Consider the following 55,074-nt stretch of genomic DNA (forward strand, 5'->3'; position numbering starts at 1 on the left):
AGCCGCAGGTGCGCGACGCCGGCCGCTCCGGCGGTCTTCGCCACGGTGCCGTCCACGGTGCCTCCGACCTTGCGGACCACGTGGCCGCCGTCGGCGGCGGCGTCGCGCCCGCGCGCGTTCAGGTAGGCGACCGGCCGCCGGCCGGCCTCGCGGACGTCGCCGGTGACGGCGCCGGGCGTGCCGGCGGTCGGGCGGCCGCCCGCGAACCGGAAATGGCGGAGCGTGGAGAGCCCGTCGAGCCCGGAGGCGCCGCCGACGGCGTCGCGCACCGGGTTCCCCTGGGCGGCCCGCTCCGATTCCCCGCCCGCGGTTCCGGTGCCGCCGGCTTCGTTGCCGGCGGTCCCGGTTCCCGCGCCGCCATTCTGGGCGGCGTACGCGGACTGGTTCAGGGAACTGAGCGCGATCCACCCTGCGAACGCGAATCCGGCGATGACGGCGACGCGCACCAGCGCGGTTCCGAGCGCGCGCCGCCGCACATCGGGGCTGCTCGCCCCGTGGCGGATCGGTTGGCGTCGCACTGCGGGAACTCCTCGCGTCTGGCCTGGTCGGGCCGTCGTTCGATGTCCGGTTCCGGGCTGGTCGGCATGACCGTAGCACCGTGCCGGGCGCGTTCACCGGCGCGTTGCCGGACGACCCGGCGCGTCTTTGCCATCATTTACCCGGCCATGGATTTCGCTTTCCGATGGGGCGTTTCCATGGCCGTACAGGAAATGCTTTATCCGGAATTCGCCCGCTTTATCGGGACTCGTGGCCCACGGCGACCCGAGCGGACCCCCGGCTCCCCGTCCCGGACCAATGTCCGGGAGAAGCATGGCGCACGGTATCCGATGCGCTACATTCGGTGACATGGTGGCCGTCTAGCCGAGGAGCAGACCGCATGCCCGCCCCCTCCCCCGTGAACACCTGGTCGTGGTCGCCGCGCAGGACGGTGCTCCCGCGCGCCGCCGCCGCACCCCGCTCGCCCCGCTCGCCCCGCGCGGGCCGTCCGGTCCGCTACTCGGTCAGCCGCGAGGGCATCCGCATCGCGCGCCGTTTCCGCAGGCCGGAGCGGATCCTCGCGCCGACGCGGCCGGAATGGACCCGGTTCTGGACGCTGTGGTCCCGGCTCGAATGGGCCGTCGCCACCGCCCGGGTCGAACGGGTCCGCCGCCGGGCCCGCCCGCACTGGCGCTGATCCCGCGCGGCGCCGATACCGCCGCGTTCCGCCCGCCCCGCCCCGCAGAAGCGGGCGCCGGTGGCGCGCCCGCCCCGGCGCGCCACCGGCGTCGTCCGTCCGGTGGAGGATCTTCCTCCCGGTGAGATTCCTTCTACCCGGGAGGAGGATCCTCTGCCCGGCGCCTTCCGGCGCCGTCCCGCCGCTACCTCGGGTCGGCCTCCAGGGCCGGTGCGGGCCGCCGCGCCGCCGCCCTCGCCGTGGGCGTCCGGTGGACGATGTGGCGGGCGATCCGGCGCGCCGCGAAGCCCGCGCCGTGCACGAACCGCATCACCGGCCCGAACGTCGGCGCAGCCGCCAGCCCCGCGAAGTACAGGCCCGGCATCGACGACTCGAAGTTCGCGCTGAGCACCGGCGCGCCGAGCCGGCTGTCCACCCGCACCCGCAGCTCCGGCGACAGCAGCTTCAGCCGCTCGATCTCCGGCACGAACCCGGTCGCCGCGATCACGTGCTCGGCCTCGACGACGAGGCGCCGCCCCGTCCGGTCGACGGTGGTGAGCGCGATGACGTCGTCCTGCTCGGCGGCCTTCACCAGGCGCCGGCCCGCCGACACGCGGACCCGCTCGTCCAGCCGGTCCCGCAGCCACCACGACCCGGCGGGCGGCAGCGTCTCGCGGACCAGCCGCAGCCGCGTCCGCTCCGGCAGGTACCGGACGACGCCGGGCCGCTCCGCCCACAGCCACGTCCGGTACCCGGTGCCGAGCCCGGACCGCGGGCCCTGCCGCAGCCGCTCGCCGAGCGTGCGGTGCTCCTTCGGCACCGTGTTCCAGTCGATCTCGCCGCGCCGCGCGATGACGTGCGGGTGCGCGCCCGCGTCGGCGAGCAGCACCGCCGTCTCCAGCGCCGACTGCCCGGCCCCGACGACCGCGACCTCCTTGCCCGCGAACAGGCTCAGGTCCCGGTGCTCGCCGCTGTGCGAGACGAGCCAGGACGGCATGCCCGCCAGCTCCTCGGGGACGTGCGCGAACGGGCCGACGCCGACCGCGACCACGACGGTGCGGGACGCGATCACCTCGCCGGTGGCGAGGGTGGTCTCGTATCCGCCCGGGCCGCCCCGCTCGACCTTCACCACCTGGCCGGCCTCGACGTCCGGCACCGCCTGCTCGGCGAACCAGCGGCCGTAGGCGACGAAGGTGTCCAGCGGGATCGGCTGGCCGAGCCGCCACTCCGGGTGGCGGTCGGTGAAGCGCAGGCCGTCCTGCGGCGCGCCGAGGCTGGACGCGAACGGCTCGGACTTCAGGTGCATGCCCTCGGGCATGCTGGTGGCCCAGTACTCCATGGGCGTGCCGATGATCCGCACCCCGAGCCCGAGGTTCTGCAGGTGCGCGGCGGTCGACAGGCCGTAGGGCCCGGCGCCGACGATGACGACGTCGCTGACCGAGTCGGTCATTTCTCGTTCCCCCGAATGTGTGTCGGTGCTGTGATGGCGCCGCGTCCCCGGGCGCCGCTGGTGATGCGGCCCGGCCGGCTCAGCGGCCGGCCGGGCCGGGCGCCCGCCCCCGCGCGCGCCCGGCGGCGCGGAGCACGCTCTGCCCGCCCATGACCAGGAACGGCGGCAGGTCGTCGCCGGCGTACCAGGCCAGCTCGTCGGCCTCGCGCAGCGGGCGGAGGGTCCCCGTGCGCAGCAGCGGCCGGCCGAGCGACTGCCGCAGGTAGTGGTTCTCCACCAGCATCCGGCGGCCGAACGCCGGAAGCGGCGGCGGGACGTCCCGCCCGGACTGGTCCAGGTGCAGGACGCGGACGAGGTCGAGCCCGCGCCGGTCGGTGAACAGCCGGAACTGCGCGCCGACCCGCGGGTTGAAGTCCAGCAGGTGGTAGGCGCCGGTCCCGGCGTCGAACCGGAAGTCCAGGTCGACCGGGCCCCGGCAGCCGAGCGTCCGGACGGTCCGCACCGCGAGGCGCTCCAGCTCGGGGTTGCGGGTCCACTCCCCGGCGACCGTGTGGCCGGCCTGCGGCGGGTGCGCGAGGTGCTTGCGCCCCGTCGCGGCGAACAGGCAGTCCAGGGACGCGTCGAAGTAGCCGTGGAAGAACCAGTCGCCGCCGGCCTTCGGGATGCGCCGCTGCAGGATCAGCGGGCCGGCGTCGCCGTCCGGGTCGCGCCGGAGCCCGGCCGCGAACAGCCGGTACGCCTCGTCCAGGGTGTGCGCGACGGTGGTGCTGCGCATGCCCCGCGGCAGCCGCCACGGCCGGGCCCACTTGGCGATCAGCGGCAGGCCGAGCTCGGCGGCGGCGTCCTCCACGTCGGCGGCGCTGCGCGGCGTGCGGCTCTGCGGGCACGGCACGCCGTGCTCCCGGAGCGCGGCGATGAGCTGCGACTTGTCCGCGACGCGGCGCGGGACGTCCGGGTCCTGGCGCGGGAAGACGAACGCGGACGCGAGCGCCTCGGCGTACTCGGCGACGAACAGCGCGCCGGCGTCGTCGACGGGCAGCAGCAGCGCCGGGCGGCCGATCCGCTCGGCGATCCGGTGCAGGTGCGCGGCCAGCTCGGCGGGGCGCTCGGCGGGCGGCCCCCACGGATGGCTCCGGTACAGGTAGCGGGACCGGGACACCGGGCTGGCGCGGCCCTCCAGGATGGCGTGCACCGGCACTCCGGCGCGGCCGAGTGAACGGATCGCGCCGAGGCTTCCGTGGTGGAAGAAATTGTGGTCGGTGCGCAGCAGCAGGACGGGCAGCCCGGGGTCCAGGAGCGGTCCCGGCGGGGTGCGGGTGTCGAGGAACATCCGGGTCAGCCGGCCGGTTCCGGCGGCGGGTCTTGGCGCACGGCGTGCCTTCCCTTTCAAGGTAAATTTTGTGATCGGCCGCTTGGCCGATTCGTTCGCTGCGGCCGCCAGAGGGCATACGATACGCATGCGAGCTGCGAATATCCATTCGACCGGGCGGCGGCCGCAGGAAACGCCGCGAAAAAGGCGTGCCGCGTTCTTCCCGTTCCCGCCGGTATTGCTCGCCGCCGCCGTCCTGGTCGCGCTCGCGGCGTCCACACTGGTCGGCTGGTTCCGGCCGCAGGCCGCGCACAGAACGGCCAATTACGTGCCGTTGGGGGCATTTCTCGGTTCGGGCGCGGAGGGCGTCGCCCGGGTGGAGCGGTTCCAGCGCTGGCTCGGCTCGACGGTCACCGTCGGGCGCACCTACCTGCCGGGCGACTCCTGGGACGACGTCGAGGGCCCGCCGCAGATCCTGCAGCCGTGGACGCGCTGGCGGGAGGCCGACCCGCGCCGGACGCTGGTCGTCAACGTGCCGATGATGACGCCGAACGAGGCGGGGCTGCCGCCGGTGGTGGTGGCGTCGCTGCTGCGCGGCGGCGCGTCCGGCGCGTTCGACGGGCACTACCAGGCGCTCGCGCGGCACCTGGTGTCGCTGAACGCGGGCGACTCGGTGATCGTCCTCGGCTGGGAGATGAACGGCGACGTCTACGACGGCCGCTGCGCGCCGGCCCCGGACGCGTGGAAGACGTACTGGCGGCGCATCGTCGCGGCGATGCGCGGGGTCCCCGGCGCGCGTTTCCGGTTCGATTTCGCGCCGAACCGCGGCCATGACGCGGTCCCGTGGACGGAGTGCTATCCCGGTGACGACGTGGTGGACATCATCGGTTCCGACAGCTATGACCAGCCGCCCGGAGAGTCCTTCCAGGACTACATCGACCAGCCGTACGGGATGAAGGCGCAGGCGGACTTCGCCGCGGCCCGCGGAAAGCCCATCTCCTTTCCGGAATGGGGCCTGTTCCGCAACTCCGACAACCCCGAATATATCCAGGGAATGCATGACTGGATCATGTCGCATAACGTGGCCTACCAGTCGATCACGGACTACTGCCCGCACGGTGTGTGGGAATGCGGTGCCAACCCGCGCTCGGCACAGGTCTACCGGGAGCTGTTCGGCGGCGTGACGGCGCCGTCGCCCGCGGAGTCGGGCAACGTCGCGACGCCGCCCATCGCCCCGCCGCCCTCGGCGCCGCCGCCCGGCCCGGGGGCGCCCCCGGCGTTCGCGCCGCAGTCCGCCCCGCCTTCGGGGACGGCGCCCTCGGGGACGGCGCCCTCGATGCCGCCGGGGCCTTCGGGAGCCGTGCCGCCTGCGGGGCCGGGTCCGGCCCCGGCGTCCGGGGCGCCCGCCCCGGCTCCGGCACCGGCGAGCACCCCGCCCGGGCCTCCCGGGCCGCCGGCGAACCCGCCGCCCGGGAACCCGCCGCCGGCGCGTCCCGCGCCCGACATCGTGAGGACCTCCGCGCCGGCGAGGACGTCCACGCCCAGGTCCTCGGCCTCCGCGAGCTCGCGGGCCACGCCGTCCGGCACCGTCCCGCCCCGGCCCGCCACCTCGAGGGTGACGGCGGCGAGGCGGGCGACCGTCTCGTCGATGTCGTAGGCGGCCGCGGCCTCCGCCGCCGCGCGGCCCTCCCGCTCCGCGACCCCGGGGAACAGCAGCCGCGCCGCCATCGCCTCGGCGAGCGCGCCCGGGTCGTCGGCCGGGACGAGCGCGCCGAGCCCGGGACGGACGACCTCCGCGATGCCGGGGATGTCCGTCCCGACGAGGGACCGGCCGGTGGCGAGCGCCTCCAGCGCGGTCAGCGGCAGCCCCTCCCAGCGGGACGGCAGCACGACCACGTTCGCGGCGGCCAGCCAGTCCCGCGGGTCCCGCACGGCCGCGACGAACCGGACGCCCGGCGCCGGGCGGCGGCGCAGCGCGTCGAGGTCCTCGCCGTCCCCGACGATCGCGAGGAGCGCGGACGGGCACCGGGCGGCGACCGCGGGCCAGGCCGCGACCAGCACGTCCTGCGCCTTCTGCCGGGTCACCCGGCCGACGCACACGGCGAGCGGCGCGGCGGCGGGCAGCCCCAGCCGGGTCCGCGCGGCGAGCCGGGCGGACGCGTCGGCGGGCCCGAACCGGCGCCGGTCCACGCCGTTGCGGACGAGCCGGAACGGGCCGCGGACCCCGGCGCGCATCCCGGCGCGCAACTCGCCCTCGCCGACGCAGACGAGCGCGTCGGCGCGGCGGGCCGCGAACCGCTCCCAGCGCCGGCTGACGGCGTCCTGCCGCCCGGTCGCCGCGAGCCATGACCAGCCGTGCGGCTGGAAGATCACCGGCACCCCGGCCGGGAGGCGGAGCAGGCGCCCCGCGAGGCCCGCCTTGGAGGAGTGCAGGTGGACGACGTCGGGCCGGAAGCCCTTGATCAGGCGGCGCAGGCGCAGCGCCTCCAGCGGCGTCCGCGGGCCCGGGGCGCGGCCGGCGTCCCAGTTGAACCAGGGCACGCCGGCCGCCGCGCACCGGGCGGGCAGGTCGCCGCCGGGCGGGCAGGCGACCGCCACGTCCCAGCCGCGGCGCCGCTGGTCGGTGACGGCCTGGCCGACGTAGACGGCGACGCCGCCGCCGTTCGGCTGGCTGACGTGCAGGACGCGGAGCGGCTCGGCTGCGTCAGCCATGCCCGGCCTGCCCGCCCTTCCGCGCGCCCGCTCCCGCGTCGCGGCCCGGCATCGCTTCGCGTACCGGCAGGGCGTCGTCGCGCGGCTGCGGCACCTCGTCCCGCTTCGCGCCGCCGGGCATCCCGTCTTCATGCGGCACCGGCTCGTGCGGCGCCGGCCCGTTCGCCGCGCCGTCGCGGGGCGGGGTGGGCAGCGGCACCGTCGCCGGACGGCGGTGGCGGCGGGCGGCGAGGCCCGCGCGGACCAGGGCGAGCCCCGCGAACAGGGACGCCGGGAAACCGCGGCCGAGGACGATCCGCTGGTTCTGGACGCGTCTCGGCCGCCACTTCAGCTTGTACGGCTCCTCGCCGCGCAGCAGGTTCACGGCCTGCCGGCCGTGGGCGCGCGCGAGGGCGAGGTCCTCGCGCAGCAGCATCAGCGCGACGTCCACGCCGTCGCGCAGCTCCGGGATCGCCCCGTACAGGTAGGCGCCGACGAACCGGTGCCCGATGAGGACGAGGTCGCTGGCGACGAGCCGCCCGTCCCAGTGGTACCGCAGCACGGCGGCGCGCCCCTCGCGGACCATCGCGGCGCCCGCCTCGGCCAGGTGCCGGCGGAACCGCTCGCGGGAGTGCTCGGGGTTCATCGGCCGTCCGCGCCACTGCCGGGCGTGCATCTCCAGCAGCGCGCCGATCGCGTCCGCGGCCTCCTCGGGCGGGACGGCCTCGACGGTGATGCCCCGCACGTCGATCTTGCGGAGCTTCGCGCGCATCTTCCCGGCGCTGCGGCGCGGCAGCCGGTCCATGACCTCGGCGATGCCGGTGCAGGGCAGCTCCATGCACACCGACGCGGGCATCGGCCACGTCCGGCCGGGCCAGCGCCGCATCACCTGGTGGACGGCCGAGCCGGGCCGTACCTCGGGCAGGTCGATCGCGCACCGGCCGCGCATGCCGTGCAGGGCGCGCGCGAGGTGCTCGACGGCGCCGTCGGCGTACGCGGGGTCGAGCAGGAAGTCGGTGAAGTCGCTCTGCCCGTCGGCGATCGGCACCAGCACGGGGAAGCCCCAGCGGCCCGCGGTCATCAGCGGCGCGGCGGCGACGAGGCGGCCCCGGTACCGGACGAGGACGAGCCTCAGCCGTCCCCGGACGCCGTACCAGCCCCACCAGGCGCTCAGCCATTCGTGGGACTGGAACGGGGTCGCCTCCGGGCTGCGCTCGTACAGGTCGCGCAGCTCGCCGGCGAGCTCGATGAGGGCGCCCTCGTCGCGGCGCACCTCCACCTGCCATGCCCCGGCGGGCGCGGCGGCCCGGCTCGGGCGGATCACGCTCGGGAGCGTCACGAGTGCACCTCCACGGGTTCGGCGGCGGGGCTCGGCACGGCTCCGCGCGGCGGGCGGGACGCGTCGTGCTGGCCCCGCTGGTGGGCCCGGCCGCGCCGCCCGCTGAGGACGGCGGCGCCGAGCCCGGCGAGCAGCACGCCGGACGCGGTGCCGACCGCGACGTCCAGCGGCGGGTTCGGCGACGACGGCACCGACGGCGTCGCGGCCATGCTCATCAGCGCGACGCGGACGCCGGTGTCGGTGCGGTGCGAGGTGCCGTAGCGGACGAGGGCGTCGGCGGCGGCGTTGGCGTACGCGGCGGCGGCGGCCGGGGTGCCCGCGCTGCCCGCCAGCTTGATGAGCGGCGTGTCGGGCGAGGTGGACGACTGGATGTGGTCGCGGGTCGCGGCCATCGCGCCGTCCGGCAGCGGGATGGAGGAGTAGGCGAGGGTCTCGGGCAGCGGCGCGAGCCGGCCGAACGCCTGCGCGAAGCTGACCGCGGCGGGTCCCTGGCCGCCGTCGCCGTCGTCCACGACGAGGACGTAGGCGGTGGCGGTGTAGGTCGTCGGCGCGAACAGGGCGTAGCCGAGCCCGCCGAGGAAGCCGCTCAGCACGAGCGCGATGAGCAGCCCGAACCGGCGGAGGAACGCGGCGAGCGGGGCGCGCAGCCGGGCGAGGGCCGCGCCGGCGGCGCGGCCGGGCGTCGCGGCGGCGCGGCGGGCCGCGCGGCGGGCCTTGGCGCGGCTCTGCTTGGGGCGGCCGTCCTCGCCGGGCGGGCCGCCTCCGGGGGCCGGTTTCCCGGCGGCCGGCTTCTTGGTGGCGTCACGTTGCGACATCGGCTGACCCTTCTCTCGTGCCCTCAGGTCGGGATGGATTCGCGGGCGGGCCGCGTCCGCCCGGTGCTCGGCGCCCCGCCGGTGTAGAGGCGGGCGAGTTCGGCGGCCTGCTCCGCGATGGCGTAGCGGTGGACGGCCGGCGGTACCGGGACGCGTCCGGTGCGGCGCCCGAGGGCGGCGCTCCAGGCGTCCGGTCCGGCGGCGGCGGGCAGGCGGGTGGCGTGCGGCGCCTCGTCGCGGGGCAGGTCGTCGAGGGCCGGGCAGGCGGTGCGGACGACGGGGAGCCCGGCGGCGAGCGCCTCCAGGACCCCGAGGCCGAACGTCTCCTGCGCGGACGGCGCGGCGTACACGTCCATCGCGGCGAGGACGGACGGGACGTCGTCCGTCCCGCCCGTGAAGACGGCGCGGCCGGTGAGGCCGAGCGTCGCGGCGATCCGTTCGAGCCGCGCGCGCTCGGGGCCGTCGCCCGCGATGAGCAGGCGGGCATCGGGCGTCCGGGCGGCGGCGCGGACGAGCAGGTCGATCCGCTTGGTCGGGACGAGGCGGCCGACGGTGCCGGCGACGTGGGCGTCCATGGGGATGCCCAGGCGGCGGCGGGCGGCGGCGCGCCGCTCCGGGTCGTAGGCGAAGGCGGCGGGGTCGATCCCGTCGGGGATGACCGTGACGCGGCCGGACGGGACGCCCCAGGCGCGCAGCCGCGCCGCGACCGTCGGGGACACCGCGACCGTCATCGAGCCGAGGCGCTCGGTCGCCCGGTAGAGCGCCCGCACGGCGCCGGTGGTGCGGCGACCCTCGATCTGCCCGTCGCCGAGGGAGTGCTCGGTGGCGATGATCCGGGGCGTCCCGGCGAGGCGGGCGGCGACGCGGCCGTAGACGCAGGCGCGGTAGAGGTGCGTGTGGACGACGTCGTAGCGCCCGCCGCGGATCAGCCGGACGAGCCGCGGCAGCGCGGCGAGGTCCCGGTTCCCGCGCATGCCGAGCTCGTGGACGCGCACGCCGTCGCGCCGGATCCGGTCGCCGAGCGCGCCCGCGCGCGTCAGCGTCGCCACCTCGCACTCCACGGGCAGGTGGCGCAGCAGCAGCGCGAGCTGGTGCTCGGCGCCGCCGTGCTCCAGTCCGGTGATGATGTGCAGAACGCGGGTCACATGCGGCTCCGCCACTGCATCTGGTGCCGGATGAGCTTGGCGCGCAGCCGCAGGGGGCCGTCGCGGTCGCCGATGTAGGCGCGGCCGAGCGCGTGCCGGGACGCCTCGTCCGGGCGGATGTGGCAGGCGTAGTCGTACCCGGCGGCGCGGACCGCGTCGATCTCGCGGTCCCCGGCGCGGCCGTACGGGTAGGCGAAGCCGGTGACCTGCCGGCCGGTGATGTCCTCGAGGTCGGCGCGGCTCTCCTCCAGCTCCTCGCGCAGCTCGGTGTCGTCGACCTCGGGCAGCGGGACGTGGTGGCGGCCGTGCGAGGCGACCTCCATGCCGGCGTCGGCGACGGTGCGCAGCTGCTCGGCGGTCATGAGCGGCTTGCGGGGGCCGTCGTCCCAGGCGTTGTAGGAGCCGACCCGGCCGGACACGGCGAAGACGGTGGCGCCGAACCCGTACCGGACGAGGACGGGCAGGGCGCGGGTGGCGAAGTCGGCGTAGCCGTCGTCGAAGGTGAGGCCGACGAGGCCGCGCGCGCGTCCGCCGGCGTGCTCGGCGAGCAGCTCGGCCATCCCGACGCCGCGCAGGCCGCGGGCCCGCAGCCAGGCCATCTGCCGCTCGAACCGGGGCGGCGAGACGGTCACCAGGTGCGGGTCGTCAGCGTAGTGATCGATCGAGTGGTACATCAGCACCAGCGGCGGCGGTTCTACCTCCTGCGGAGGCCGCGCGGGCCTGGCCGCCGGTGCGGGCCTGGTCGTCGGCGCCGTCTCCGGCGCCGGTTCGGTCGGCTGGGTCACTGGTTCCCCCGGAAGATGTGCGGCCGCGGCGGGCGAGCGCGCCGGGCCTCCATGAGGGCCATGGGATGCCCCATGGCGCGATGAGGTCGCGTCCCGCGAGGGCGATCAGGGCGGCGAACGCGGCGGCGGTGGCGAGGCCGCCGGCGGCGAGCCGGACGATCGCGGACGCCCCGCCCAGCGGCCCGGTGACGAGCAGCGCCGCGGCGGCGGCGAGGGACGCGAGTACGGTGAGCCGGGCGAGGTCGGCGGCGACGCGGCGCAGCGGGATCGGTGCGACGCGCGCGCGCAGCCCGGCGAGGAGCAGGACGGCCGCGATGGTGATGCCGGCGGCGTCCGCGGCGGCGAGCGCGGCCGTCCCGGCGAGGGCGGCGAACGCGGCGCAGACGGCGGCGGTGACGGCGAGGCCGCCCGCGAGGACGGCGGCGGGCCGCCACGGCGGCCGCTTCTGCGCGAAGAACGCGCGGGCGGCGAGCCCGACGGTCGACTGGCCCCACAGCCCGAGCGCGTAGACGCGCAGGGTGGCGGCCGTGTCGCGGGTGTCGGCGGCGGTGAACTCGCCGTGCTGGAACAGCACCCGGATGATGTCGGGCGCGAAGGCGACGAGGAACGCGGACGCGCTCAGCACGAGCCCGCCCGCGACGACGAGGTCCTGCCGGATGCGGCGGGCGACGCCGCCGGTGTCGCCGTCCGCGGACGCGCGCGCGAGGCGCGGGAACGTGACGGTGACGATCAGCAGCGACAGCACCATCGGGACCTGCGCGACCTTCTGCGCGTAGTTGAGGTGCGAGATCGACCCGGCGGCGAGGCCGGAGCCGATGAACCGCTCGACGAACACCTGCGCCTGGCGGGTGACGGTGTAGACGACGACGGGCGCGACGGCGGCGAGGCCGAGCCGCAGGTCGGCGGCGCCGGTCCGGGGCGCGGCGTCCTCGCGCAGGCAGCGGACGAACGCGGGGAACTGCACGGCGACCATGAGCGCGCTGCCGCAGGCGACCCCGATCGCGGCGCTCATGATCCCGACGAGCCCGGCGAATCCGGCGATCAGCGCGAGGATCCCGATGTTGTAGGCGAGGTAGATGGCGGCGGGCGGCCCGAAGCGGTGGTGGGCGCGCAGCGTCGCGCTCATGAACCCGGCGACGCCGAACGTGACGACGGTGACGGCGGTGAGCCGGACGCACTGGACGGCGGGCCCCGGCTCCGACAGCCCGGGCGCGAGCGCCTCGACGACGGCGGGGGCGGCGATCCCGAGCGTCAGCGTGACGGCGGTGAGGCCGAGGACCATCCGGGGCAGGGTCGTCGCGGTGAGGGCGCGCAGGCCGCCGCCCCCGGCGAGGAGCCGGGTGACGACCGGGACCATGAGCAGCGCCATGGCGTCCTCGATGAGCAGCGGCGACACGGTCTCGGGGATCGTCCAGGCGACGAGGAACGCGTCGGTGGCGCCGCTCGCGCCGAACCGGTGCGCCATGACGAGGTCGCGCAGGAACCCGAGGCCGGTGCCGGCGGCGATGAGCACGCCCGACAGCGCGGCGGCCCGTCCGATCGACACGCCCCGCCCCGCACCGGCCCCCGCGCCGTCGGCCGCGCCGTCCTGCGCCACGTCGGCAGCGCCGTCATGCGTCGCGCCGGGCGCCACGTCCCGCGCCGCGCCGGCCTCCGCGTCCCGCGCCGCGTCCTGCGCCGTGTCGGGCGCCGCGTCCCGCGCCGTCACCCGCGCTCCTCGCCCGCGGGCCCGGGAACGGGGCCGGGCGCGCGCCGGAGGCCGAAGGCGCGGCAGGCGGCGGCGCCGAGGAGGACGCCGGTGAGCACGCAGGTGGGCCCGCCCATGTCCGCGTACAGGAAGTTGACGAGCAGGAACGCCGTGAACGCGGCGCCGATGAGCCAGAACGGGTCGCGGACGTCGCGGCGCGTCCACAGCCCCCACAGGACCGTGCCGAGCAGCGCGGCGAACCCGGCGAAGCCGAGCGCGCCCTGCTCGGACAGGATCAGCAGGTACTCGTCGTGCGGCGACAGCAGCGGCTGCCGCGCGTAGCCGTGGACGGGGTCGTCGGTCTCGCTGCCGGACGACAGCTCGATGCCCGCGTAGGTGTCCCGGTAGGCGGGGAAGTTCTTCACGCCGACGCCGGTGACGGGATGGTCGGCCCAGATCCGCCCGGCGGCGGCCCACAGGTTGTAGCGGTCGCTGACGGACTGGTCCGGCGCGCTCACCGAACCGGCGATCGACGCGTACCGCTGGACGACCGCGCCGCCGCCGAGCAGCCCGAACGCGACGAGCCCGAGCGCGGCGCAGCAGACCGCCGCCTTCACCGCGAGCCACCGGTCGAAGACCACCAGCATCAGCCCGACGGCGGCGGCGAGCGCGATCCAGCTCCCGCGGCTGAGCGCGAGCAGCAGCGCGAGCGCCAGCACGCCGAGCCCGGCGAGCGCCACCGGCACCGCGGCGGCCCCGTGGCGCGGCGCGACCAGCGCGAACGCCGTCAGCACGAGGAACGCGAACCCGACGACGACGGACATCGCCATGACGTCGACGGCGCCGAACGTGCCGACCGCGCGGACGTTCGCGCCGCCAATCGACGCGCCCGCGCCGGTGCCCGCCTGCCAGATCCCGTACAGCGCCTCGCCGAGCCCGAGCCCGAGCACCGCGCCGAACACGATCCCGAGGTCGCGGCGGTCCCGGACGAGCAGCACGACGGCGAGCGGCACCAGCACGAAGATCTGTACGTCCCGCACGAACCCGGACAGGCTGGAGGCGATGTCGGGGGAGGCGACGGTCGTCACGCCGAGGGTCGCGGCGAGGGGCGCGAACGCCCACAGCGCGCGGCGCGGCAGCGCGATCCGGCCCCGCGCGACCAGCAGCGCCGCCGCCGCGATCATCACGGCGCTCGCGCAGTCCCCGGCGGTGACCTGCACCCCGGCGCCGGCCCCCGCGGCCGCCCCGCCCCCGCCGGCGGGAACGCCGACGCACGCGACGGTCGCCGCGACCAGCCAGCTCGGCCGCGCGAGGAGCCCGGCGAGCGCGCGCCGGGACGTCCGCGGCGCCCGGCCCGGCCAGGGGAAGGGGACGGCGGCCGTCACGCGGCGTCCCGGCACAGCATGGCCCGCACCGTCAGCAGCAGGATGCGCAGGTCGGACGCGAACGTCCAGTGGTCGATGTAGTGGTTGTCGAGGCGGGCGCGCAGCTCGATGGAGGTGTCGCCGCGGAAGCCGTGCACCTGCGCCCAGCCCGTCATGCCGACCGGGACGCGGTGCCGCAGCATGTAGCCGGGGCACGTGCGGGAGAACTGCTCCACGAAGTGCGGGCGCTCCGGGCGCGGCCCGACCAGGCTCATGTCGCCGCGGACGACGTTCCACAGCTGCGGCAGCTCGTCCAGCGACGTGCGGCGCAGGAACCGGCCGACGGGCCCCATCCGGCGGTCGCCCTCGACGGTCCAGCGGGTGTCGGACTCCTGCTCGTCCGCGGGCTTGAGCGTGCGGAACTTCAGCAGGACGAACTCCTCGCCGCCGCGGCCGATCCGGCGCTGCCGGAACAGCACGCCGGGGCCGCCTTCGAGGCGGACCGCGACGGCGCACGCGGCGAGCAGCGGCGCCGCCAGCAGCAGCGCGGCCAGGCCGACGGCGAGGTCGAGGGCGCGCTTGGCGAACCGGGGCGCGGCGCCGCGCAGCCGCCAGTCGACGCGCGCGCACGGCAGCCCGGCGAGGTACTCGCGCCGCGCGGGCTCGACCGGCACGACGTCCGACGGCGGCTGGACGAGCAGCGTCTCGCACGGCAGGCCGAAGCAGATGCGCAGCACGGCGTCGAGCCGGCCGGGGTGGACGTCCTCGGCGACGATCACCACGGTGTCGGCGCCGTGCTCCTCGACGAGGCCGGGCAGGTCGGCGGCGTCGCCGAGGACCGGCAGGCCGGACGCCGCGTCGGGGCCGCCGGCCCCGACGAGCCCGACCGGCGCGAGCCCGAACTCGCCGCGCGTGCACAGGATGTCGATGACGTGGTCGCTCGTCGCGCCCGTCCCGACGACGAGGGCCGTGCGGGCGCGGGACCGGCGGCACCGGTAGGTGCGGGCCGCGGCGTTGCCGAACGCGCGGGCCGTCAGCGCCAGGACGCCGGCGACGGACGCGATCAGCAGCCAGGCGGCCGTCCCGGCCCGCGACGGGGCCGCGCCGGGCGTCAGGACCGGCAGCAGCGCGGCGGCCAGCGCGCCGACCACCAGCGTCCGGACCAGCACCGGCCGCGCGTCGGCGAGCAGCGACGGGCTGCGCCGCATCCGGTACAGCCCGCCCGAGGCGTTCAGCGCGACCAGGGCGGCGGCAGCGGCGGCGGGCAGCGCCCCGTCCGGTCCGGCGCCGCGCGCGACGGCGACGGCGGCGGCCATCGCCCAGCCGTCCGCGACGGCGAGGCAGGCCGGGTACAGCACGGCGAGCGGGGACAGGGCGCGGCGGCGGCGCGGCGGCAGCGGCGGCGGGACAGGGGGCGGCGCACCGGAACCGGCGGGCGCGCTGGAGTCGACGGATGCGCTGGAGTCGACGGATGCGCTCAGCCCCTGGGCTCTCATCTCGCGCGTCCCTTCGCTGACAGAACCTCACCGGCGGGTGACCCGGCGGTGCCCGCGGTGCCGCGGTGCCGCGGGCATTCCCCGCCGCCGAACATGGGGTCCGCGGGCGGCCACGATCCAGCATCGCAGCGCGTTCCGGCGCTGATCGCCGCTTTTAACGAAGGCCACCGCAGACTTGAAGAGAAGATCGACACTGTCCGGGTGCTACCCACGTGACCTGCGGCGATGACCCCATCACCGCTCATCGCTTTCGCCAAGAAACACCAAGGACGCAATCACCGCGCGGGCCCTTGCATTTTCATATCCGGCGACGCCGACGACACATTTCCTTTTCGCCCGTCCCCGCGCCGATTGCGAGCATTGACATGCGTTCCCCGGTCCCGCCGCCGGCCCCGCGGCGGCCGCCCCGGCGGCGGCGCGCGCCCGTCCGGCCGCCCCGGCGCCCGGAACGGATGGTGCGCCAGGGGCGAAAGATGCGAAGAACGCCCCCCACGATGCGAACCTTCGGGGCACGATGGACGTCACATGTGATCGGGCGTGAAAACCGGCCGTCCCCCCTGGTACGGGCCGGGAAGACAGGGCCGTTCGTCAGCGATCTCGTTGCGGGGTCCGCGCCCCGCCGGGTTCGGGTGGGCTGGATGAGGGAGAACGGTGCGAGGGAAGTCGTTTGCGGTGGTCGCTGTGGTCCTCGGACTGGCGACGGCGTGCGGTGGCAGCGGCGGCGAGGGCGGGACGACGGCGGCGGGCGGTGAGGACGGCGCCCCCAAGGTGACGATCACCCCCGCGAACGGCGCCGGCAAGGCCCGCCCGGACGAGGGCGTGACCGTCACGTCGGCGGGCGGCACGCTGGGCCAGGTCTCGGTGAAGCTGAAGGGCGCCGAGGTGCCCGGAAAGCTGTCGGCCGACAAGACCCAGTGGCACTCGACCTGGACGCTGCAGCCGGGCGGCAGCTACCAGGTATCGGCGACCGCGACCTCGCCCAAGGGCAAGGCGACCACGGCCACCAGCGCGTTCAAGGCGAGCAGGGCCACCGCCGCGACCGTGATCAACAACGTGGTGCCGAGCCCGAACGAGACGGTCGGCACCGGGATGCCGGTCTTCATCCAGTTCAACAAGGCCGTGCCGGCCAAGGCGCGCGCCGCCGTCGAGAAGAGCATCGAGATCTCCTCGACCAAGCCGACCGAGGGCGCGTGGCGGTGGCTGGCGGCGGGCGAGTCGTTCAACGGCCTGCCGTCCCTGGTGTTCCGCCCCAAGCACCCGTGGGAGCCGCACCAGCGGGTGTCGGTCACCGTCCACTACGCCGGGCTGAAGATCGGCGACAACGTGTTCGGCGCCAAGGACGTGACCCGCAAGTTCAAGATCGGCGACTCCCACACCGTCCAGGTCAACGCCAAGACCGACAAGCTCGTCGTGAAGAAGAACGGCCGGACGGTCCGCACCTGGGGGGTCAGCCTCGGCGCGGGCGGCGACGTCCAGTCCGACGGCGTCGACCACCTGCTCACCACCAGCGGCGTCCACCTCACCATGGACCACAGCCGCCTGGAGCGGATGCGCCCGCCGGGCAAGAAGAAGGGCGACCCGGGCTGGTACGACGAGCAGGTCCCCTTCGCGACCCGCATCTCCAACAGCGGCGAGTACATCCACCAGAACATGGACGACCCGACCTGCCTCGGGAACCGCAACTGCAGCCACGGCTGCGTCCGCTCCCCCGCGGGCGACGCGCAGTGGTTCTACAACTGGTCCTACCGCGGCGACCTGGTCACGATCACCGGCACCAAGCGCCAGCTCCAGTGGACGAACGGCTGGGGCTACTGGCAGCTGCCGTTCGCCAAGTGGGCGCAGGGCAGCGCCCTCGGCAAGCCCGTCACCACCACGGCCCTGGGCGCCTGACCCGCGCCCCCGCAGCCCTCACGGCCGCGCCGATCCCGTCCGGGACCGGCGCGGCCGTTCCCGTTCCGCGCAGCCGCGCGGCGGCGGCGGTCCGGCCGCGAGCCGGCGCGGCCGTCAGACGAGGGGCAGGGCGGCGGGCGCGTTCTCGGGGACGGCCGGGGAGCGGGGCGCGACGCGCTCGACGCGCCGGTACGGGGCGCCGGGCTCGGGGCGGGGGTCCTTCTCGCCGCGGTTCGGCCAGAACGCCATCGCCCGCTCCGCCTGCGCCGTGATGGTGAGCGACGGGTTGACGCCGAGGTTCGCGGTGACCGCCGAGCCGTCCACGATGTGCAGGCCGGGGTGGCCGTGGACGCGGTGGTAGGGGTCGATGACGCCGGTCTCGGGCGTCTCGCCGATGACGCAGCCGCCGATGAAGTGCGCGGTCGTCGGGATGTTGAACAGGTCGAACCAGGTCCCGCCGGGGGTGGCGTCGAGCTCCTCGGCGAGCATCCGGACGGCCTTGTGCGCGACCGGGATCCACGTCGGGTTCGGCTCGCCCTCGCCGAGCCCGGCGGACAGGCGGCGGCGCCCCAGCAGGCCGCGCTTCTCGGTGACCGTGATGGAGTTGTCGGCGGTCTGCATGACGAGCGCGATGACGGTGCGCTTCGCCCAGTCCTTCAGCGACAGGCCGCGCAGGATGACCGTCGGGTGCCGGGCGGCCTGCCCGAGGAACTTCAGCCAGCGCGGCGCGCCGCCGCCGTCGACCAGCAGCGTCCGGATGAACCCCATCAGGTTGTTGCCGGCGCCGTAGCGGGTCGGCTCGATGTGGGTCTTCTCGTCGGGGTGGAACGAGGAGGTGATGGCGAGGCCGGTGCTGTGGTCGACGTCCTTCTTGCGGTGCCACACCGTCATCCGCTCGACGCCGAGGAGCGCCTCGGAGTTGGTGCGGGTCAGCTCGCCGAGCCGGGGCGACAGGCGCGGGAGCCGGCCGGCGGCGCGCATCCGGTGCAGGAGCCGCTGCGTGCCGTAGGTGCCGGCGGCGAACACGACGTGCTCGGCGGTCAGGGCCCGGCGGCGCTTCAGCAGCGGCCCGGTGCGCTCGATCTCGACCCGGTAACCGCCGCTCCCGGCGCCGTCGCCCGCAGCGCCGTCGCCCGCAGCGCCGTCGTCGAGGGGCGTCACCGCCGTCACGGTCGTGTCGGCCAGCACCTTCACCCCGGCCTGCTCGGCCAGGTACAGGTAGTTCTTCGTCAGCATGTTCTTCGCGCCGACCCGGCAGCCGATCATGCAGGAGCCGCACGCGGTGCAGGTCGTCCGGCGGGGGCCGGCGCCGCCGAAGAACGGGTCGTCGTGGTCCTCGCCGGGCCTGTCGCCGAAGTACACGCCGACGGGCGTCGGATGGTAGGTCTCCCCCACGCCCATCCGGTCGGCGACGCGCTTCATCGCCTCGTCCGCCGGGGTGACGAGCGGGTTGACGGTGACGCCGAGCATCTTCTGCGCCTGCCGGTAGAACGGCTCCAGCTCGTCCTGCCAGTCGGTGATGTGGCCCCACTGCCGGTCCTTGAAGAACGGCTCCGGCGGCACGTACAGGGTGTTCGCGTACACCAGCGAGCCCCCGCCGACGCCCGCGCCCGCGAGGACCAGCACGCCCGCCTTCCCGCCTACGAGGTGCATGCGCTGGATGCCGCGCATCCCGAGCCGGGGCGCCCACACGTACTTGCGGAGCCGCCACGACGTCTTCGGCAGCGTCCGCTCGTCGAAGCGGCGCCCCGCCTCCAGCACGGCGACCCGGTACCCCTTCTCCGCCAGCCGCAGCGCCGACACGCCGCCGCCGAACCCTGACCCGACGACGATCACGTCGAAGTCGTAGGCGTCACCGGACATGGGAGCATCACCTCACTGGAGGTCCGCCGGGCATGGGGTCCCCGACTATGGCGCCGCTCTCCGTCGCGCACCATGCACGCGGCGCAACGATTCGGCGGTCCTTTTGTCACCGGATTGACAAAAAACGGGTCGTCAGCGCGCGGCACCGCGGTTCACGAGCCGGGCGTGCAGGATCAGCTCCATCTCCAGGCACCGCCGCGGGTCCCGCAGGTCGTCCCCGAAGAGGTCCTGCAGATGCCGCAGCCGGTAGCGGACGGTCTGCGGGTGGACGCGCAGCCGGCGGCTCGCGTCCGCCGCGTTGAAGTTGTGCTCCAGCAGGGCCAGCAGCGTCTCCGCGAGCCGCTCCCTGCGCGCCGGCGGGACGGCGCTGAGCGGCGCCAGCCGGGTCGCGGCGGCGTCGTCGATCAGCTCGCCCGCCCGCGCGATCACCAGCGCGGGGACGTGCTCGGCGCTGCGGATCAGCCCGCCGTCCGGGATCACCCCGCGCGCGGCGAGCGACAGGGTCTCGCGCGCCCACCGCAGCGAGTCCCGCGCCCGCGCGAGCGGCACCGCCGGGCCGACCGCGACCGCCCAGTCCCGGAGCAGCGCGTCGGGGAGGCGGGGGCGGCCGGGGCCGTCGGGGTCCGGGACGATCAGGCACGGCTCCGGCGCCCCGAAGTCGCAGAGCAGCCCGTCGGCGGCCGGGGCCGGCGGCGTCCGGACGCCGTTCTCGCGGCGCTGCCACGCCACCGCGACCGCCACCGTCGCGGGCAGCGGCCAGCGGGCCTCCCCGGCCAGCGCCGCGACCCGCGCCTCGTCCGCGGGCGGGTCGGCGAGCAGCAGGTGCAGCAGCCGGGCGCGGCGCCGCCGCTCGGCGGCCCGCAGCTCGCCGCCCGCGCCCGCGTCGGCGCGCGCGGCCACCTCCGCCGTGTACCCGGCGGCGATCACCTCCGCCACCGCGTCCATGTAGCAGAACTGGGCGTCCACGACGAGGCTGAGCGCGCCGAGGTCGAGGTCGAGGCCGCCGGGGACGGCCGCGAGCGTCCGCCACGCCGCGAGCGCGGAGCGGCGCAGCGCCTGCTGCACCTCCACCGGGTCGCGCCCCTCGCGGGCGAGGTGCCGGCCGACCCGCAGGTAGAACGCCGCCACCCGCTCCCAGCCGGCGCCGGGGTCCTCGACCAGGTCGCAGAAGTGCCGGATCCCCGCGACGATCCCGGCCCGCGCCCGCCCGGCCTCCTCGTCGGCGAGCGGCGGATCGCCGCGCCGCAGCTCGTTCAGGACCTCGTCCGCCGCCCGGCCCACCTGGGGCCGCAGCCGTTCGGCCACGCCCGCCGGGACGGCCTCGAAGGGCCGCATGTCCAATCCCGTTCGCACCACGCGTCGATCCCCCTGTCCCAGGCCCGCCGGTCGGCGGCGCTCCCAGGATCGCGGATCGGACCCCGATTCCGATTGTCGCTGGAATAAACCGTTCGGCGCGCCTTCATGGAGTCGACTGACAAAAGCGCGGGCCGGATGACGGTGACGTTTCGCAATTCCTGGAAGACCAAGGAAATCGTCGCCCGGACACGCGTTGGACGGACCGTTTTCGCTGCGCTACGGCCGGTCGCGGCCCGGCCACCTGGGGTGCTCGCTACTGCTGGAACGTGTCAATATTCGTGATGCGCCATTGGCGGGAATGGTGCACGGCGGTGACGGCGAGCATGGCGGGGGACGTGGTGCTCTTGCCGTCGCTGGTGCGGGTCGTCTGCTGGTCGGCGTAGACGAGGAGGCGGGCGCGGCCGTCGCGGAGGTCGGTGACGGCGCTGTCGGTCACCTTCGTGCTGAGGACGGTCTTCTGCCTCGGCGCGTCGGTGCGGACGCGGGTCATCAGCGCCGCGTACTGGCGGACGGCCGCGCCGGTGAGGCAGGTGCGCGCGGCGGTGTCGGTACGGCCCGGGTCGGTGTAGGCGTAGGAGAACAGCCGGCCGACCATGTCGGCGACGGCGCCCTTGACCTCGCTGGTGGCGGCGCTGTCGGTGAGGGCGGTGTTCCGGACGGCGGGGTCGGCGCGGACATCGCGGGCCTGCCGGTGCATCCAGACGCCGGACGCGGCGAGCAGCACGGCGAGCAGCCCGAGGACGGCGGGCGAGGAGGCGGCGGCCCGCCAGCGGGCGCCGCCGAGGATGCGGGTGGTGTGCGCGGCCATGGCGGGCCGTCCTCTCACGTCGTGCCCGTCGGGGCCTGGCCGAGGTCGCTGAGCTTCCAGCCGCCGCCGGTGCGGGCGAGGCGGCCTTCGAGCCGGTTCTGCTTGGTGACGGGGGCGCCGCCCGGCGGGGTGACGGTGGTCTCGACGGCGACGAGCACGCTCGCCTTGCCGGACCGCTCGTCGAGCTCGGAGACGGCCGCGCCGAGGATCCTCGCGGTGGTGACGGTGCGGGCCGTCCGGACCCGGTCGGTGAAGCCGGCGCGGTCCTGGGCGATCTGCCGGTGGAGGTCGCCGGTGGTGGAGTCGAGCCAGGTCCGCAGGCCGGCGTCGACGGTGCGGTAGTCGAGGGTGTTGAGGTTCTGGACGCCCTGCTCGGCGCTCTGCAGGACGTCGTCGCGGGTGCGGGAGTAGGCGTAGGAGCCGTCGTGGGCGGCGGTGTACCAGTTCCAGCCGGCCCAGGCGGCGAAGAGGGCGGCGAGGACGGCGCAGCACGCGGCCGTCCGCCGCACGGTGTCGGTGCTCTGCAGGGTGTCCGATTCCGGCAAGGCGGGCCTCCCGGTCACGCGGACTTCAGCTCGGTGATGCGCCAGTGGCCGTCGTCGCGGTGCGCGGTGACGGTGAGCTGGGCGGCGGCGGGCGTGCCGTCGGGCCTTCCGGCGCGGGTCGCGGTCTGGTCGAGGAAGACCAGCAGCCGCGCGGTGTCGCCGACCAGGGAGATGACGCCGGCGCGGGTGACGCGGGTGGTGAGCGTGACGCGCTGGGCGGGCGCCTGCCGCGCCACCTGCCCGAAGATCTTCGTGTACTGCGCGGCGGCGGGGCCGGTGAGCACGTCGGCGGCGGCGCGCCGCGCGGCGTCCACGTCGGCCGGCGTGTAGCTGAAGATGCGGCTGAGCGCGGTGGACACGTCGCCGGTGACGTCGGTGGTGGCGACGCCGTCGAGGACGGCCCGGTCGTGCGGGGTGCCCCCCGCGCCCGCGCCTCCGTCGCGGAACCGTCCGGCGACCGGGTGCAGCAGCAGCGCGATCAGGACGAGGCCGAGCGCAATCCCGAGCGGCCTGGCGAGGCCGAGGAGGCGGCTCACCGGGCACCGGCCGGGAGTGCGGTGAGCGATTCGAGCTTCCAGCCGGCCGCGGTGCGGACGGCGCCGGCCTCGAACCGCTTGCGCTGCAGGCTGGGCGTGCCGCCCTGCGGGGTGAGGGTGACCTGCACGGACGCGATGACCTGGGCCTTCCCGGCGGCGGTGTCGAGGGAGGTGACGGCGGCGCCGGTGACGGTCGCGGATGCGCTGGTCCGGGACGCGCCGATCTTCGCGCGGTTCGCCGGTTCGTCCCGCTGGAGCTGGTCGTGCAGGGGGCCGGTGGTCGCGTCGAGCCAGGCCCTGAGCCCGGCGGACGGGTCGGACCGGTCCATGGTGTTCAGCGCGGCGATCTCGCGGCCGGTGCTGCGCAGGACGAGGTCGCGCTCGCGTTCGGGGCCGGTCGCGCGGTCGCCGCCCGCCGTGACGAGGGTGAAGGCCGTCCAGCCGAGGAAGGCGGCGGCGGCGAGGACCGCGGCCCAGCCGATGAGGCCCCACCCGGCGAGCAGGGGGCGGCGTTTCGCACGGGCGGGGGGCCGGGGCAGGGGTTCGGCTTTCACGGTGGTGGCCATCAGTGCCCTCCGTTCAGGCCGAGCAGCGCGCTCATCCCGGACGGTCCGGGCGCGACGCCGGGCAGCGCGAGCGCTCCCGGCAGCGCGGCGTCCGCGGGCGCCGACGCCGTCGCGGTCCCGCCGAGGACCGAGCCGGGACGCGCCGCGGCCGGGACGGGCGGGTGCGGGGCGTTGGCCGACCCGCGCACGTTGACCCCGCTGGACGCGGGCGCCGTGCAGCGGGCCGCGGTGTTGAGCGCGGGGCCGGGCGACGTGTCGAGCCCGTTCCGGTACTGCGTCCCGCCGTACCCGGACGTGCAGGGCAGCGGGTCGAAGAAGGTGTTGACCATCCCGAAGTTGAGGCGGCCGTCGTGCGCGACGGTCAGGCCCATCGAGACGGCGGCGGGGAGCTTGGCGAGGAGCTGTTCGAGGCCGTCGGTCCGGGGCTGGAGGACGCGGGACGTGGTGAGCAGGTTCGCGACGAGGACGCTCATCGACGGGTCGAGGTCGCGGACGAGTCCCTGGAGCTCCCCGGCGGCGCCGGGCGCGGTGGACACGAGCCGGCGGAACGCGGGGTCGGAGGCGCGCAGCTGCGCCGCCAGCAGCCGGGCGTCGCGGCCGAACGACTTGAGCGCGCCGGACTCCTCGTCCTGCGTGCGCAGGACGGTCTGGCCGTCGCCGATGAGGGAGCGCGTCGGCTCGATGTTCCGGTCGGCGGCCTCGGTGAGGGTGTGGCTGCTGTCCAGCAGCACCTGGAGGTCGGGCCCCTCCCCGGCGAAGGCGCGGCCGAGTTCGGCGACGACCGTCCGCAGCGAGCCGGTCGGGACGGACGCGGCGAGGTCGTTCACGCTGGTCAGCAGGTCGGTGACGGGCGCCGGGGTGGTGGCGGAGGAGCGCGGGATGACCGAGCCCGCGGCGAGGTAGGGGCCGGTGTTCGTGCGGGGCCGCAGGTCGATGTACTGCTCGCCGATCGCGGACCGGTTCGCCACGACGGCCTGGGTGTCGCGCGGCACCTTCGGCGCGGACCTGCGGATCCGCAGGTCCGCGATGACGCCGTCGGCGGTGAGGTCGAGGCCGCCGACGCGGCCGACCGAGGTGCCCCGGTAGGTGACGTCGGCGTTCTTCGCCAGCCCGCCCGCCTCGGGCAGGTCGACCTTGACGACGTAGTAGTCCTTCAGCCCGACGTAGCCGCCGAGGTCGGCGTAGTTCAGGCCGACGTAGCAGATCGCGAGCGCCCCGACGAGGAGGAAGACGATGTTCTTGATCCTGGTGCCGATGGTCAGCATCCCGGTCAGCCCCCCTGTCCCGTCGGGCCGCCCGCGGGCCTTCCGTCGCCGCTGGTCGGCAGCGGCGTCACCGGCGGGACGATCTGGGTCCCCGGCTGCGCGGCGACCTGGAGGTACACGTTCAGGTAGTCGCCCTTCACCGCGGGCAGGACGGCGTCGGTGAACGGGTAGGTGAGCATGACCTGCAGCGCGTTCGGCAGGTCGTGCCCGGCGTCCGACAGCCTGCGCAGCGTCGGTTCGAGCGCCTTGAGATCGGCGACGAGGTCGTCCTTGCTCCGCTCGACGGTCGTGACGGCCACCCCCGACAGCTCGTTCAGCGAGTTCAGCATCCGGACGAGCGCGCCGCGCTGCTCCTCCAGCACCTTCAGGCCGGGCTCGATGTCGTCGAGCGCGACGCCTATCTGCCCTTGGCGCGCGCGCAGGGTGGACGACAGGCGGTTGACGCCGTCGAGGGCGTCGGTGATGCCCTGCTTGTTGGCGTCGAGGTCGCCGACGAGCCTGCGCGCCTGCTCCAGCAGCGACCGGATCTGCGGCTCGTTGCCGTCCAGCGCCTTGTTCATCTCGGTGGTGATGGTGCGCAGCTGCGCGATCCCGCCGCCGTTGAGCAGCATCGACAGCGCGCCGAACACCTCCTCGACCTCCGGGTTCCGGTTGGTGCGCGACAGCGGGATCACCGCACCGTCCGCGAGCCTTCCCGTGCTCGCGGACGGCGCGGGCCCGCCCGGCGCGGCACCGCCCGGCGCGGCGGCGCCCCCCGGGAGTCCGGTGCGCTCGGGTCCGGCGCTGAGCTGGACGAACTTCTCGCCCAGCAGGCTCGACTGCTCCAGCTGCGCGTACGCGCCGGCGGGCAGCCGGACATCGCCGTTGATCCGCATGGTGACCTCGGCGGTCCAGCCGCCGGCGGGCAGCGCCACCTTCTCCACCCGGCCGACCGCGACGTCGTTGACCTTCACCGCGGACTGCGGGACGAGGTTCAGCACGTTCGCGAACTCCGCCTTCACCGTGTACGGGTGGTCGCCGAGGTCGGCGCCGCCGGGCAGCGGCAGGTCCTGCACGCCGCCGCCGACCCCGAGCGGGCCGCAGCCGCCGAGCGTCACCGCGGCGAGCGCGGCGGCGAGGGCCGTGTTCCGGGCCCGCCGGGTCTTCGCGCGGCTCATGGCGCCCCCTTCCCCGTGCCGCCGGACGGCGCCGCCGGTCCCGCGGGCGCCGCGCGTCCGGTCGCCGGCAGCGGCGGGCTCATCTCGTTGAGGTCGCCGCGGCCCATCAGCGTCCGCGTCGCCGGGTCGTAGGCGTCGAGGACGTTGGTGACGGCGAGCGGCAGGTCGTCCAGCGCCTCGGCGAGGGACCGGCGCTGGTCCGCCAGCAGCTGCGTGATCTTCGACAGCTTCCGCACGTCGGTGCGGATCTGCTCGCGGTTGTCGTGCACGAACACCTTCACCTTGGCGAGGGCGGCGGCGAGCGCCTTGAGCGCCGCGTCCAGCTCCTGCCGGTCGTCGGCGAGGAATCCGGTGACGTCGGCGAGCCGCTGCTCGGCCTGCCGGACCTGCCCGTCGTTGGTCTTGAGCATCGAGGTGAACGTCGACAGGTTCGAGATCGTGGAGAACAGGTCCTTCTGCGAGCCGGAGAGGGTCCGCGCGGCCTGCGCCATCCGCTCGGTCGTGGTGCGGATGTCCTGGCCGTTGCCCTGGAGGTTCTCGGCACCGGTGCCGAGGACGCGCGACAGGGCGCCGTCCTTGTTGACCCCGTCCGGTCCCAGTTCCTTCGACAGCCGGGTGATGCTGGCGTAGATCTGGTCGAGCTCGACGGGCGTCGCGGTCCGCTCGACGGGGATCACCGCGCCGGCCGCCATCTTCGGGCCGCCGGTGTAGGCGGGCGTCAGCTGGACGTACCGGTCGGCGACCAGGCTGGGCGCGATCGCGACGACGTTCGCGCCCGCCGGGACGTCGATCCCGCGGTCGACCGTCATCTCGGCCCTGACCTGCGTTCCCTCGGCCCGGACGGAGTTCACCGTGCCGACCTTCACGCCGAGGACCCGCACGTCGGAGCCCTTGTAGACACCGACGGCGTCGTGGAAGTAGACGGTGATCCGGGTCCCGGCCGGGGGCCGCAGGACGAGGAACGCGATGGCGGCGGCGACGATGACGGCGAGGCCCGCTGCGACCAGCGTGGCCGGGCCGGCGAGTTTGCGCAGCATCAGTGCCCGCCCTTCCCGGGCGGCATGCAGCCCTTCTCCGGTGTCGTCTTCGGCGCGTAGTCCTTCGGGACGAGCCCGCACAGGTACCCGTCGAGCCAGCGGCCGTTGCCCATCGTGTTGCCGAGCAGCCGCGTGTACGGGCCCGCGGTCTTCAGCGCCCGGTCGAGGTTCTCCTGGTTCTTCTGGAGCAGGTCGGTGACGCGGCCGAGCGCGCGCAGCGTCGGGTCGAGCTGCTTCTGGTTGTCGTCGACGAGCCCGCTGATCTGCTGCGACAGCGACTGCGTGCCGACGAGCAGCCCGTGGATCGCCTCGCGGCGGCGGCCGATCTCGCCGAGCAGCAGGTTCCCGTCCCGCAGCAGCGCCTGGACGTCCTCGGTCTGCCCGGACACCGTCCCGGTGATCTGCCGGGTGTTCGCCAGCAGCCGGGACAGCTGGGAGTCCCGCGACGAGATGGTCTTCGACAGCGCGGACACCCCGTCGAGGGCCTGCCGGACGCTCGGCGCGGTGTGCGCGAACGCGCCGGAGATGGCGTCGAGGCTCTCGGCGAGCTTCCGCGAGTCGAGCCGCCCGGTCGTGGTGGCGAGGTCCTGGAACGCCTGCGTCACGTCGTAGGGGGACGTCGTCCGGGCCAGCGGGATCGTCCGTCCCGGGTCCTGCCGGCGCGGGCCGAGCGGGTCGACGGCGAGGTACTTGTCGCCGAGCAGCGTCTTGATCGCGATCGCGACGGTGCTGGCGTCGCCGACCCAGGTGCGCTTCACGCGGAACGCGACCGCGACCTTCGCGCCGGCCAGCCGGACGCCGGTGACCTCGCCGACCTTGACGCCGGCGACGCGGACCTCGTTGCCGGGCCGCAGCCCGGCCGCCTCGCTGAAGTCGGCCCGGTAGGTGGTGCCGCCGCCGATCAGCGGCAGGTCCTTGGCGTTGAACGCCGCGAGCCCGGCGGCGACGAGCAGCGTGATCGACACGATCGCGACGAGGACCGGGTTGCGCTCCCGGACCGGCTTCAGCCGCGGCCGCCTCACGACCCGCACCTCGCCGCGTCGGACCGCACGCCCGACGGCGCCGGGTGGCTCTCGCCCGGGTACTGCTTGTAGGTCACGCCGGTCACGGACGCCTCGCACATGTAGAAGTTCATCCACGACCCGTACGAGCCGATCCGGCCGATCGCCGCCATCTTCACCGGCAGCGTCCGCAGGAACCGGTCGACGGTCGGGGAGTCCTCGTTGAGGTTGGTGGACAGCCGCCCGAGCTGCGCGATGTCCTGCTTGAGCGGTTCGCGGCCCTCCCGGAGGAGGTCGGTGGTGACGCCGGCGAGGTCGTCGAGCGCGCTGACCGCCTCGCCGATGGACGTCCGGTCTCCGGCGAGGCCCGACACGAGCCGCCGCAGCGTCGTGATGAGGCTCGACAGGTCGTCGCCGCGCGCGTTGACGGTGTCGAGGACGGCGTTGAGGTTGTCGATGACCTGCCCGATGACCTGGTCCTTGTCGGCGATGCCGCTGGTCAGCGAGCCGACCGTGGACAGCAGGTCCTCGACGGTCCCGCCCTCGCCCTGGAGCACCTGGACGATCGACCCGGCGAGCTGGTTGACGTCCTTCGGCGACAGCGCCTGGAACAGCGGCTGGAACCCGTTGAACAGCTGCGTCAGGTTCAGCGCCGGGGCCGTCCGGTCGACCGGGATCGTCGCGCCGGGCGGCAGCGCGCCGGCGCCGCCCGTCCCCCGGCCGATCTCGAGGTACCGCTGGCCGATCAGGTTCAGGTACTTGATCGTCGCGGTGGACGAGGCGGGCAGCGCGCGGCCGCGGTCGACCTTGAAGGTGACGAGCGCCTGTCGGCGCCCGACGACCCGGATCCCGCCGACCCGCCCGACCTGGACGCCGGCGATCCGCACGCTGTCGCCGTCGCGGAGCCCGGACGCGTCGGTGAACCGCGCCCGGTACGTCACCGATCCGCCGCCGCCGGTCTGCGCGATGGTGAGCGCCAGCATCGCGGTCGCGACGACCGTCACGACGACGAACGCGAGCGACTTCCACAGCGGGCCGAGCAGTCCCCTCCGGTTCATCGGATCCGCACCTCCGTGCCGCGGTAGACGGGCCCGAGGAGCACGCTGCTCCAGTCCGGCAGGTCCTCGGGGACCTCCTGGAGGCCGGGCGCCAGCAGCTCGTTGACGAGGCGGTTCTCCTCCGGGGAGTTCGGCAGGCCGAGCGCTCCGGGCGCGACCGCGACCGGCGTGGCCGCGTTCGGGGGCGCCGACCTGACGGTGGCGGGGCCGCCCGCCGGGTAGCAGTGCGGGCCGCTCTTGTCGGTGTAGCGGGGCGCGTCCTTGCCGGGGACGTACCGGCCCTTGTTCCGGACGGTCGTCACGTCGACGTGCAGGCCCGGCCGGTCCGTCCCCTTGCCGAGGACCTTGTCCATCAGGGGGATGAAGTCGTTCAGCATCCGCAGCGTGCAGGGCATCTCGGGCGAGTACTTCTGGAGCACCTGCAGCGAGGCGCGGCTGTCGGCGGCGAGCCCGATGAAGTTGGCCGAGTTCTCGTGCAGGAAGTCCGACATGTCCTGCGAGGCTCCGGTGACGGTCGCGTACAGCCGGCTGAGATCGTCCTTCTGGCGGACGATCGACCGCGTCGTGTAGCTGAAGTCGTTGAGCGCCTGGAGGATGTCGGGCGCCGCCTCGCTGTAGGCGTTGCTGACCGCGACCAGCTCCCGGATGTCCCGGTTCAGCGCGGGCAGGCTCGGGTTGATCTTCTTCAGGTAGGCGTCCAGCTCCACGAGGGTGTCGCCGAGCTGCCCGCCGCGCCCGCTCAGCGCCTGCGACACCGCCGTCAGCGTCGCCGACAGCTGCGCCGGCTGCACGGCGGTGAGCAGCGGGTACAGGTTGTCCATCACCCGCTGCAGCTCGATCGCGTTGGACGAGCGGTCCTGGCTGATGGTGCTGCCCGCCGTCAGCCGCGCCGGGCTCGGGTCGGCGGGCGGGATCAGCGCGACGAACCGCTGCCCGAACAGCGTCGTCGGCAGCAGCTGCGCCGTGACGTTGCTCGGCAGCAGCCTCACCTTGTCCGGCTGGATCGCCAGCTTCAGCGTCGCGACGCCGCCGTTGGACGACACCGTCCGCACCTCGCCGACAACGACGCCGCGCAGCTTCACGTCCGCGTGCGGGTGCATCTCGCTGCCCGCGCTCGCCGTCTTCAGCGTCACCCAGTCGACCTTGGTGAACGCCTTGTCGTAGAACGCGATCGACAGCCAGACCAGCAGCGCCGGCACCAGCAGGAACGCCACCCCCGCGAGCCGCCGCTCGGCGACCGGCTCGCGTCCCGCCCGTCTGCGCCTGCGGGCCTCGCGCCGGGCGTTCATCCGGCCACCTTCACCGTCGTGTTGGTGCCCCAGACCGCGAGGCTGAAGAAGAAGTCGCTCACGCTGATCAGCACGATCGACGTGCGGACCGCCCGGCCGACGGCCTTGCCCACACCGGCGGGGCCGCCGGCCGCGCGGTAGCCGTAGTAGCAGTGCGACAGGATCACCAGGACGCTGAACACCAGCACCTTGAGGAACGACAGCACCACGTCCGTCGGCGACAGGAACAGCCCGAAGTAGTGGTCGTAGGTGCCCGCCGACTGCCCGTTCACCTTCACCGTGACCTCGCGGGACGCGAGGTACGCGCACAGCAGCCCGACCGCGTACAGCGGGACGATCGCGACCGCGCCCGCGATGATCCGGGTCGTCACCAGGTACGGCAGGCTCGGGATGCCCATCACCTCCAGGGCGTCCACCTCGTCGCTGATCCGCATCGCGCCGAGCTGCGCGGTGAACCCGGCGCCGACCGTCGCCGACAGCGCGAGGCCCGACACGACCGGCGCGATCTCGCGCGTGTTGATGTAGGCGGACGCGAACCCGGTGAACGCCGACGTCCCGATCTGCTGGAGCGCGGAGTAGCCCTGCATCCCGACGACGACGCCGGTCGCGAGGGTCATCGCGACCATCACGCCGATCGTCCCGCCGATCACGCCGAGGCCGCCGCTGCCGAACGCGACCTCCGACAGCAGCCGCTGCACCTCCTTGCGGTAGCGGTGCAGGGCGCGCGGCGTCCACAGCAGCGCCTTGACGTAGAAGGTGCCCTGGTCACCGGGCTGGTCCAGCCACGCGAACCACCGGTTGGGGCCGCCTCTGACCACCGTCAAAAGGCGTTTGCCGGGGGGTCTGGGGGGTCGTCCCCTCAGAGAGAGAAGGCTCATGTCAGCCTCCCTTCGGCGGGACGACCTGCAGGTAGATCCCGGTGATCACGAGGTTCATCAGGAACAGCAGCAGGAAGGTGATGACGACGGACTGGTTGACGACGTCGCCGACGCCCTTCGGCCCGCCCTTCGGGTTCAGGCCCCGGTACGCGGCGACCACGCCCGCGACGAACCCGAACAGCAGCGCTTTCGCCTCCCCCACGTAGATGTCGGGGAGCTGCGCCAGGGCGGAGAAGCTCGCGACGTACGCGCCGGGCGTGCCGCCCTGCATCATGACGTTGAAGTAGTAGCCGCCCGCGACGCCGACGACCGAGACCAGGCCGTTCAGCAGCAGCGCGACCGCGACGCAGGCCAGCACGCGCGGCACCACGAGCCGCTGGACGGGCGAGACGCCGAGCACCTCCATCGCGTCCAGCTCCTCGCGGATCGTCCGGGCGCCGATGTCCGCGCAGATCGTCGAGCCCGCCACCCCGGACACCAGCAGCGCCACGATCATCGGGCTCGCCTGCTGGATCACCACCAACACGCTGGCGGCGCCGGTGAACGACTGCGCGCCGAACTGCTGGGTGAGCGAGCCGACCTGCAGCGAGGTCACCGCGCCGAACGGGATCGACACGAGCGCGGTCGGCAGGATCGTGACGCTGGCGATGAACCAGAACTGCTCGACGAACTCGCGGAACTGGAACGGCCGGCGGAACGACATGCCGAGCACGGTGGCGCCGAGCGCGAACAGCCGCCCCGCCTGGCGCAGCGCGCTCAGCGGGAATTCGATGATCGGTGCCGCCACGGCCGGGCCTCCTTTCGCGTTCGCATGGTCCAGGAAAACTACTGGCGGGTAAATTCGATTCGCAAGAACCGGGGAGACGAAAATCACCGGCCCCGCGCTCTTCTATCCCGAACTGACATGTTCTCGATGATCATGAACAATTATTTGGCACCGGATAACACCTTCCGCGGCCGCCGGGAGGGGGCGCGCGAACGGCGCGGGACCGGCTATCGTCAAGGCCCACCCCGCGGGAAGGAACCGAAGTGAACCGACGTCATCTCGCAGTCCTGCTGCTCGCGCCGGCGCTCTCCCTCACCGCCTGCGGCGGCGGTGACGACGACGGCGGCGGCCCGTCGTCCGCGTCCGCCCCGCCCACCCCTGCCGGTTCCGCGGCCCCGTCCGGCGGCGGCACGCCGGGCGCCCCGTCCGGCGCGCCGTCCGGCAGCGGTTCCGGCGGGGGCGGCGGCGGTTCCGCCGCGTCCCCCGGCGCCCCGCAGGTCTCCTCCGCGCCGAGCAAGGTCGTCAACGAGTTCGTCGCGTGCATGCGCGCGCACGGCGTCAAGGTCCCCGACGACGTCAGCCACTGGCAGCCCACCTCCGGCCCGGGCGACACCCGCATGCAGGGCGCCCTCCTCGCGTGCATGAAGTCCGCCGGCGCGAAGTGACCGCGCGTCCGCCCGCCCTCATACGCCGGGCTTCGCGCAGGGGGCGGCGCGGGTGAAGGCGTCGCCGATCGCGGGGGACGCGCGCAGCGCCTTCGTCGGCGGCCGGTAGCCGCCGAGCCGGCGCATCGCCGCCCCCGCGTTCGCCTGCGCCGTCCGGAACTCGGGCGTGCCGACCCGGCCGGTGCGCAGCCCGGACGCCGCGTCCCGCAGCTGCCGCCCGGTGGTCTCCAGGTCCTTGAGCGTCGCGTCCAGCACGGTCCGCCCGTCCGCCATCGGCGGCGATCCGGCCTGCTGGAGGCGGGTGCGCACGGTGTCGAGGCGCTTCGCCATCCCGGTCATGTACGCGGCGATGGCGCGCTCGGACGCGGCGACGTCCTGGGCTTTGATCTTGGGCAGCGGCGAGTCGGTGATGCCCGGCGGCATCGCGCGGCACACCCGTCCCGCCCAGGCGACCGTCGCCCGCGTCGCCTTCCGGCGCGGCTCCGCCTTCGTCGTGGGGGCCGAACCGGTGGCGGTCGGCGCGGCGGCGGCCGTGGTGCCCGGGCCGCCGCCGTCGTCGCCGCTGCATCCGGCCAGCGGCGCGGCGGCGAGTGACGCGAGGACGAGGCCGGCGATCGCGCGGCGCGCCATCGCGGTGCCCCTGATCTCGGTGCGCCTGGCCTCGATGCGTCTGGCCTCGGTGTTCCTGACCTCGGCGTTCACAGCTGGTGCGTCCTGCACGAGCCGGCCTGGTCGAACGCCTTGGCCAGGGCCGGGTCGGTGCGCAGGTCCTTGGTGGGGCCCTGGTAGGTCTGCACCTTCTGCATCGCCTGCCCCGCCTCGGTGACCGCCGCCTTGAACGACTTCGCGTCGGTCACCTTCGCCTTGGCGAGGCCGGTGGACGCGGTCCGCACCGCCGATTCGGTGCCGCGCAGGTTGGCCAGTGCCGTGTTCAGGGCCGCCTGGCCGTTGTCGACGGGCGGCGCACCCGCGCCCTGGAGCCGGGTCTCCATGCTCTGGAGCCGCTTCTCCATGGCGGTGAGGAAGCCGGCGAGGGCCTTGGCGGACTTCGCGCCGTCCTTCGGGTCGATCTGGGGGAAGGACAGGCCGGCGCCGCTCGCGGTGACGCCGTCGCAGACCTTCCCGGCCCACGCGACCTCCGGCTTGGCCTTGTCGCCGCCGCAGCCGGCGGCGGCCGCGGCCGTCACGGACGCGAGCACGGTGCCGATGATCAATCGCCGAATCATCGAACTCTCCTTCAGGAACTCGGGGTGGTGGGGCAGTTCGAGGTCGCGGGCTTCCCGGCGAGCCGGTCCGCGATGAACGCCATGGCGTCCGCGTTTCCGCGGTACACGAGCGTGATGTGGCTCAGGCCGTTCCACACCTTCCAGGTGAGGGGAACGCCCTCGGTGCAGTACTGCTGCCGGAGCGTGTTCGCCTGATTGAACGCGACGATCTCGTCCGCGTCGGAGTGGTATTGCAGGACGGGCACCTTGATGGGCGTTCCGCCGAGCCGGTTCTCGGTGACGCGGTCCGCCCACGGTTTCGTGCCCAGCGGGTTCGTGGTGAAGTAGTCGGCCACCTTCTTGCCCGGATAGTTCAGCAGCAGTTCGAGGGTGCAGTCGTGCTGCTGCATTCCGGCGACGGCGGCTTTTCCGGCGTCGTTGAGATAGGAGGCCAGATTCAGTTCCGGGTAGGCGTTGTCGAGGCCGATCAGCGCGTCGAGCAGGAACCCGAACGGCTTCTTGCCCTCCAGGCCGAGCGCGACCAGCGCGAGGTTGGCGGGGACGCCGCCGCCGACCACGCCGACGAGGTTCAGCTCCGGCGCGTAGGCGGGCTGGAGCTGCCCCGCCCACATGGCGGCGCCACCGCCCTGCGAGTAGCCGCGGAAGACGACCTTCGCGTCCTTCGACAGGCCCGCGTCGGGCAGCCGCTGCGCGGCGCGGACGGCGTCCATGAGGGCGGGCCCCATCGACTTCCCGGCGACGTAGGTGGTCTTCGGATCGGCGTGGTAGCCCTCGTAGTCCGGGACGGCGACCGCGTACCCGGCCTGGAGCATCTCGTTCAGCGCGGACTGCTCGTAGAAGGCGCCCTCGTCGATGAACTTGGACGGGGCGCACTGGAACGCCGGGCCGCTGGTGCCGGGCCCCCAGCCGATGATCGGCGCCTTCGCCCGGTCCGCGTTCTTCGGGACCAGGACCGTCCCGGTGACCGCGTCCGGCCTGCCGAGCGCGTCCGTGGACAGGTACATGACCTGCCAGGCGTCGGCCAGCCTGCGGGCGGTGGGCGGGCCGGCCTTCGACGGCCGGGACCGGATGACGTCGCCGGGCGCGCCGGCGGGCAGCGGGTCCGGCGGCGTGTAGAAGGCATCGCCGGGCGGAGCCGGGTCGGACGCGGCGAGGCCGGACGGGGCGGCGACGGGACGGGCGGGCGCCGCCTCGGCGGTCCCGGCGGTCGCCGCCGTCAACGCCGTCAACGCCGCGAGTGCGGCGACGAGCCGTACATGATGCATGCGGCGTACACGGCGCATGCGGCGAGCGGCGTGCGCGCCGGCGGCGGCGTGCGCACCGGCGCTCGGATGCGCGTCGACGGCGGGGCGCCTGCGGCGGGCGGGGTGCGTGCGGACCTGCATCAGCCCTGCTCCTTCGGGGTGAGGGTCAGGTCGGCCGTGTTGCCGGGACCGGAGGTGAACGAGCCGAGCAGCCCGGTCAGCACGCCGCAGTCCTGGAGCGGGGGAAGCGTGAAGCCGGTGCTCGCGAGCCGTCCGCCCAGCGCCGGGTCGAAGGGGCCGCCGGAGTCCAGCGGGACGTCGGCGGGCGCGGCCGTCCGGCACTGATCGCCGCCGCCGACCGGGAGCCCGAACACCGCGAACGACGCCACTCGCACGTCCAGGGCGGCGTCGGCGGTCAGCGCGGCGCCGGCCAACTTCCCGGTGGTCGCGGCGGGCCGCCCGAACGCGACGTCCGCCGTGACCGGCAGGAACCCCCAGGCTTTGAGGGCGCCTGTGGCGGGGTCGAGGTCGAGGGCGCCGGTGACGTTCCCGGTGCCCGGGTCGATGTCGGCGCTGAGGGAGCCGTTGAGCGGGACGGTCCCGGCGCCCGCCTTGACGGCCGCCGTCCCCCGCACCGTGTAGTCGTGGTGGGTCGGGGCGGGCGTGGAGTCGACGACGTCGAAGGTCGCGAGCACATCGTCCTGCCCGGGGTCCTGCGTGCACTCGGACTCGAAGGTGCCGAGCCCGGACGGGCCGCCGTCGGCGATCGACGGCGTCAGCGTGAGCACGAGGTCCCCGACCCGGATCGTCCCCTTGCCGGTCTTGCGGAACGTCAGCGGGACGGTCGTGCCGCGCGCGTGGACGTCGAAGGCGCCCTCGGCGGGGACGGCGGTGGTGTCGAGCTTCGAGGTGACGGGCACGGCCAGCCCGGACGGCACGTCGGGCACCGTGATCGACGCCTTCGCCAGCGCGGTGCCGTCGAGCTTCGCGGTCCCGACGGCGGCCAGGCCGCGGGTCGAGCCGGCGCTGACGGTGGAGACGGAGTCCACCGTGAACCCCGGCACCTGCTGGCCGCTGACCACGGTCTTCGGCACATCGGTGCTGATCTTGACGCTGACCGGCTCCGGGCCGATCAGCGGGAACACGCAGTGGTAGCCCAGGGTCAGCGAGACCGGGTCGGCCGCGGCGGGCGCCGCGGTCCCGGCGAGGGCGGCGGCGCCGGACGCGAGCGCGACGGCGCACGCGACGGCCGCGTTCCCGGCCGTCCGCCCGGCCGTTCTCCTCGTGGCTCTCACTGCTGTCTCTCCTGGTGCTCGTCCTGCGAGGGATGCGGGGGTGCGAGGGACGCGGGGAGGTGCGGGGAGGTGGCCCCCGCCGCCGTCCCTGGAAGAGCGGCGGGGGCCGGAATCAGGACCGTTCGGTCACTGCCGGAGGATCACTTCTTCGGCGCGGCCTTCAGGTCGATCGTGTTCCCCGGGCCGGCGGCCAGCGCGCTGACCAGCGGGGTCAGGAAGCCGCAGCCGGTCAGGCCGGGCAGGGTGTAGGTGCCCGTGAGCGTCCCGCCGCCCGCCACGCTGAAGTTGGTGGACTTCAGCGGGATGTCGGCCGGGGCGCTCGTCTGGCAGGTGCTGCCGACGCCGAGGTCCATCCCGAACACCTTGATCGAGGGGATCTTGACGACGGTCTTGGTGTCGGTGCTGAGGGTGGTGCCCGACAGGGTGCCGGTCGTCTTGCCCTGCGGGGCGAAGGCGATGTCGGCGGTCGCCGGGATGAACCCGAACAGCGAGAAGGTGCCGGTGGTCGGGTTCAGCGTCAGGTCCGCGGAGACCTTGCCGCCGCCGTCGACCGTGGCGTTGACCGCGCCGTTCAGCGCGACCTTGCCGTTCAGGCCCTTGATGGTCGACGACCCGGACAGCGTGAACGCCGCGCCGCCGCCGGTCGGCGTGCCGGGCACGGTCACCGTGACGGGCGCGGACGCGTCGGACTCGTTGCCCGCGTTGTCCACGGCCGACACCGCGAAGGTGTGGTCGCCCTTGGCCAGGCCGGTGACCTTGGTCGAGGTGCCGGTGACCACGGCGGCGCCCTTCTTGCCGTCCACGGTCACGTAGTAGCCCTTGACGCCGGAGCCGCCGTCGTTGTCGGTGGAGGCGTCCCAGGTCAGCGCCACGGAACCGTCGTCGGACCCGGTGCCCTTGACGTTCGCCGGGACGGACGGGGCGGTCTTGTCGGGGCCGGGGCCCGTCGCGACCTTCACGGTGACCGGCGCGGACGGGTCGGACTCGTTGCCCGCGTTGTCGACGGCCGACACCGCGAAGGTGTGGTCGCCGTCGGCCAGACCGGAGACGGTCGTGGACGTACCCGTCACCAGGTCGCCCTTCTTACCGTCGACCGTCACGTAGTAGCCCTTGACGCCCGAGCCACCGTCGTTGTCGGTGGAGGCGTCCCAGGACAGCGCGACCGAGTCGTTGTTCGCCGTGCCCTTGACGTTCGCGGGAACCGACGGGGCGGTCTTGTCCGGGCCGGGGCCCGTCGCGACCTTCACCGTGACCGGAGCCGACGCGGCGGACTCGTTGCCCGCGTTGTCGACGGCCGACACCGCGAAGGTGTGGTCACCGTCGGCCAGACCGGAGACGGTCGTGGACGTACCCGTCACCAGGTCGCCCTTCTTACCGTCCACCGTCACGTAGTAGCCCTTGACGCCCGAGCCACCGTCGTTGTCGGTCGAGGCGTCCCACTTCAGCGCCACCGAGCCACCGGTCGCCGTGCCGCTCACGTTCGCCGGCACGGACGGAGCCGTCGCGTCGGGCGGCGTCGTCGTGCCGCCGTCCTTGATCGTGAAGCTGAACAGGGTGTTGTCCTGCCCGGACTTCAGGTGGCAGGTGAAGTCGCCGAGGTTGGCGGGGTTGCCGTCGGCGTCGTAGGTCGTGAAGTTCTGGATGTCGATGTCGTCCAGGGCGACCTTGCCGGCGCCGGTCTTGGTGAACGACAGCGCCGGGGCCTTGCCCGGGCCGTTGATCGAGACCGGCCCGGTCGGGGGCACCTTCGTCTTGTCGAGCTTCAGCGCCATCTGCAGCGGCACGGGGTTGGCGATCTCCGGGACCGTGATGGTCGGGTGCGCCAGGGCGGTCCCGTCCATCTGCACGGCGCCGAGCTGCTGGAGCCCGTTCTCGTTGACGTCCGCGGGAACGGTGGAGACGGACGTCACCTGGATCGCCTGCGAGATGAAGTCCTGCGCGGTGGTGTTCACCGGGACCTCGGTCGGGAAGTTCGACTTGACCTTGACGGTCAGGTCGCCGTCGCCCACCAGCGGGTACGGGCAGGTGTACTGCAGCGACTTCTCCGGCGAGGACGGCAGGTCGCCCGCGAGGGTCTGCACCGGGTTCGGCGCCGGGTACTTGCCCGGGACCGGGTCCGGCTTCGGCGGGTTGGTGCCGTCGTCGATGAGGAACTGCTTCAGGACGTTGTTCTGCCCCGGCAGCTGCTTGCAGGACGCGTTGATCTGGCCGAGCCCGGTGGGCTTGCCGTCCGCGCCGAGCGGGCTGATCGCCAGGTCGAGGTTGCCGACCGTGATCTGCGCCCAGCCGGCCTTGTTGAACGTCAGCGGCACCTGCGTGCCGGTGGCGGTGATGTCGAACGGCCCCGAGTCGGGGACGTTCGCGTCGGCCAGCGTCATGTTCGGCTTCAGCGGCAGCCCGCTGGGGTACTGCGGCGCGACGAGCGACGCCTGCGCCTTCGCCGTGCCGGTCAGCTTCTTGGTGAGGGTCGTCCACAGGCCGAACGTGGTGTCGGCGCTGACGGTCGAGACCGCCTTGATGTTGATCGTGGGCGACGGGGTGTTCAGCGCGACCTTGTCCGGGATGTCGGTGGAGATCGCGACGTTGAGGTCCTGCTGCCCGATCAGCGGGTAGCTGCACCGGTACTTGAGGGTCAGGCCGGCGTCGGCGGACGCCGCCGGCGCCGCCACGACGCTCGCCATGGCGAGCATCAGGCCCGCCGTGGAGCCGAGGACCGTACCGGTCCTGACTCTTCGGGACATGTTCTTCGGTTTCACCTCGTACCTCTCGTGTGCGTGAGGTTGGGGGGCATGCCGGGCCGCGGACCGGGTCCGCGACGTGCGGTGACGGGTCCGCCCCCGCCGGCGGGGAGGCGGGGGCGACGCCGTCGGCCAGGCGAGGCCGGGGCCTGCGCCTTGGCGGTGACCCGCGCCTTGGCGTGGACTACGCCTTGGCGGTGAGGTCGAGCGAGATCGTGTTGCCGGACCCGGCGGTGAAGAGGCTGAGGATCCCCGTCAGCGGGCCGCAGTTGTCGATGGAGGACAGCGAGTAGTCGCTCGTCTTGAGCGTGCCGCCCTTGGAGGGGATGAACTTGCCGTCCGACTTGAGGACGATGTCCGACGGCTGGGTGGTCTGGCACTGGTCGCCGCCGCCGATCGGGATGGCCCCGAACACGTTGAACGAGCCGAGCTTGACGAACATCTTGGAGTCCGTCGTGAGCTCGCTGTTGGCGTAGGTGCCGGTGGTCTTGCCCTGCTGGACGAAGGCGATGTCCGCGGTCACCGGCAGGATGCCGAGGATCTGGAAGTTGCCCTTGGTCGGGTTCAGCGTCAGGTCCGCCGTGACGTTGTCGGCGGGCTTGGTCACGTCGAGGTCGGCCTCGACGCTCCCGGTGAGGGCGGTGGTGCCGTTCGGCGCCTTGATGAACGACGACCCCTTGAGGTCGAAGGAGTAGTGGATCGGCGCGGCGGCCGAGGCCGGCATCGCCGACGCGATGGCGGCGGCGCCGAGCGCGATGGCCGCGCCGGCGAGCATCCCGCCCCTGCGCCGGGTGTTCTTGGTGGTCTTCACTGGTACCTCTCGATTCTCTGAAACGCGGTTATCCGATGTGCTGCTCACCCCCGATACCGCATCACCTCCTGAGAACCGTTTTCCGTGGTGTTACGCCGGTAAGCTACTCGCCGTCAACCGCATTCGTCATCGGACGCCGATGACAAATTCTGAGACGTTTCAATCGCCGCCTCACATGGCCTTTATTGTCGAATGACAACGCTTTTTCGGGCATGCTGAGCAGGCATGATGCCCGTTCGACGGGCATGTCTTTCCCCGGCCGCCGGGCCAGGTGAGCCGTTATCTCTTCAGTTCCGGCATTGCCGGCGGGCAGGTGGCCGCGGCGCGGCCGCAGATGGTTCCCTGGCTGACCTTCAGATAGTTTCCGGGCCCCGAAACGGCGCCGGTGAAAAGCGGGTCCAGGTTCTCTCCCGACCCGCATCCCTTGAAGGGCGGTATCTCGAAGGAGCCGTGGAGCGTCCCGCCCTTGACGATGTTGGTGATGTCGGCGCCCGGGGCGTCGCCGAGCTCGATGTCCACCGCCCGGTCGGACGCGCAGTGCGCGCCGACGTCCAGCGGCGTCCCGTTGACCGTCACGTCGTACAGCCGGATCGTGACGCGCATCCGGGCCTGGACGCGCTGCCGCGTCTGGCCCTTCTCGTACGGCGCGGAGGTCTCCGTGCCGAGCCCGACCTGGTCCATCTCCATCGTGGCCGTCGTGGGCATGAAGCCGAACGTCAGGAAGGTCGCCTTCGAGCGCAGCGGCTCGTGGAACCGGAAGCGGACGTCCGTCCCGGTGCCCGTGGGCAGGTTCGGGACGATGTTGTACTCGACGTTCGTCAGCGCCGGGTTCGGGGCGGCCGGGTCATTGAGCACGGTCGCGCCGTCGAGCTTGCGCACGTTCGCGAAGCCGTTCATGTAGACGCAGCCGGAGATCAGCCATCCGGGCTCCTTGAGGTCCTGGCAGTCCGGCGGGGCCTCCCCCGCGGGCACCGCCGCGGTCGCCTTGGGGGACGGGGCGGGGGCGGGCGCGGTGCCGTCCGCCACCACAGGGACCGCCGCGAGGACCCGCGCCTGTCCTTGCGCGGGGCTGCAGGCGACAGGGGTCTCCTTGGTGCCGCCGGCGGCGGGCGCGGGCGCGGGCCCGAGGCCCAGGTCGAGTTCGCCGAGGCTGAACGAGAGGGTGCCCGAGGGCCCGGCGGTCGCGGCGGTGGGCCGCCCGGACGCGGTGAGCGTCACGTCCCCCTCGCCGTCGCCGGGCACGGCCGCGGGCTCGACGGTGAACGCGGGCCAGTCCGCCTTGGCGGCCGTCCCGTTCTGCGTGGTCTGCGCCGCCACCTGCACGGTCCCGCCGACCTTCGCCGCGTCGAGGTCCGCAAGGGCGGCGCGCGGGACGGTCAGGGTCGCCGTCGCGTCGCCCGGCCGCACCTGCTCGCCCGGCCGCGCCGACGCCGGGAACGGCGCCCGGTAGCGGACGCTCACCTGCTGCGGCCCGGCGGGGAACGCGCACTGGTACGACACCGTGAGGTCGGCGTTCTGGGTGCCCGTGGCCTCGGCCCCGGCACCGCTCAGGCCGGCGGCGAGCAGCGCGCCGGCCCCGGCCGCCGCCATCAGGCGGCCGGCCCGACGTGCGCGCACACTGATCATCGCCCCACCCATCGGAGATCGTCCGTCCGGCCCGCCGGCGGTCGCGTAACGCGCCTGTCACGAGCCCGGGACCGGATGGGACCACGAAAGAACGCGGCCGCACAAGACGACCGGAAAAATTGCTCACCCAGCGCGCAAGGAAAAGCCTTGTTCATACTCGGATGAGCATCGGCCGATCATTTGAAATGCTTGTCAACCGACTGACAAGCGCGCGTTCCCGAACTTTATCCAAGTGATAAGGCGCGCCTGCCGGGGCGGACGATAATGGCTTTTCCCCGGCCGCCGCGCGGCGCGGGGCCGCCGACGTCTCATCCGAAGGACCCGAGGTGAAGCCGATGCCAGCTCGTACCCGGCCGGCGGTGGCGGCGCTGCTGCTCGCCGCGACGCTTCTGTCCGCCGCCGGCTGCGGCGGCGGTGACGGCGGGGGCGACGGCGCCGCGTCCGCGCCGCCCCCGGTGTCCGTCGGCTCCCCCGCCGCGTCCGGTGGAGCGGCGTCGCCGGACGGCGGCACGTCGCCCGCGTCGACGCCGACGCCGGCCGCCACCGCCCCCACCTCCGTACCGGCCGTGCCCAGGCCCGGCCCGAAGGTGACCAGGCCGACCACCGCGCCGTCCAAGACCGTCACCGCGTTCGCCCGGTGCATGCGGGCGCACGGCGTCGACGTCCCCGACAACGTGAGCACCTGGACGCCCCCGCCCGGCGCCGACAAGACCAAGACCCAGACGGCCCTGCTGGCCTGCATGAAGGCGTTCTCCACACCCTGATCCGGGCCGCGCGTCGGCGCGGTGCGAGGCGGGCCGCCCGAGCACCGCGCCGACGCGTGCCCGGCCGGTCAGGCGGCGGTGCCGGCGGCCCGGGGAGTGATCTCGCGGATGAAGGCGGCCACCTCCTTGATGGCCTCGTGCCCCTCGGGGACGGCACCGGCGAAGGCCGCGAACACGTGGACCTGGTTCTCCCAGATCTGGAGGCGGTGCGGGACGTCGGCGGCGGCGAGCCGCTCCGTCATCAGCTCCGCGTCGTAGCGGAGCGCTTCGCGGGAACCGGCGACGATGAGGACCGGCGGCAGGCCCCGCAGGTCCCGGTCGCACGGGGACGGCAGCGGGCCCGGGTCCATCCCGGCGAGGAGCAGGCGGTTCAGCTTCTTCAGGCGGTGAACGGGGACGTAGGCGTCGCGGCGGGTGAACTCGTAGGACGCGCGGCCCTCGTGGTCGAGGTCCACCAGCGGGGACAGCGCGACGATCCCGGCGGGCTTCGGCAGGTCGTTCTCCATGGCGGTGAGGGCGGTGGTGAAGGCGAGGAAGCCGCCCGCCGAGTCGCCCGCGATGACGATGTCGTCCGGCGCGTGCCCCTGCTCCAGCAGCCATGCGTAGGCGTTGAGGGCGTCCGCCATCGAGATGACGAGGGACGATCCGGGAAGCTGCCGGTAGGCGACGGAGAAGGCGACCGCGCCGGAACGCGAGGCGATCCTCGCGACCAGGCCGCGGTGCGTGCGCAGGCCGCAGCAGAAGAAGCCGCCGCCGTGCAGGTAGAGCACCACGCGCCCGGAGTCGGCGCCTTCGGGGCGGATCCATTCGCCGTGGAAGCCGTCCAGGTCGACGCGTTCGACGCGGGTGCCGCGCTCCGGGCGCATCAGCAGCGGCGCCGCCCAGTCCAGGACGACCGCGAGGCGCAGCATGAGCCGGGTCAGCGGGCTGTAGAAGAACACCGGCCGGACGAAGACCTTCATGAAAAGCGCGAACCTGCGCGCCTTCCCACTGGTGTCGGGACGATGCTCGATAACACGTTCCATGCGGACTCCTCAGCGCGGGGCGCGCACACCCGACCGCCCGGGAAATGGACGCAGCGCAGCGTACAGCAGGAATCCGCACCGTCCGGAAAATGCTCACCGGGCTTCAAGAAAACGGTTCGGAATCCGCACCCCCGCAACACCTTCGGAGAAACGCTCGCCCCGCCCCGGACGGGCTGTGTTAAGTGGTCGCATGGGCAAGAAGAGACCGGCGTGGCAGAGCCGGCTGGCCGGCTTCGGCAGCGGCCCGGACGACGCGGACGGCGAGCGGCGGATCACCCCGCAGGCCGTCCGGGACCGCAAGTTCGCGACGACCCGCCTCACGCAGGGCTACGCCGTCGAGGAGGTCGACGCGTTCCTCGACCTGGTGACCAACGAGCTGGCGCGGCTGATCCGGGAGCGCGACGAGGCGCGGGCCGCCGCGCGGTGGCCGCGCGAGGGGCAGGTCCCGTGAGCGGTCTCAGGCCCGGTCGCCCCGCCCGGCCGCCTCGTTCCGCAGGGCCGCGTACCGCATCGCCGCCGCGCTGCGCGGCACCGGCGGCGGCTGGACGGCCCGCCGCGGCTCGACGACCGGAGCCGGCAGGACCGGCGCGGCCCACGCGTCGCGCCGCGGGGCGAACGGCGACCGCTCGGGAACGGCGGCCTCCTCGGCGGCCGGTTCCCCGCCCGGTTCCCCGGCGGGCTCCTCCCGCTCGTGGCGCGGGATCAGGAAGACGGACGCCGCCGCCAGGACCAGCCCCACGGCCGACAGCGCGAACCTGCGGGGCGTCTCCGGCCACGGCTGCCCGTACACCATGATCCCGCCGAGCCAGAGCGACGCCTTGGACCCGACCGCCAGCATGATGATCACCACGGACAGCCGGCAGCGCTGCAGCCCGATCTGCGCCAGCCCCGCCCCGAGCAGCCCCGCGACGACGACGATGTAGGGGTGCGGCGTCCGCAGCACCTCCTGCCACGCCGACGGGTCGTGCCGCAGGAGCCGCGCGATGGCCGCGCCGGAGCTCTCCGCGCACCCGACGAGCGCCCCCGCGCCCAGCCCGAACGCGACGCCCGTGACCCGCTTGGCGTGCCGCCCGTCCACCGGGCTGTCGCGCACGACGAACAGCCACATCGGGAACACCAGCGACGGCCCGATGAGCAGCGCGACCTTCCACAGCGGCGCGTGCGGGTCCCACGGACCGGCCGACCCGGCGGGGACCGTGCCGCGCAGCAGCCCGCCCGCGGCCGCGAACGCCAGCAGCGCCAGCACGAGCACCGCCAGCGCCCCCAGCTCGCCGGGCGTCACCCGCTCCCGGAAGTTGGTGACCGCCACGAGCAGCAGCACCACCATGACCGGCCCGTACATCGGCACCACCGTGCTGACCGGGATCCGCGTCAGCACGATGCTCTGCACGACCATCCCGCCGATCAGCAGGCCCAGCCCGACCAGCCACGCGGGGCTGGACGCCAGCGTCCACGTCGTGTGCAGGAACCGGGCCCCGGTGAGCCGCGGCATCCGGCGACCCGTGACCTTGAAGACCGTGAAGCCCGCGACATAGGCGACCGGTGCCGCGACGGCAAGAGCAAGCGCCCCCATGGCCGCTCCTTAGACTGAGGCCGATATTCGGCCAGTGTGCGTGTTAACACAGGCTTCTCACAAGGGAGTCGCCCGCGAAATCGCCGCCACGGCGGAATCCCCATCGCTTTTTATAAGAAAGCGATAAAACCCCCGGGGTGGGCCCGGGGGTTCCGTTCAGCGGGCGACCGTGCCGGGCTCGTCGAGCCAGACGCTCTGCCCGTCCGGCCTCACCGTGATCCCGTACCGGGACGCCTCCGGCTCCCCGGCCGCATGCCACCGCTCCCTGGTCTCGTGAAGGACCGTCTGCGGCAGTCGCTGACCGTGCAGCGGCATGAACCAGGACGGATCGGTGAACCGTCCCTCGGCGGTGCCGTCCGCCCCCACCGTGAGCACGGCCAGCGGCCCGTCCGGATGGAACGTCGCGGCCCAGGGCACCACGATCAGCCCGCCCGGCCTCGTCTGCTCGACCCAGGCATACGGGACGGTATGCGCCGCCGCGGTCGCGATAACCCGATCGAACGGCGCGTGGGACGGTGCTCCGGCCTCCCCATCGCTCGCGATGACGACCACGCCGGGACGCCCGGCCGCCCGCAGCGCGGCCCGCGCGTGCTCGGCCATCTCCCCATCGACCTCGACCGTCACGACCACGGCCCCCAACTCCGCGAGGCACGCGGCGTTGTACCCGGTCCCGGTGCCGATCTCCAGCACGCGCATACCGGCTTCGAGACGCAGCGCGCAGATCATCTGCGCCATCATCGACGGCCCCGTCGAAGAGGACGTGGGCCACGCCCCGTCCTTCACCATCGTGATGATCGGCTCGTCCGCCTCCACGAGCCGCTCCCACTCCTCCGGCTCGTCGGCCCGCGCGAGCGTCACGAGACGGCCGTCCCGCACCACCCACACCGTTTCCGGAATGAACAGGCGGCGATCGACGGGCGGGAGCCCGGGAAAGGCGCTCACGCCTTTCCCGTCCCGTTGCACGCCCCGCAGGTGATCCGCTCCTCCTTGCTGTCCAGGTTCACAATGGTGAACCCTTTCCCGCCGCAGGCCCCGCAAGCCTGCGCGTCCCCGTGCTTTCCCATGTTCCGGTTCCTTCCGTTGCCGTTCTCTTCTGGAGGCCCCGCCCGCCCGGCGGTGTGGGGGAACGATGCGCCGCCCCTGGGGGGACACGGGCGGCACCGGCGGCCGGACGGGCGGGGTGTCTACAGGGCCAGCCGCGCCCACACGACTTTGCCCAAGCCGCCGTCCAGGTGCCGGTATCCGCACCCGCCCGACGCGAGGGAGCGGACCATCATCAGGCCCCGGCCGTCCTCCGCGTCGAAGTCCGCCTTCGGGACGACCGGCGGCGCGTGCGACGGGTCCCACACCCGGAACTCGATCGCGCCGGCCAGCCGCGTCACCCACGCCTGGATCTCGTGCCCCTCGACGGCGTGCACCACGGCGTTCGTCGCCAACTCGGACATGATCGTCCGTCCCACGTAGTCGTGTCCCGCGAGCCCCCACTCCTCGCACGCCTGCGTGACGAGCGTCCGCGTCAGATACACGCTCTCCGGATAGGCGTGCCACCGAAGCGTGAACTCGTCCCGCGAACAAGAATTACCCCGTATGCCCGAATTGCCGTCCATAACACCCACCTTTCCCGGCCGAACTCGCCCCCACTGTGCCGCCACGGCTTAGGCTTGTCGCGTTTCCTTCACAGGATTAACAATTAAGGATCTTGAATGCCCTCCGCGCACCACCTCGATCCCGACTCCTCCATGTGGGACGAACTCGCCGCTGACCTGCGCATATGGCGCCTGCTCCGGAACATGTCACAGACTCAGGTCGCGGACATTCTGGGCGTGAATCACTCCACGGTTTCGAACTACGAATCAGGCAGGTCAAAACTCCCCGAAAAGCACGCCGAAACATTGGACCACGTTTGGCGTACTGGAGGGCACTTTGTCCGACTTCGACGCCGCGCCGAATCGACACACGACCCGGACTGGCGCAGACAGAGCACAGAGTACGAGGCGAATTCTGCAGTGATAAGGCAGTATGACGGGCTGCTGGTTCCTGGCCTCTTGCAGACCGAAGGTTACGCAAGGGCAGGGTTCGCGTCGGCCGGCATCGCGAGCGGCGACGAATTCTGGAATGAACGTCTGTCAAGGCAGACGATCCTCAAGAGGGACGAACCACCTCAGCTCTACGTTCTGCTGGACCAGGCCGTCATCACTCGGCATTCAGGCGGTCGCGCCGGTATGCGTGAGCAACTCGAACACCTGCTTGAACTCTCCGAGTTGCCGCATGTGGTGTTGCGCATCATCCCGTGGGAGGCGGGGTCGCACATGGGGCAGGACGGCGCCTTCAAGATGATGACCTCGTCCAAGGGATCCGACGTCGTGTACGTCGAAGCGGCCCATGAGGGACGACTGATCACCGATCCCACCAAGGTCAGGGACTTCGGTCTACGGTGGGAGCGGATCGGGGCACGCGCCCTCGGCGAGGCTCCGAGCCGCGGATTGATCGCCGATCAGATGGAGGCCATGAAGTGACGCCCCCTCCCACCTGGCGGAAGGCCAGTCGAAGCAGCACGACGGGCGGCGAATGTGTCGAAGTCGCTGATCTCGACGTCACGATCGGAGTCCGGGACAGCAAGGCACCCGAAGCCGGACACCTCACCCTCTCCCCTGACGACTTCGCCCAGCTCATCGACCGAGTGAAGCGCGGCGACCTGAACCTCTAACTCCCGCGCCCAATGCGTGCCGCCTCGCCTTCGACCTACCGTGACAAGCGGACCGGCCGAAGGCGAGGCCCGTCCAAGGACGTCCACCAACCGGATGGAGAGCCCGCAGTGAGCCAGCCCATTTGGCGCAAGTCGCCCAGGAGCGGCACCGGCGGTGCCGGCGGGCAGGACTGTGTAGAGGTTGCAGCGCTAACCGATGGACGGGGGATCCGAGACAGCAAGGCACCCGAAGCCGGTCACCTGACCCTCACCCCCAACGGCTTCGCGCAGCTCATCGACCGCGTGAAGCGCGGCGACCTGAACCTCTAACCCCCGCGCCCAACGCGCGCCGCCTCGCCTTCGACCTACCGTGACAAGCGGACCGGCCGAAGGCGAGGCCCGTCCAAGGACGTCCACCAACCAGCTATGGCAACGCCCCTACCGGCGAAGCATCGCCCAAGCCTGATCGGCTGCCGGTGTGCGCCCGTGGCAGGCGTGGGTGCCTGCTATCGCTGTCACTGCTGCTGTCAGCCTTCGCGAGTCAGGCGACCTTGATGGAGTGGGGGCCAACGCTGACGGTGATGTCCACGTGTCCGCCGAGTGCGGTGGCGTAGGCGCGGAGTGTCTCCAACTCCATGGCTTCGATATCGCCGTTCTCGATCTGTGAGACCCGGGATTGTGAAACGCCGAGAATCTGGGCGACCTCGGCCTGTGTCTTGCCGACGGCCTTGCGAAGTTCCTTGAGATGGTGGCCGGCGACGTAGGCGTCCAGTTCCGCGCGCGCGCGAGCCTGCCGCTCGGGCTCGGCCAGTTCCGGGTTGCGGCGGTGCGCTTCGGCCTTGATGTCCTGCCAGCGGCGTCCGGTGCTCATCGTCCGGCCTCCTTGTCCTTCGCGGCCCGGTCCGGGTCGAAGATGAACAGAATGCGGATCTCCGACCGCCCACGGCTTCCGGACCGCAGCTAGGTTGCTGTCACGCCTTCGACCTATCGTGAGCGGGCTCCATCATTAGCAGGGCGTGGCCCGACCGGCTGCTCCGTTTGAAGGGTTCCCTCATGTCCGAGCCGATCTCCCTTGAGGTGGGAGTCGCCCAAGGGTGCGCGGTCAACGGGCCGCACCTTGTCGTCCTCGTCCGTGCCGGTTCTTTCTTCTGCGGCGGCATCGTGGTCGAGCGTCCTGAGCAGGACGCCGCGTGAGCGACGTCGCGCTGCGGCCCGCCACGCCCGCCGACAGCGAGTTCTGCTTCCAACTGCACAAGGCCGCGATGGGTGACTACGTCGCCGCGATCTGGGGGTGGGACGAGCAGGACCAGCGGGACTACCACACGCGCGGGTTCGACCCCGGACACTGGCAGATCATCACCGCCGACGGGGCCGATATCGGCATGCTCAGCGTCGAGTACCGCGCTACCGAGGTCTACCTCGGCCGCATCGAGGTCCATCCCGAGCATCAAGGACGCGGCATCGGCACCCGCCTCATCACCGCGCTCCTGGACGAGGCCGAGCAGCAGGGCAAGGATCTGGTCCTGGACGTGCTCGCGGTCAACCACCGTGCGCACGCCCTCTACCGGCGCCTCGGCCTGCGGGAAGTGGCGCGCCACGGCGACGGCGACATCAAGATCAGGATGCGCTCCACCCGTCCGCCCGGGTGACCATCACAACCGGCACATTCGAGCGGCTTCGGTGTCCTCCCCTGCGGCTCGTTGATCAGGTGAAGCGCGGTGGCCTTGGCAGGTGACCTCTGACGGGATACCGATCCGGCCGCCCTTGTGGCCGGGCGGGGCCGGGCTTACCGTCCGGTCATGATCGCGCGGTTGTGGGGGCTCGCCCTGCTGCTGGCGACGGTGGTCGCCGACTGGCTCGCCGTGGTGGTGGTCCTGACCATGACGAGGGACACCCTGGTCGTCGCGCACGTCGATGACTGCAGCCAGGGTCGAGGAGGCATGTGCTCGGGCACGTGGACGGACGCGGGTGGGCGGCTCAAGTCCGGTGAGATCCTCGGGGTGGGGCACTCCAGGATCGGCCAGGACACGCGGGTGCATCTGGGGGCGCTCGGGCCGATCGCGCAGGGGGCCTGGGGGATGGTCGCCGGAGTCGTCACGCTGGCCGCGGTGGCCGATCTCGCCCTGATCGTGGTGGCTTGGTGGGTCTGGCGCCATAGGGACGCCGTGCGGTGAAACACCGGGCGACGTGCCTCAGCGGAGGTCGAGCGCTGTGAGCGGGGCGTGCTTCGCGGCGGGCCGGCGTGAACCGCAGCGCGTGTGCGGCATGCGGGTCGCGTCCGCGGGGATGGCGGTCAGTGCCGTATCCGATCGGACAGGGGGACGTTCGTGGACTGGAGGCTGGACGAGGAGTTCCAGACGCCCGACGGGGTCGTGCGGTGGGCGTCCATGGGCAGTGGCGACCCGGTCGTGCTCGTACACGGGACCCCGTACTCGTCCTATCTCTGGCGGGACATCGCTCCGGCGCTCGCCACGACCCGCGAGGTCTTCGTCTTCGACCACCTGGGGTTCGGCCGGTCGGACCAGCGCGAAGGCCAGGATCTCAGCCTGGCCGCCCATGCCAGGAACCTCGCCCGGCTCCTGGACCACTGGGGACCGTCCCGCCCGAGCGTCGTCGCCCACGACATCGGAGGAGCGGTCGCGCTGCGGGCCCTGCTGCTGGAAGGGGCGGACTTCGGGGATCTGACCCTCTTCGACGCGGTGACCGGGGGCCGGTGGGAGAGGGGGCTGTTCCAGCTCATCCTGCGGCACGCGGACGTCTTCCGTCAGCTTCCCGACTATGCCCATGAAGCGCTGGTGGCCGGCCACCTTCGGCACGCCACGAACGTCGGGTTCCGGCCAGGGGTCCTTGATGCCTTCCTCGCACCGTGGCGGGGCGCCGAGGGACAGGCCGCGTTCTATCGCCAGTACAGCCAGATCAGGGAGGTGGATACGACGGAGTACGAGCATCTGCTCGGCGGGATCACGCTGCCGGTGCGCCTCATCTGGGGCCGCGAGGACCGCATCCTGCCGCCGCAGTACGCCGAGTGGATGCACGAGAAGGTCCCGCACGCCGAGCTCCACTGGATCGAGGGGGCCGGTCACCTGCTCCAGGAGGACGCACCCGCACGGCTGATGGCCCACCTCACCGCGAGGTTCGCGACACCAGCTTGAACCGGCCTTCAGCGGCGGCCGTTCCGACGTTTCAGGGCATCGGGTCGTCGCGCGACGGAACACCGAGGCCCACGTGAGGCACCCACATCCGGAGCGCCAGCAGGTACAGGCCGAGGATGAGCGCGGGCGCCAGCCACCGGGAGAGGCGCGTCCGGTTGGCCGGCATGGTCAGGACCACCAGCGCGGGAGTCGCCGATGCGGCGCATACCAGGCCGAGCGCATCGAGAAGCGGGCCCGGACGATTCAGGCATCCGAACGTCCAGAATGCTTCACCACCGCAGACGTCCGCCTGGGTGTAGAAGAAGGAGAGAAGGCAGAACAGGCCGCCGATAAACCATGCGCACGTGCCGAGAGCCACATCGAGGACGGCGCCCCGCATCGGCCGGAGCGTGCCATCGCGCCGGGTCGCACGCACATCCTTGACCGCCACGGTCGTCATCAGCCCGATGACGGCCACCACCGCCAGTGTCCCGAGGCCCCACCCCACGCTGCCTGCCTGAAAAGGCGGTTTCTTGGGGTCCGTGTCGTCCGACGGCCAGGTCGAGACGGTCATGACGAAAAGGGCCGCCAGCGCGACCCAACTTCCGCCCAGCACCCCGTACTCGCGAAAGCGGCCGCGTGTCACCGTCAGGTCTTCGACCACGTGGACGCCCCCATCCAAGATCGGCTTTGATCCACAACCTATCCGTGGGTCACGGCTTTTCGCCGCCGTCACCGTCGCCTGGCGATCGGGTCACGGTGCCGCCGGTCGCGCGAACCGGCGACGGCCTGCGCGACCGGTTCCGGGCGCTTTCGGCACGTCGGCGCCCCGGGTCATATCGGTGTCGACCGGGCCGGGCAGGACGGCGTGGACCCGCACACCCAGCTCCGCGACCTGCGCGCGGAGCGTCTGGGTCATGGAGAACGCGGCCGCCTTCGAGACGGAGTACGCCGGGATGACGAACGGCAGCGGGGCGAGGGAGTTCACCGAGAGGATGTTCACGATGGCCCCGCCGGACCGGGTCACCGCAGGCAGGAAGGCCCGCGTCTCCGGGTGGGCCAGCGGTCGGCGGGTGCCGGCGTACACGCGGTCGGCGCCCCTCTCCTGGGCCTCGTCCGGGGGCGTCTGGTCACGTCGTGCTCAGGGCGAGCATTGCGCTGACCGCCCTGCTCACCAAGGACACCTCCGGCCACGGGTCGCGTCCGCGGGGATGGCGGTGAGTGCCGTATCCGATCGGACAGGGGACGTTCGTGGTGTTGTCGGCTCTGGGGGTCAGTGGCGTAGTGCCGTCGTGGCGTTTTGGAGCAGGTGGACGAGGCTGTCGCGTTGGGTGCTGGGCCAGGAGCTGAAGCGCGTGGTCAGGGTGGTGTTGATGGCCTGCTGGAACTCGCCGGTGACCGCTTCGCCCTGGGCGGTGAGGTGGACGCGGCTCATCCGGCGGTCGTCGGGGTCGGGTTGGCGGGTGAGCAGGCCGCGTCGCTGAAGCCGGTCGACCAAGCCGGTGATGTTGGTCTTGTCGCAGTGCAGCAGGGTCGCGAGCTCGCCGAAGGACGGCTGCAGGTGCTGGGCGAAGCACAGCAGTTGCGCCTGCTGGGGGGTCAGCCCCAGCCGGCGGCTTGCGGTGCTGAACAGACCGTCGATCTCCATGAAGACGCCGATCAGCGTCTCGACGAGTTCGTCATCGGATGCGTCGGCCATGGAGGAAGTCTACTGCCTGGACAGTTGACACTCTCAACCAAGTTAGTCGATACTCTGGACTATCCATACAATCGACTAATTGGAGTGGCCATGCGTACCGTGGATCGGGTCGCGGTCGTCACCGGCGGATCACGCGGCATCGGGCGGGCGATCAGCGATCGGCTCGCCGCGGCGGGGATGGATGTCGTCATCGGCTCTCGCGATCAGGAGACGGCCGCGCGGGCCGTGGCCCGGATCAAGGACGCGGGAGGGCAGGCCACCGCGGTCCGCACCGACATCACCCGCCCCGAGGCCGTCAAGGAGCTGTTCGACGCGGCCGAGAGCCGGTACGGGCATGTGGACGTGTGGGTGAACAACGCCGCCCCGGCGACCGCCGGGCCGCTGGCCCGCACCACCGATGACGACTTCGACCAGTACCTGCACGCCAACGTGCGGGCCACGTTCGTCGCACTGCGCGAGGCCGCACGGCGCATCAGCGACCACGGCCGGATCATCCTGATCTCTTCGGCGCTCACGGTGTCGCCGCTGCCGGGTATGGCGCTGCTGGTCGCCGGCAAGGCCGCCGGCGACCAACTCGCCCGTACGCTGGCCTGGGAGGTGGGCTCCAGGTCCGTCACGGTCAACAGCGTCCTGCCCGGCCTGACCCGCACGGACGTCATCGCCACCGTGCCCCAGCACGTCATCGACGACGCCGAGGCCCGCACACCGCTGGGCCGCCTGGGCGAACCCGACGACATCGCCGAGGTCGTCGCGTTCCTGGCCTCCGACGCCGCCCGTTGGATCACCGGCCAGACCATCAACGCCGCCGGAGGCATGATCTAGCAAGCCGGCGCCAGGCCAGGGCCGAATGGTGCACGGTCCCCGAACAGAGCCGGGCCGCGATCACCGGACCGTCCCGTGGGCTTGTCACGCGGTTGCGGTGACGGTCTGGTGATCGGCGGGCTGGAGCGGCGGGGCGTCTCCAGGAGCGAGCGGCGCAGGTCTTGGAGTCGCCGCCGCGTAACGATCTTTCCCCGCGTCACCGCGTGCTGCGGAGCATCTCCGCGAGCCGGGACATCGTGTCGTCGTCGCGCTTGTAGTGGGTCCATTTGCCGATGCGCGTGGACCGTACGAGGCCGGCGCGCTCCAAGGTGGCCATGTACGACGAGACCGTCGACTGCGCCAGCCCCGACTTCGCCTGCAGATGGCTGACGCAGACTCCGAATTCGTCGCGATCGGCGATCGGCTCCCACTGCGCGAACTCTCGATGAGGGTCCTGAAGCCAGTTCATGATCTGCAACCTCGCCGGGTTCGCCAGGGCCTTCAGGACCTCGACCGCGTCCTCGAGGTCACTTGGCCCTGAGTCCGCCGCGGGCGGCTTCGCCATGACGGCTCCCCTCTCGCATCCACGCACCACTATATCTCGATGTGACGCCGGGCCTCGCGGCCCTCATGCCGGGCGCGGAGGTGATCGAGCGTCGATGGGTGCGGTGAGCCCGCACTCCGGGCGACACATTGACGCATCGCGATTCGTCGATATGATGACTCCGTCACCGCCCGGCGCCGGTGTGACCGGCACTCCCGTCGGTCGCCTCTCGCGAGCGTCGGGCCTCCACAGGAAAGAGTGCGTGATGTCCGCTACCGGTAAGCCGTTGATCGTCGTCTCGGGCGCGACCAGCAAGCAGGGCAGGAGTGTCGCCACCTCCTTGCTCGAAAGCGGAAGGTTCCGGGTGCGCGCCCTGACGCGGAACGCCGACTCACCCCAGGCTCGGAACCTGGCGATGAAGGGCGCGGAGCTCTTCTCCGTTCCCCTGGAGCCGGATCACCAGCGCGAGTTCGTGCAGGCGTTCCGCTCGGCCGATGGGGCCTTCCTCATGACGCCGCCCGTCGCGCCGCCGTCGACCGACGAGCTCCTCCTCGGTCGCCAGCTCGCCGATGCGGCGGTCGAGGCCGGCGTGGGGCACATCGTCTTCAGCGCGCTCGAGAATGTCCAGGAGAGGTCGGCGGGCACCAAATATGCCCCGCACTTCACCGACAAGGCGCTCATCGCAGAGCATATTCGGACCCTGCCCATCGCGCACACCTTCGTGATGCTCGCGTTCTTTTACACGAACGCACTGGAATACTACGCGCCACGAATCGATGGCGATACGGTGCTCATGCCCTTCTACCTGCCCGAACACTTCCGTGCTCCGTTCGTCGACCCGCTCACCGCGACCGGACCGGCCGTCCTCGAGGTGTTCTCCGACCCCAGCGCCTACCTCGGCGCTTCCCTGCCGGTCGTCGGCGACGTCATCTCCCCCGCCGAAATGGTCGACTCCTTCTCCCGGGTCACCGGCCTCAAGGCCGAGTATCGGAGCGCCTGTTCCCGAGAAGAACTGCTCACCTACTTCCCCGAACTGGGAGAGAACCCTCTGCTGGTCGACGAGATCCTCGGCATGGCCGAGTATGCGGTGGAGTTCGGGTACTACCGGGACGACCGCGACATGCAGTGGAGCCGGAGCATCGACTCCGGCGCACTGAGCTGGGAGGAATTCCTTCGCGCGACCGATTGGCGCGGTTCCCGGGTTTCTTTCGGTGCCTCCGGTCAGGACGGCTCGTAGGGGTGCTCGACGATCGTCCACGGGCGCATGAGGTCGTCGTCCTCGTGTTCGAGGATGTGGCAGTGCTGGATGTACGTCGCCGGGAACTCGGTGCCGCTGCCGGGGATCGACGCGATCCGGCCCATCGGCGGGTCGAACCCGTCGATGACGATCCGGGTCACCGACTCCGGATAGACCTTGACGGTGTCCTTCCAGGACCGCGCCTCGTCCGGGTCGGGCGGGCTCGGCGGACCGGTGACGTAGCGCTCCAGCACCGGCCTCTCCTCGGGCCTGCGACCGCCGCCGAGCCATGCCTCGAAGGCGTGCCGGTAGGCGGTCGCGTCGATCGGCTGCCGGTTCAGCACCTGGAAGTTGACGAGGTGGACGTGCATCGGGTGGGCCTCGTTGTTCGGGTTGATGTACTCCCAGATCTCGGACGAGCCCGCCTGGACGAAGTCCTCGCACGGCGCCATGAACGGCACGCCGTTGAACGTCATGCTGTGGGAAAGGGCCTTCTGGTACACGACCCATTCCCGGCGGCGGGTGCCCGGTTTCAGCCGGATCGGTGCGACGGGGCGGACGGCGAGTTCCGCGGGCGGGGTCGTCGGATCCGCGCCGCCGGACGGCCGTCCGCTCACCCGGAACCGCATGATCCCGGAGATCTCCGGTCCGCCGCCGGAGGGGTAGTGGACGGGCGCGTTGTAGTTCGTCAAGGTGACGTCCGCGCCCGGGGGAAGCCCGCCGAAGTCGATGATCAAGTCGTACCGTTCGGCCGGCGATA

Annotated in this window: 57 protein-coding genes and 1 pseudogene (1 of these 58 only partly in view); 15 read left to right on the forward strand and 43 right to left on the reverse strand. The window is 73.1% G+C overall.

Annotation, left to right across the window (positions count from 1 at the left end):
• A partial coding sequence (locus ABT299_RS34370; RefSeq protein WP_500253264.1) for a hypothetical protein occupies nucleotides 1-518 on the reverse strand: 518 nt, incomplete at its 3' end.
• A gap of 359 nt (nucleotides 519-877) precedes the next feature.
• On the opposite strand from ABT299_RS34370, the gene ABT299_RS34375 reads away from it, so the two are divergent.
• The gene (locus tag ABT299_RS34375; protein ID WP_387027797.1) at nucleotides 878-1,174 is read left to right on the forward strand and encodes a hypothetical protein; all 297 of its coding nucleotides are present in this window, start codon (nucleotides 878-880) and stop codon (nucleotides 1,172-1,174) included.
• 184 nt (nucleotides 1,175-1,358) lie between these two features.
• Here the strand turns inward: ABT299_RS34375 and ABT299_RS34380 are convergent, their stop codons facing one another.
• Both ABT299_RS34380 and ABT299_RS34385 read right to left on the reverse strand, forming a co-directional pair.
• A complete protein-coding gene (locus ABT299_RS34380; protein ID WP_500253265.1) occupies nucleotides 1,359-2,603 on the reverse strand; it encodes an FAD-dependent oxidoreductase in 1,245 nt (414 codons plus the stop codon).
• A 79-nt stretch (nucleotides 2,604-2,682) separates the two neighbouring features.
• Entirely contained in the window at nucleotides 2,683-3,993 is a 1,311-nt protein-coding gene (locus tag ABT299_RS34385; RefSeq protein ID WP_500253266.1) for a carboxylate--amine ligase, read from the reverse strand.
• 613 nt (nucleotides 3,994-4,606) lie between these two features.
• On the opposite strand from ABT299_RS34385, the pseudogene ABT299_RS34390 reads away from it, so the two are divergent.
• Nucleotides 4,607-4,888: pseudogene (locus ABT299_RS34390) on the forward strand (glycosyl hydrolase); the annotation flags it as partial.
• Between the two features lie 182 nt (nucleotides 4,889-5,070).
• On the opposite strand, the gene ABT299_RS34395 reads toward ABT299_RS34390, so the two are convergent.
• From ABT299_RS34395 to ABT299_RS34430, 8 genes are read right to left on the reverse strand one after another with little or no spacing between them, the layout of a single operon-like run.
• Complete coding sequence (locus ABT299_RS34395) at nucleotides 5,071-6,624, reverse strand: glycosyltransferase (RefSeq protein ID WP_500253267.1); 1,554 nt, start codon at nucleotides 6,622-6,624, stop codon at nucleotides 5,071-5,073.
• Nucleotides 6,617-7,942 carry a GNAT family N-acetyltransferase gene (locus tag ABT299_RS34400; RefSeq protein ID WP_500253268.1) on the reverse strand — a complete coding sequence of 442 codons (1,326 nt, stop codon included), beginning with the start codon at nucleotides 7,940-7,942 and terminating at the stop codon, nucleotides 6,617-6,619. The genes ABT299_RS34395 and ABT299_RS34400 overlap by 8 nt, the downstream gene beginning before the upstream one ends.
• Nucleotides 7,939-8,757 (reverse strand): Wzz/FepE/Etk N-terminal domain-containing protein, encoded by an 819-nt coding sequence (locus ABT299_RS34405; RefSeq protein WP_500253269.1) that lies wholly within the window; start codon nucleotides 8,755-8,757, stop codon nucleotides 7,939-7,941. Before ABT299_RS34405 ends, ABT299_RS34400 begins: the two co-directional genes overlap by 4 nt.
• A 23-nt stretch (nucleotides 8,758-8,780) precedes the next feature.
• Nucleotides 8,781-9,902, reverse strand: coding sequence for a glycosyltransferase (locus ABT299_RS34410; protein WP_500253270.1), 1,122 nt, complete (start codon nucleotides 9,900-9,902; stop codon nucleotides 8,781-8,783).
• The gene (locus tag ABT299_RS34415) at nucleotides 9,899-10,576 is read right to left on the reverse strand and encodes a polysaccharide deacetylase family protein (RefSeq protein WP_190868637.1); all 678 of its coding nucleotides are present in this window, start codon (nucleotides 10,574-10,576) and stop codon (nucleotides 9,899-9,901) included. Before ABT299_RS34415 ends, ABT299_RS34410 begins: the two co-directional genes overlap by 4 nt.
• Nucleotides 10,548-12,395 (reverse strand): lipid II flippase MurJ, encoded by a 1,848-nt coding sequence (locus tag ABT299_RS34420; protein WP_500253271.1) that lies wholly within the window; start codon nucleotides 12,393-12,395, stop codon nucleotides 10,548-10,550. The genes ABT299_RS34415 and ABT299_RS34420 overlap by 29 nt, the downstream gene beginning before the upstream one ends.
• Complete coding sequence (locus ABT299_RS34425; protein WP_500253272.1) at nucleotides 12,392-13,759, reverse strand: O-antigen ligase family protein; 1,368 nt, start codon at nucleotides 13,757-13,759, stop codon at nucleotides 12,392-12,394. The genes ABT299_RS34420 and ABT299_RS34425 overlap by 4 nt, the downstream gene beginning before the upstream one ends.
• A complete protein-coding gene (locus tag ABT299_RS34430) occupies nucleotides 13,756-15,234 on the reverse strand; it encodes an exopolysaccharide biosynthesis polyprenyl glycosylphosphotransferase (protein ID WP_500253273.1) in 1,479 nt (492 codons plus the stop codon). Before ABT299_RS34430 ends, ABT299_RS34425 begins: the two co-directional genes overlap by 4 nt.
• 672 nt (nucleotides 15,235-15,906) lie before the next feature.
• On the opposite strand from ABT299_RS34430, the gene ABT299_RS34435 reads away from it, so the two are divergent.
• Nucleotides 15,907-17,124 (forward strand): L,D-transpeptidase, encoded by a 1,218-nt coding sequence (locus ABT299_RS34435; protein WP_387027813.1) that lies wholly within the window; start codon nucleotides 15,907-15,909, stop codon nucleotides 17,122-17,124.
• Nucleotides 17,125-17,238: 114 nt separating this feature from the next.
• On the opposite strand, the gene ABT299_RS34440 is transcribed toward ABT299_RS34435, so the two are convergent.
• From ABT299_RS34440 to ABT299_RS34505, 14 genes are all read right to left on the reverse strand, one after another.
• Entirely contained in the window at nucleotides 17,239-18,987 is a 1,749-nt protein-coding gene (locus ABT299_RS34440; protein WP_500253274.1) for a GMC oxidoreductase, read from the reverse strand.
• A gap of 132 nt (nucleotides 18,988-19,119) precedes the next feature.
• Entirely contained in the window at nucleotides 19,120-20,322 is a 1,203-nt protein-coding gene (locus ABT299_RS34445) for a PucR-like N-terminal domain-containing protein (protein WP_500253275.1), read from the reverse strand.
• A 274-nt stretch (nucleotides 20,323-20,596) separates the two neighbouring features.
• Entirely contained in the window at nucleotides 20,597-21,151 is a 555-nt protein-coding gene (locus ABT299_RS34450; RefSeq protein WP_387027819.1) for a hypothetical protein, read from the reverse strand.
• A 14-nt stretch (nucleotides 21,152-21,165) separates the two neighbouring features.
• Entirely contained in the window at nucleotides 21,166-21,696 is a 531-nt protein-coding gene (locus ABT299_RS34455) for an Rv1363c family protein (protein ID WP_190867711.1), read from the reverse strand.
• Between the two features lie 14 nt (nucleotides 21,697-21,710).
• Nucleotides 21,711-22,232 (reverse strand): hypothetical protein, encoded by a 522-nt coding sequence (locus ABT299_RS34460; RefSeq protein WP_433143379.1) that lies wholly within the window; start codon nucleotides 22,230-22,232, stop codon nucleotides 21,711-21,713.
• Nucleotides 22,229-22,798 (reverse strand): hypothetical protein, encoded by a 570-nt coding sequence (locus ABT299_RS34465; protein ID WP_500253276.1) that lies wholly within the window; start codon nucleotides 22,796-22,798, stop codon nucleotides 22,229-22,231. Before ABT299_RS34465 ends, ABT299_RS34460 begins: the two co-directional genes overlap by 4 nt.
• The gene (locus ABT299_RS34470) at nucleotides 22,798-24,063 is read right to left on the reverse strand and encodes an MlaD family protein (protein ID WP_500253277.1); all 1,266 of its coding nucleotides are present in this window, start codon (nucleotides 24,061-24,063) and stop codon (nucleotides 22,798-22,800) included. The genes ABT299_RS34465 and ABT299_RS34470 overlap by 1 nt, the downstream gene beginning before the upstream one ends.
• A 5-nt stretch (nucleotides 24,064-24,068) precedes the next feature.
• Nucleotides 24,069-25,220 carry an MlaD family protein gene (locus ABT299_RS34475; protein WP_387027827.1) on the reverse strand — a complete coding sequence of 384 codons (1,152 nt, stop codon included), beginning with the start codon at nucleotides 25,218-25,220 and terminating at the stop codon, nucleotides 24,069-24,071.
• The gene (locus ABT299_RS34480; RefSeq protein WP_500253278.1) at nucleotides 25,217-26,257 is read right to left on the reverse strand and encodes an MCE family protein; all 1,041 of its coding nucleotides are present in this window, start codon (nucleotides 26,255-26,257) and stop codon (nucleotides 25,217-25,219) included. The genes ABT299_RS34475 and ABT299_RS34480 overlap by 4 nt, the downstream gene beginning before the upstream one ends.
• Entirely contained in the window at nucleotides 26,257-27,279 is a 1,023-nt protein-coding gene (locus ABT299_RS34485) for an MCE family protein (protein WP_500253279.1), read from the reverse strand. Before ABT299_RS34485 ends, ABT299_RS34480 begins: the two co-directional genes overlap by 1 nt.
• Nucleotides 27,276-28,316, reverse strand: coding sequence for an MCE family protein (locus ABT299_RS34490; protein WP_190867699.1), 1,041 nt, complete (start codon nucleotides 28,314-28,316; stop codon nucleotides 27,276-27,278). The genes ABT299_RS34485 and ABT299_RS34490 overlap by 4 nt, the downstream gene beginning before the upstream one ends.
• Nucleotides 28,313-29,605: an MCE family protein gene (locus tag ABT299_RS34495; protein WP_190867696.1), complete on the reverse strand. Its 1,293-nt coding sequence runs from the start codon at nucleotides 29,603-29,605 to the stop codon at nucleotides 28,313-28,315. Before ABT299_RS34495 ends, ABT299_RS34490 begins: the two co-directional genes overlap by 4 nt.
• The gene (locus ABT299_RS34500) at nucleotides 29,602-30,423 is read right to left on the reverse strand and encodes an MlaE family ABC transporter permease (protein ID WP_433155709.1); all 822 of its coding nucleotides are present in this window, start codon (nucleotides 30,421-30,423) and stop codon (nucleotides 29,602-29,604) included. Before ABT299_RS34500 ends, ABT299_RS34495 begins: the two co-directional genes overlap by 4 nt.
• 61 nt (nucleotides 30,424-30,484) lie before the next feature.
• Nucleotides 30,485-31,186 carry an MlaE family ABC transporter permease gene (locus tag ABT299_RS34505; protein ID WP_190867726.1) on the reverse strand — a complete coding sequence of 234 codons (702 nt, stop codon included), beginning with the start codon at nucleotides 31,184-31,186 and terminating at the stop codon, nucleotides 30,485-30,487.
• A gap of 326 nt (nucleotides 31,187-31,512) precedes the next feature.
• On the opposite strand from ABT299_RS34505, the gene ABT299_RS34510 reads away from it, so the two are divergent.
• Entirely contained in the window at nucleotides 31,513-31,914 is a 402-nt protein-coding gene (locus ABT299_RS34510) for a hypothetical protein (RefSeq protein WP_387027834.1), read from the forward strand.
• Nucleotides 31,915-31,932: 18 nt separating this feature from the next.
• On the opposite strand, the gene ABT299_RS34515 is transcribed toward ABT299_RS34510, so the two are convergent.
• The 7 genes from ABT299_RS34515 to ABT299_RS34545 all read right to left on the reverse strand — a co-directional run bounded on the left by ABT299_RS34515 (nucleotide 31,933) and on the right by ABT299_RS34545 (nucleotide 40,845).
• Nucleotides 31,933-32,616 (reverse strand): hypothetical protein, encoded by a 684-nt coding sequence (locus ABT299_RS34515; RefSeq protein ID WP_500253280.1) that lies wholly within the window; start codon nucleotides 32,614-32,616, stop codon nucleotides 31,933-31,935.
• Complete coding sequence (locus tag ABT299_RS34520) at nucleotides 32,613-33,140, reverse strand: hypothetical protein (protein WP_190867688.1); 528 nt, start codon at nucleotides 33,138-33,140, stop codon at nucleotides 32,613-32,615. Before ABT299_RS34520 ends, ABT299_RS34515 begins: the two co-directional genes overlap by 4 nt.
• 11 nt (nucleotides 33,141-33,151) lie before the next feature.
• Nucleotides 33,152-34,525, reverse strand: coding sequence for a lipase family protein (locus ABT299_RS34525; RefSeq protein ID WP_500253281.1), 1,374 nt, complete (start codon nucleotides 34,523-34,525; stop codon nucleotides 33,152-33,154).
• Entirely contained in the window at nucleotides 34,525-35,679 is a 1,155-nt protein-coding gene (locus ABT299_RS34530; protein ID WP_500253282.1) for a DUF6801 domain-containing protein, read from the reverse strand. The genes ABT299_RS34525 and ABT299_RS34530 overlap by 1 nt, the downstream gene beginning before the upstream one ends.
• 140 nt (nucleotides 35,680-35,819) lie before the next feature.
• On the reverse strand, nucleotides 35,820-38,420 hold the full coding sequence (locus ABT299_RS34535) for a DUF6801 domain-containing protein (RefSeq protein WP_500253283.1): 2,601 nt from the start codon (nucleotides 38,418-38,420) through the stop codon (nucleotides 35,820-35,822).
• Nucleotides 38,421-38,601: 181 nt separating this feature from the next.
• The gene (locus tag ABT299_RS34540; RefSeq protein ID WP_190867681.1) at nucleotides 38,602-39,228 is read right to left on the reverse strand and encodes a hypothetical protein; all 627 of its coding nucleotides are present in this window, start codon (nucleotides 39,226-39,228) and stop codon (nucleotides 38,602-38,604) included.
• 279 nt (nucleotides 39,229-39,507) lie between these two features.
• A complete protein-coding gene (locus tag ABT299_RS34545) occupies nucleotides 39,508-40,845 on the reverse strand; it encodes a DUF6801 domain-containing protein (RefSeq protein ID WP_500253284.1) in 1,338 nt (445 codons plus the stop codon).
• Nucleotides 40,846-41,189: 344 nt separating this feature from the next.
• On the opposite strand from ABT299_RS34545, the gene ABT299_RS34550 reads away from it, so the two are divergent.
• Nucleotides 41,190-41,618, forward strand: a complete 429-nt coding sequence (locus ABT299_RS34550) for a hypothetical protein (protein ID WP_500253285.1) — start codon at nucleotides 41,190-41,192, stop codon at nucleotides 41,616-41,618.
• A gap of 68 nt (nucleotides 41,619-41,686) precedes the next feature.
• Here the strand turns inward: ABT299_RS34550 and ABT299_RS34555 are convergent, their stop codons facing one another.
• A complete protein-coding gene (locus tag ABT299_RS34555) occupies nucleotides 41,687-42,643 on the reverse strand; it encodes an alpha/beta hydrolase (protein ID WP_500253286.1) in 957 nt (318 codons plus the stop codon).
• Nucleotides 42,644-42,833: 190 nt separating this feature from the next.
• Here ABT299_RS34555 and ABT299_RS34560 point away from each other — a divergent pair, with 190 nt between their 5' ends.
• Complete coding sequence (locus ABT299_RS34560) at nucleotides 42,834-43,094, forward strand: DivIVA domain-containing protein (RefSeq protein WP_190867673.1); 261 nt, start codon at nucleotides 42,834-42,836, stop codon at nucleotides 43,092-43,094.
• A gap of 6 nt (nucleotides 43,095-43,100) precedes the next feature.
• On the opposite strand, the gene ABT299_RS34565 is transcribed toward ABT299_RS34560, so the two are convergent.
• The 4 genes from ABT299_RS34565 to ABT299_RS34580 form a co-directional block, all read right to left on the reverse strand.
• Complete coding sequence (locus tag ABT299_RS34565; protein ID WP_500253287.1) at nucleotides 43,101-44,216, reverse strand: hypothetical protein; 1,116 nt, start codon at nucleotides 44,214-44,216, stop codon at nucleotides 43,101-43,103.
• Nucleotides 44,217-44,372: 156 nt separating this feature from the next.
• Nucleotides 44,373-45,158 (reverse strand): methyltransferase domain-containing protein, encoded by a 786-nt coding sequence (locus ABT299_RS34570; RefSeq protein ID WP_500253288.1) that lies wholly within the window; start codon nucleotides 45,156-45,158, stop codon nucleotides 44,373-44,375.
• Nucleotides 45,155-45,280, reverse strand: coding sequence for a hypothetical protein (locus ABT299_RS34575; RefSeq protein ID WP_387027850.1), 126 nt, complete (start codon nucleotides 45,278-45,280; stop codon nucleotides 45,155-45,157). The genes ABT299_RS34570 and ABT299_RS34575 overlap by 4 nt, the downstream gene beginning before the upstream one ends.
• A gap of 120 nt (nucleotides 45,281-45,400) precedes the next feature.
• Entirely contained in the window at nucleotides 45,401-45,823 is a 423-nt protein-coding gene (locus ABT299_RS34580; protein ID WP_347257114.1) for an ATP-binding protein, read from the reverse strand.
• A gap of 96 nt (nucleotides 45,824-45,919) precedes the next feature.
• On the opposite strand from ABT299_RS34580, the gene ABT299_RS34585 reads away from it, so the two are divergent.
• The 3 genes from ABT299_RS34585 to ABT299_RS34595 are packed head-to-tail and all read left to right on the forward strand — an operon-like array spanning nucleotide 45,920 to nucleotide 47,232.
• The gene (locus ABT299_RS34585; protein ID WP_387027853.1) at nucleotides 45,920-46,732 is read left to right on the forward strand and encodes a helix-turn-helix domain-containing protein; all 813 of its coding nucleotides are present in this window, start codon (nucleotides 45,920-45,922) and stop codon (nucleotides 46,730-46,732) included.
• Entirely contained in the window at nucleotides 46,729-46,923 is a 195-nt protein-coding gene (locus tag ABT299_RS34590; protein ID WP_387027854.1) for a DUF397 domain-containing protein, read from the forward strand. The genes ABT299_RS34585 and ABT299_RS34590 overlap by 4 nt, the downstream gene beginning before the upstream one ends.
• Before the next feature lie 12 nt (nucleotides 46,924-46,935).
• Nucleotides 46,936-47,232 (forward strand): DUF397 domain-containing protein, encoded by a 297-nt coding sequence (locus tag ABT299_RS34595; RefSeq protein WP_500253289.1) that lies wholly within the window; start codon nucleotides 46,936-46,938, stop codon nucleotides 47,230-47,232.
• A gap of 211 nt (nucleotides 47,233-47,443) precedes the next feature.
• Here ABT299_RS34595 and ABT299_RS34600 read toward each other — a convergent pair whose 3' ends face one another.
• Nucleotides 47,444-47,773 carry a helix-turn-helix domain-containing protein gene (locus tag ABT299_RS34600; protein ID WP_500253290.1) on the reverse strand — a complete coding sequence of 110 codons (330 nt, stop codon included), beginning with the start codon at nucleotides 47,771-47,773 and terminating at the stop codon, nucleotides 47,444-47,446.
• 182 nt (nucleotides 47,774-47,955) lie between these two features.
• Between ABT299_RS34600 and ABT299_RS34605 the strand changes: the two genes are divergently transcribed.
• The 4 genes from ABT299_RS34605 to ABT299_RS34620 all read left to right on the forward strand — a co-directional run bounded on the left by ABT299_RS34605 (nucleotide 47,956) and on the right by ABT299_RS34620 (nucleotide 50,054).
• Entirely contained in the window at nucleotides 47,956-48,096 is a 141-nt protein-coding gene (locus ABT299_RS34605) for a hypothetical protein (RefSeq protein ID WP_500253291.1), read from the forward strand.
• The gene (locus ABT299_RS34610; RefSeq protein WP_500253292.1) at nucleotides 48,093-48,551 is read left to right on the forward strand and encodes a GNAT family N-acetyltransferase; all 459 of its coding nucleotides are present in this window, start codon (nucleotides 48,093-48,095) and stop codon (nucleotides 48,549-48,551) included. Before ABT299_RS34605 ends, ABT299_RS34610 begins: the two co-directional genes overlap by 4 nt.
• A gap of 150 nt (nucleotides 48,552-48,701) precedes the next feature.
• Entirely contained in the window at nucleotides 48,702-49,076 is a 375-nt protein-coding gene (locus ABT299_RS34615) for a hypothetical protein (RefSeq protein ID WP_500253293.1), read from the forward strand.
• A 153-nt stretch (nucleotides 49,077-49,229) separates the two neighbouring features.
• Nucleotides 49,230-50,054 (forward strand): alpha/beta fold hydrolase, encoded by an 825-nt coding sequence (locus ABT299_RS34620; RefSeq protein ID WP_500253294.1) that lies wholly within the window; start codon nucleotides 49,230-49,232, stop codon nucleotides 50,052-50,054.
• 31 nt (nucleotides 50,055-50,085) lie between these two features.
• Here ABT299_RS34620 and ABT299_RS34625 read toward each other — a convergent pair whose 3' ends face one another.
• The 3 genes from ABT299_RS34625 to ABT299_RS34635 form a co-directional block, all read right to left on the reverse strand.
• Nucleotides 50,086-50,697, reverse strand: a complete 612-nt coding sequence (locus tag ABT299_RS34625) for a hypothetical protein (protein WP_500253295.1) — start codon at nucleotides 50,695-50,697, stop codon at nucleotides 50,086-50,088.
• 90 nt (nucleotides 50,698-50,787) lie between these two features.
• Nucleotides 50,788-51,120, reverse strand: a complete 333-nt coding sequence (locus ABT299_RS34630) for an SDR family NAD(P)-dependent oxidoreductase (protein ID WP_500253296.1) — start codon at nucleotides 51,118-51,120, stop codon at nucleotides 50,788-50,790.
• Nucleotides 51,121-51,306: 186 nt separating this feature from the next.
• Nucleotides 51,307-51,732, reverse strand: coding sequence for a MarR family winged helix-turn-helix transcriptional regulator (locus ABT299_RS34635; RefSeq protein ID WP_387027868.1), 426 nt, complete (start codon nucleotides 51,730-51,732; stop codon nucleotides 51,307-51,309).
• 90 nt (nucleotides 51,733-51,822) lie between these two features.
• Between ABT299_RS34635 and ABT299_RS34640 the strand changes: the two genes are divergently transcribed.
• The gene (locus ABT299_RS34640; RefSeq protein WP_190863509.1) at nucleotides 51,823-52,554 is read left to right on the forward strand and encodes an SDR family NAD(P)-dependent oxidoreductase; all 732 of its coding nucleotides are present in this window, start codon (nucleotides 51,823-51,825) and stop codon (nucleotides 52,552-52,554) included.
• 196 nt (nucleotides 52,555-52,750) lie between these two features.
• Here the strand turns inward: ABT299_RS34640 and ABT299_RS34645 are convergent, their stop codons facing one another.
• Entirely contained in the window at nucleotides 52,751-53,098 is a 348-nt protein-coding gene (locus ABT299_RS34645; RefSeq protein WP_500253297.1) for an ArsR/SmtB family transcription factor, read from the reverse strand.
• Between the two features lie 244 nt (nucleotides 53,099-53,342).
• Here ABT299_RS34645 and ABT299_RS34650 point away from each other — a divergent pair, with 244 nt between their 5' ends.
• Nucleotides 53,343-54,314 carry an NmrA/HSCARG family protein gene (locus ABT299_RS34650; protein WP_500253298.1) on the forward strand — a complete coding sequence of 324 codons (972 nt, stop codon included), beginning with the start codon at nucleotides 53,343-53,345 and terminating at the stop codon, nucleotides 54,312-54,314.
• Here ABT299_RS34650 and ABT299_RS34655 read toward each other — a convergent pair.
• Nucleotides 54,299-55,074: the end of a multicopper oxidase family protein gene (locus ABT299_RS34655; protein ID WP_500253299.1), read on the reverse strand. Its footprint extends 961 nt past the window's final position; only the last 776 of its 1,737 coding nucleotides appear in the window; the start codon falls outside the window, past its right edge; the stop codon is at nucleotides 54,299-54,301. The two genes, ABT299_RS34650 and ABT299_RS34655, sit on opposite strands and share 16 nt — an antisense overlap.

The organism is Spirillospora sp. NPDC000708, from assembly GCF_040299565.1.
Taxonomy (GTDB): Bacteria; Actinomycetota; Actinomycetes; order Streptosporangiales; family Streptosporangiaceae; genus Spirillospora.

Bases quoted from the DNA above. Each gene is read 5' to 3' on its own strand.
- ABT299_RS34395 (WP_500253267.1), bottom strand. From the start codon at position 6,624: ATGGCTGACGCAGCCGAGCCGCTCCGCGTCCTGCACGTCAGCCAGCCG.
- ABT299_RS34450 (WP_387027819.1), bottom strand. From the start codon at position 21,151: ATGGCCGCGCACACCACCCGCATCCTCGGCGGCGCCCGCTGGCGGGCC.
- ABT299_RS34380 (WP_500253265.1), bottom strand. From the start codon at position 2,603: ATGACCGACTCGGTCAGCGACGTCGTCATCGTCGGCGCCGGGCCCTAC.
- ABT299_RS34475 (WP_387027827.1), bottom strand. From the start codon at position 25,220: ATGAGCCGCGCGAAGACCCGGCGGGCCCGGAACACGGCCCTCGCCGCC.
- ABT299_RS34605 (WP_500253291.1), top strand. From the start codon at position 47,956: ATGTCCGAGCCGATCTCCCTTGAGGTGGGAGTCGCCCAAGGGTGCGCG.
- ABT299_RS34560 (WP_190867673.1), top strand. From the start codon at position 42,834: ATGGGCAAGAAGAGACCGGCGTGGCAGAGCCGGCTGGCCGGCTTCGGC.
- ABT299_RS34650 (WP_500253298.1), top strand. From the start codon at position 53,343: ATGTCCGCTACCGGTAAGCCGTTGATCGTCGTCTCGGGCGCGACCAGC.
- ABT299_RS34565 (WP_500253287.1), bottom strand. From the start codon at position 44,216: ATGGGGGCGCTTGCTCTTGCCGTCGCGGCACCGGTCGCCTATGTCGCG.
- ABT299_RS34580 (WP_347257114.1), bottom strand. From the start codon at position 45,823: ATGGACGGCAATTCGGGCATACGGGGTAATTCTTGTTCGCGGGACGAG.
- ABT299_RS34490 (WP_190867699.1), bottom strand. From the start codon at position 28,316: ATGAACCGGAGGGGACTGCTCGGCCCGCTGTGGAAGTCGCTCGCGTTC.
- ABT299_RS34505 (WP_190867726.1), bottom strand. From the start codon at position 31,186: ATGTCGTTCCGCCGGCCGTTCCAGTTCCGCGAGTTCGTCGAGCAGTTC.
- ABT299_RS34600 (WP_500253290.1), bottom strand. From the start codon at position 47,773: ATGAGCACCGGACGCCGCTGGCAGGACATCAAGGCCGAAGCGCACCGC.
- ABT299_RS34535 (WP_500253283.1), bottom strand. From the start codon at position 38,420: ATGTCCCGAAGAGTCAGGACCGGTACGGTCCTCGGCTCCACGGCGGGC.
- ABT299_RS34635 (WP_387027868.1), bottom strand. From the start codon at position 51,732: ATGGCCGACGCATCCGATGACGAACTCGTCGAGACGCTGATCGGCGTC.
- ABT299_RS34595 (WP_500253289.1), top strand. From the start codon at position 46,936: ATGCGTGCCGCCTCGCCTTCGACCTACCGTGACAAGCGGACCGGCCGA.
- ABT299_RS34445 (WP_500253275.1), bottom strand. From the start codon at position 20,322: ATGCGGCCCTTCGAGGCCGTCCCGGCGGGCGTGGCCGAACGGCTGCGG.
- ABT299_RS34645 (WP_500253297.1), bottom strand. From the start codon at position 53,098: ATGGCGAAGCCGCCCGCGGCGGACTCAGGGCCAAGTGACCTCGAGGAC.
- ABT299_RS34440 (WP_500253274.1), bottom strand. From the start codon at position 18,987: ATGTCCGGTGACGCCTACGACTTCGACGTGATCGTCGTCGGGTCAGGG.
- ABT299_RS34555 (WP_500253286.1), bottom strand. From the start codon at position 42,643: ATGGAACGTGTTATCGAGCATCGTCCCGACACCAGTGGGAAGGCGCGC.
- ABT299_RS34375 (WP_387027797.1), top strand. From the start codon at position 878: ATGCCCGCCCCCTCCCCCGTGAACACCTGGTCGTGGTCGCCGCGCAGG.
- ABT299_RS34640 (WP_190863509.1), top strand. From the start codon at position 51,823: ATGCGTACCGTGGATCGGGTCGCGGTCGTCACCGGCGGATCACGCGGC.
- ABT299_RS34615 (WP_500253293.1), top strand. From the start codon at position 48,702: ATGATCGCGCGGTTGTGGGGGCTCGCCCTGCTGCTGGCGACGGTGGTC.
- ABT299_RS34405 (WP_500253269.1), bottom strand. From the start codon at position 8,757: ATGTCGCAACGTGACGCCACCAAGAAGCCGGCCGCCGGGAAACCGGCC.
- ABT299_RS34495 (WP_190867696.1), bottom strand. From the start codon at position 29,605: ATGAACGCCCGGCGCGAGGCCCGCAGGCGCAGACGGGCGGGACGCGAG.
- ABT299_RS34575 (WP_387027850.1), bottom strand. From the start codon at position 45,280: ATGGGAAAGCACGGGGACGCGCAGGCTTGCGGGGCCTGCGGCGGGAAA.
- ABT299_RS34430 (WP_500253273.1), bottom strand. From the start codon at position 15,234: ATGAGAGCCCAGGGGCTGAGCGCATCCGTCGACTCCAGCGCATCCGTC.
- ABT299_RS34525 (WP_500253281.1), bottom strand. From the start codon at position 34,525: ATGCAGGTCCGCACGCACCCCGCCCGCCGCAGGCGCCCCGCCGTCGAC.
- ABT299_RS34480 (WP_500253278.1), bottom strand. From the start codon at position 26,257: ATGCTGCGCAAACTCGCCGGCCCGGCCACGCTGGTCGCAGCGGGCCTC.
- ABT299_RS34520 (WP_190867688.1), bottom strand. From the start codon at position 33,140: ATGATTCGGCGATTGATCATCGGCACCGTGCTCGCGTCCGTGACGGCC.
- ABT299_RS34465 (WP_500253276.1), bottom strand. From the start codon at position 22,798: ATGGCCACCACCGTGAAAGCCGAACCCCTGCCCCGGCCCCCCGCCCGT.
- ABT299_RS34470 (WP_500253277.1), bottom strand. From the start codon at position 24,063: ATGCTGACCATCGGCACCAGGATCAAGAACATCGTCTTCCTCCTCGTC.
- ABT299_RS34415 (WP_190868637.1), bottom strand. From the start codon at position 10,576: ATGTACCACTCGATCGATCACTACGCTGACGACCCGCACCTGGTGACC.
- ABT299_RS34550 (WP_500253285.1), top strand. From the start codon at position 41,190: ATGCCAGCTCGTACCCGGCCGGCGGTGGCGGCGCTGCTGCTCGCCGCG.
- ABT299_RS34585 (WP_387027853.1), top strand. From the start codon at position 45,920: ATGCCCTCCGCGCACCACCTCGATCCCGACTCCTCCATGTGGGACGAA.